Raw genomic sequence first — 57,671 nt, forward strand, 5'->3', positions numbered from 1 at the left:
CGGTCTTCGAGGCCTGCGTGGAGCGAGTCGCCGACGAGTTGGCCGCCCAGGTCGCGCAGGCGGTGGTCGCTGCCGATCCCGAGGACGAGGCGGCCGGCCTGCGCGCCGGGGCCTTGGCGTGGTTCGAGTTCATCGGCCAGCGGCGGGCGCTCTGGGAAGCCCTGCTCTCGTCGAGCGACATACCCACCACCGACGCGGTCGAGGCGATCCGTTCCCGGCAGGACGGCTTCGTCGCCCAGCAGTTGATCGACGGTGCCGCCGAGCGGGGCGTCGACGTCGACGTCGAACTCGCCGGTGCGGTGGCGACCGCGATGAACGGCGCCTTCGAGGCGCTGGGGCGATGGTGGCACGACCACGAGGACCGTTCCGCCGCCGAACTCGCCGACCTCTACACCGCGCTCGTGCTGCCCGGCCTCAGCGGGTTGTTCGCCCTGTCGGCGGGGTGACCGACCGCCACGGTCCGGACCGGATCGTGGCCCGCCGAGGTGCTAGCAAGGAGGGCATGAAGCTCTCCATGACACTGAACTACTCGGGCGATCCGGTCGCCGCCGCCGCCACGGCCGCCGACTACGAGCGCGCCGGCGTCGACATGATCTGGGTGGCGGAGCTGTACAGCTTCGACGCCGTCAGCATCCTGGGCTACCTCGCAGCCAAGACCGAGCGCATGGAGCTGGCGTCGGGCATCTTCCCCATCTACTCCCGGACGCCCGCCCTCACCGCGTCGACCGCCGCGGGCCTCGACGCCGTCAGCGGTGGACGGTTCGTGCTCGGCCTCGGGGCCTCGGGCCCGCAGGTGATCGAGGGCTGGCACGGCGTGAAGTACGACAAGCCGCTGACGCGGACCCGTGAGCTCATCGACATCTGCCGGATCGTCTGGAAGCGCGAGCGCCTGAGCTACGAGGGGAGCGCCTACACGCTGCCACTGCCCGAATCCGAGGGCAGCGGGCTGGGCAAGCCGCTCAAGCTGATCAACCACCCGGTCCGCGAAGACATCCCGGTCTGGATCGCGAGCCTCGGCCACAAGAACGTCGCCATGACCGCTGAGGTCGCGAACGGTTGGCTCCCCGTGTTCTTCCATCCCGACAAGGCACGTGACGTGTGGGGTGACGATCTCGACGCCGGCATGGCGAAGCGGGACGACTCGCTCGGCCCGTTGCAGATCGCAGCCGGCGGCACCGTGGCGATCACCGACGACAAGTCGGTCGCCGAGGGCATCCGCGAGTTCTCCCGACCGATGACCGCGCTGTACGTCGGCGGCATGGGTGCCAAGGGCAAGAACTTCTACAACAACATCTTCCAGCGCTACGGCTACGAGGAGGAGGCGGCCAAGATCCAGGACCTCTACCTCGAGGGCAAGAAGGACGAAGCCGCGGCGCTCGTGCCCGACGACTTCCTCGACTCGACCGCGATGGTCGGCGACGAGGGTTGGGTCAAGGAGCGCATCGAGGCGTACCGCGCCGCGGGTGTGACCCACCTCCAGATCACGCCGGTCGGCGACAAGCCGCTCGAGATCATCGAGAAGGTCAAAGCCTGGGCGGAGTGAGATGAGCGACCCCGAGGCGCCGCAGGGCCCCTACGAGCGGCTCGGAGTCCTGGCCAAGCAGTCGGTCGAGATCGGTGACGGTCTCGTGCACCACGAGCTGTTCACCATGCAGGGTCTGCTGACGATCCTGTGGCACGGTCCGCCCGATGCCGATCGTGCCGTGGTCGCCGTCGGTGGAGCGATGGGCGGTCTACTCGGGCCCGCCGACGGCCTCTATCACGATCTCGGCGTTCGGTTCGCGGACGAGGGCATCGCCACGCTGCGGGTCTCGTACCGCGCGCCCAACGACCTCAACCGGTGCGTCCACGACGCGCTGGCCGCCGCCGACGTGGCCGCCCGCCAAGGAGCGCGACGGTTCGTCACCATGGGTCATTCGTTCGGGGGAGCGGTGGCGGTGCAGCTCGGCATGGCGATCGGCGACTTCGCCGCCGGTGTCGTCACGCTCGCCACCCAGTCGGCCGGCTGCGAGGACGCCGAGGGTCTCGGCGAGACCCCGTTGCTGCTCTTCCACGGCGACCGAGACGAGATCCTGCCGCCGTTCGCGAGCGAGGTCGTGCACCAACTCGCCGGCGGTCACGGCGAGCTCGTGGTGCTCCCCGGCGAGGGCCACCTGCTCGCGGGCGCAGGCGACATCCTCCGTGAGCGGCTCACGACCTGGATCCCGGAGCGACTCGCGACGACCTGACCGAGCCGGGGTCTCAGCGGCGCTGCGGGTCGACGAGGACCTGCTTCAGCGATCGCGCACTCACGGCGCCGCCGACGACATAACAGGCTGCGGCGAAGACGAACGGGGCGCGATCGCCGACCGCGTCGGCGAGGACACCGCCGAGCAGCGCTCCGACGGTGGCTGCGCCCCAGACCATGGTGCGCATCGCTCCCTGTGCGCGCCCCAGGAGGCGCGACGGGACGCTGCGCTGGCGGGCCGTGATCACGACGATCCGACCGACCACGACGGCGCCGAAGGACGTCGCGAAACCCAAGGCGACTGCGGGGACCCACGCGATCGTCATGACGAGGAACGAGAGGATCGACACGACGATCGCGGCGATCAACGTGGTGTAGGACCCGTGCCGGCGGATGGCGGGCTGCGCGATCCTCGACCCGGCGATGCCGCCGACCGACCCGACGGCGAGGAAGATCCCGTACGCCGCGGGGGCGACGCCGAGACGATCGGTCACGTAGAGCACGATGGGAGCGATTGCTGCGAGGTTGCCGACCTGGAGGATGACCACGAGCAACCCGGTGGATCGCAACACCCGGTTGGTCCAGGCGGTCGTGATGCCTTCGGCGAGGTCCTCGCGCCACGATCGGGTCTCGATGGCATCGGGACGCTCGGTCGACCCGTCGATCGAGCGGACCATCGCCGCCGACGACGCGAACGAGACCGCGTCGAGCGCGAACGGGACGGCCGAGGCGGTCGCGTAGAGCAGACCCCCGACCGGTGGGCCGATGAGGTCGTTCGCCACCAGTTCAGCGGTCTCGAGTTCGCTGTTGGCGCGCTCGAGTTCCTCGTCGTCCACCAGGTCGGGAACGAGCGCCGGTGCGGCCGAGTCGGCCAGCGCCTCACCGCAGCCGAGGAGGAACGCGCCGGCAGCGAGGAGCGTCACGGTCATCTCGTCGGCGAAGAGCATCGCCGCGAGGGCCGCGCCGACCACCGCGCGGAAAAGATGTGCCCGGACGATGAGCGGTACGCGGTCGTTCCGGTCGGCCATCGTGCCGGCGACCACGCCGAACAAGGTGAAGGGCAAGGTCCCTGCGGCAGCGATGATCGTGACCGTCGAGGCCGACGTGGTGAGGCTCGCCGCGATCAGCGGGAGCGCAGCGTTGCGGACACCGTCGCCGGTGTTCGACACCCATGCGGACCCGAGCAGGCGGCGAAATGACCGGGGCAACCTCGGTCGGATGCGCAGATGTGCCCCCATCAGGCCCCGATCTTCGCGCAGATGTCGCCGACCTCGGTCGATGTGCATCGGTGTGACGCATTCGTCCCCCTGTCGGTTTGCGACGACTGTCAGCCGCGGGAGAAACTCGGAACCAGCCCGCGAAGATCCACCCGGAGGAACGCAATGCCCACCGTGAACGTCGCCGGCCAAGAGGTGCACGTTGTCGATCGCGGCAGCGGTGATCCCGTCCTGTTCCTCCATGCCTTTCCGTTCAATGCGGCGATGTGGGAGTACCAGTACGCAGACCTCGAGGCCGATCACCGAGTAGTGGGCATCGACCTGCCCGGTTTCGGATCCAGTCCCGCACCCGCCGACCCCAAGGCGGCGACGATGGGTGGCTGGGCGGAGATCGTCGCCGGCGTCATCACCGAACTCGGTCTCGAGCGGCCCACCGTGGTCGCGGCGTCGATGGGCGGCTACCTCACCTTCGAACTGATTCGTCGTCACGGCGACCTCCTCGGCCCGCTCGTGCTCGTCGCGACACGTTCCAAGTCCGACGACGTCGACACCTGGGAGAAGCGGACCGAGCAGCAGAACGCGCTCGCCGGTGGCGAGGACATCGCCACCCTCGCGAAGGGCATGGTCGACAACCTGTTGTCGCAGGCGTCGCTCGATCGCCCGGAGTTGGCCGACTACGTGCTGGCCCTCATGCAGCACAACCTGCCCGAGGGTTGGATCGCTGCGCTCGAGGCCATGAAGAACCGTCCCGACGCCATGAGCGCGCTGCGCGGTCTGGCGAACCCGACGCTGGTCGTCGCCGGTGTGCTCGATCGTGTGACGCCTCTGGCCGAGTCGAACCTGATCTCGAGCCTGGTGACCGATGGCGAACTCGTCATCATCAAGGACAGCTCGCACCTGCCGAACATCGAGAACCCGCAGGCCTTCAACGAGGCCGTCCGGGCATTCCTCGCCAAGAACGCCGAGGCTGCAGCAGCACCCGTCGAGGAGGCCGAGCCGGCCGTCGACGCCGAGGCTGACGCCGCCGAGGCCGACGCTCCCGACGACTCCGCGGCGTAGTTCAGCCGCGGAGGTCGCGGTAGCGGCGCAGCAGCGCCGTGGTGCTCGAGTCGTGATCGCCGTCGCGCCCCTCGGCGATCTCGTCGGCGATGGTCGTCGCGAGTGCCTTGCCGAGCTCGACGCCCCACTGGTCGAAGCTGTTGATCCCCCACAGGAAGCCCTGCGCGGCGACCTTGTGCTCGTAGAGCGCGATCAGTTGTCCCAGCACCGAGGGCGTGAGCCGCGGCGCGAAGATCGTCGTGGTCGGGACGTTGCCCGGGAACGTGCGATGGGGGACGAGGGCGGCGTCGACGCCTGACGCAGCGACCTCCTCGGCCGTGCGTCCGAAGGCGAGCGCCTCGGACTGCGCCAACAGGTTGGCGGTCAGGAGATCCTGGTGGTCGGGAGCGCCGGGCGAGTCGTCCGTCGGATGCGCGAAGCCGATCAGGTCGCAGGGCACCAGCGTGGTTCCCTGGTGGAGCAGTTGGTAGAAGGCGTGCTGACCGTTGGTCCCGGGCTCGCCCCACACGATCGAGCCGGTGTCGTGGTCGACGATGTGGCCGTCGAGGGTGACCCGTTTGCCGTTGGACTCCATCTCGAGTTGCTGGAGGTAGGCGGGGAATCGAGCGAGGACGTCGCTGTAGGGGAGCACCGCCTGCGTCTGTGCTCCGAAGAAGTTGCGATACCAGAGGTTGAGCAGCGCCATCGTCACCGGGACACTGCCGAGCGGGTCGTTCGCCACGTGCTGATCGATCTGGTGGAACCCGTCGAGGAACTCGCCGAACGCCTGCGGGCCGATGCCGAGCATCAGCGACAGCCCGATCGCCGAGTCGACCGAGTACCGCCCGCCGACCCAGTCCCAGAACCCGAACATGTTGGCGGGGTCGATGCCGAAGCCGGCCACGGCATCGGCGTTGGTCGACAACGCCACGAAGTGGGCGGCGACGTCGGCGTCGTCGCCGAGTTCGTCGAGCAGCCATCGTTTGGCGTGTTCGGCGTTCTTCAACGTCTCGAGCGTGGTGAAGGACTTCGACGCGACGATGAACAGCGTCGTCGCAGGGTGCACGGCATCGAGCGCATGGGCGAGGTCGTCGCCGTCGACGTTGGAGACGAAGTGGAGGTCGAGGTCACTGCGGACCCAGGTGCGGAGGGCGGTCGCCGCCATCGCCGGGCCGAGATCGGAGCCGCCGATGCCGATGTTGACGATCGAGCGGATCGGTTCGCCCGTCGATCCCACCCAGGCGCCACTGCGGACCCGGTCGGCGAACGCCGTCATGCGATCGAGCACGTCGTGCACCTCGGCCACGACATCGACGCCGTCGACGACGAGCGAGTCGCCACGGGGTCGGCGAAGCGCGGTGTGCAACGCCGGTCGACCTTCGGTGGTGTTGACGTGGGCGCCCTCGAAGAGCGCAGCGAAACGACCGGCGAGGTCGCGTTCCTCGGCCAGGTCCCGGAGCAGCGTCAGAGTCTGATCGGTGACCCGATGCTTGGCGACGTCGACGTAGAGGTCGCCGGCCGAGGCCGTGAGCCGTGAACCGCGTTCCGGATCGTCGGCGAAGAGCTCCCGGAGGTGCCGGTCGGCGAGGTCGCGGTGATGCGCTGCGAGCGCGTGCCACGCAGAGCTGTCGGTCAGGGGAAGCGCCACGGCGCTGACCCTAGAGCGGTGCGGGATCGCCGTCGCGCGTTGCGCCCATCCAGGACCGGTGCAGGCCGGCGTAGACGCCTCCGGCTCCGACGAGCTCGGCGTGGGAGCCCTGCTCGACCAGACGGCCGGCATCGAAGACCAGGACGAGATCGGCCAGTTCGGCCGTCGACAACCGGTGGGCGATGCTCACGACCGTCCGACCCGACGAGAGTCGGTCGAGGGCGATGGCCAGCGCCTGCTCGGTCTCGGGATCGATGGCGCTGGTGGCCTCGTCGAGCACCAACACGCCGGGTTCCGCCAGCTGTGCGCGTGCGAGTGCGACGAGCTGCCGCTCGCCGACCGAGAGGTTGCCGCCCCGTTCGCCGACCTCGGTCTCGAGGCCGTCGGGGAGTCCGTTGAGCCACGAGCGGAGCCCGAGTCGTTCGAACGCCGCTCGGGCATCTGCGGCGGTGGCGCCGTCGCGACCCAGTCGGACGTTCGAGCCGACCGAGCCCTCGAACAGGAAGCCGTCCTGGGGGACCATCCGGATCGATCGGTGGCGCTCGGCCGCTCCGATCTCGCGGAGGTCGACGCCTCCGACCCGCACGACGCCGTCGGTCGGGTCGGCCAGCCGGCACAGCAGCTTCGCGAACGTGGTCTTGCCCGACCCGGTCTCGCCGACGACGGCGACGCTGGTGCCCGCCGGGATGTCGAGGTCGACACCGCGCAGGACGGGAGGTCCGGTCCGGTAGGCGAACTCGACGCCGCGGACGGAGATCCCGAGCGGACCGTCGGGCACCGCCAGCCCGGGATCAGGATCGATCACGTCGACCGGCATCGCCAGTACGCCGAGGATCTTGCGCCACCCGGCGATCGCGGTCTGGGTCTGGTCGAACACCTCCGAGAGTTCCGACACCGGCGACAGCACGAGGTTGACCAGGAAGAGGAAGGCGACGAGTTCGCCCGGCGTCACCCCGAGCGCGTCGCCGTGGATGGCACCCACGCCGGCGACCACGGCGAGCGCCAGGGAACCGAAGATGTCGCCGAGCGGGAACAACAGCGAGAAGTACATCCCCGCCTTGAGGTGCGCCCGGTACTGGTTGCGGATGGCACCTCGCAGACGGGCCCGTGTGCGCTGCTCGAGGCCATACGCCCGCACGACGGATGCCCCGGTCACCGCCTCGGAGACCTCGGCCAGGCTGGTCCCGACGGTGGTGCGGACCTGGTCGTAGGCCGCCAGCTGCCGCCGCTGGAGCAGTCGCATGACCGGGATCAGCGGGATGAAGACCGCGATCACCATCAGCGCGAGCTGCCACGAGTAGATGGTCATCGCCAGGATCGTTCCCACGATGATCGAGGAGTTCACGATCCAGCTGACCGCCCCCCACTGGGTGAACTGCGCCAGCGTCTCGACGTCGGACGTGACCCGAGCGACCATCTCGCCGCTGCGCGACTCGCTGTGGTCGGCGATCGAGAGCCGGTGGATGTGCTCGAAGGTGCGGACGCGGAGGCCGTAGAGGCTGTTCTCGGCGGCCGAGATGAGGCGGAGGTAGGTGGCCCGGCTCAACCAGAACAACCCGATGACGATCAGCACGGCGACGGCGCATGCCGGGTAGACGAATCCCGGGCGGAACCCGTCGTCGCCGATGACGCCCCGGTCGAGGATCTGCTGGATCAGGATCGGCACGGCCAACCGGCCGCCACCGCTGCCGACTGCCATGCCGATGGTGGCGACGATGCCGATCTTGAGTTCGGGCGTCGCCGCGATCCCACGTTTGAGGACGGCGATCGCCCCGTCGAGTTCCTCGGGTTCGCTCACGAGATCTCGTCCTGTTCGTAGGCCCGGACCAGCGCGGCGTACGACTCGTTGGTGGCGAGCAGCTCCGGATGCGCCCCGTCGGCGACGACTCGGCCGTCGTCGACGAAGATCACCCGGTCCGCGAGACGGATGGTCGCGACCCGATGGGCGACCACGATCGTGGTCGTGTCGAGTTCGGATCGCAGCCCGTCGAGGATCCGCTGTTCGACGACCGGGTCGATGGCCGACGTCGCGTCGTCGAGGAGCAGCAGGCGGGGGTGGCGGATCATGGCGCGGGCGAGCGCCACCCGCTGGCGTTGCCCACCGGAGAGCGTCACCCCACGTTCGCCGACGACCGTGTCGAGGCCTTCGGCGAGTTCGTGGATGAAGTCGGTCTGCGCGATGTCCATGGCCCACGCGAGGGCGTCGGGGCCGATGTCGCTGCCCATCGTCAGGTTCTCTCGCACCGTGTCGGCGAAGAGGAACGTCTCCTGGAACACGAGCGAGACGGCATCGCGCAGGTCGGTGGGGTCGACGTTCCGGAGCGGCACGCCACCCAGGCGGATCTCGCCCGACGTCGGTCGAGCGAGCCCTGCCAGGAGCGTGCACAGGGTCGACTTCCCCGATCCCGTCGACCCGACCACGGCCACGATCTCTCCCGGGGCGACGTCGAAGGCGACGTCGTGGAGCACCCGCTCGGGGCCATAGGCGAAGGAGATGCCCTCGACGGTGAGGGCCAAGGGGCCATCGGGAAGTCGGCGACGCGAGGCGGCGTCGGCGACGAGCACGGCGTCGTCGGCATGGTCGGTGTCGAGGACGTCGACGATGCGGTCACGCGACACGACGGACCGGGGGAGTTCCTCCAGGAGGAATCCCACGACGCGCATCGGGAAGGCGAGGATCCCGAAGAGGGTCATGGCCTGCACCAGATCGCCGGTGGTGATGGCGCCGGAGTCGACACGGGAGGCGCCCACGGCCAGGAGTGCGATGGTGCCGAGGACGGGCAGCGTGTCGAGTCCGGGTTCGAATGCCGCTCGGAGTCGCCCGATCACGAGGCGCTCGCGGCGCAGATCGTCCGAAGCGACCCGGAGTCGTTCGGATTCCTGCTGCTCGAGACCGAGGAGCTTGACGACCAGTGCGCCCTCGAAGCTCTCGTGGGCGACCGAGCTGACCGCGCCGACGTGAGCCTGCGCCCTCGCCGACGGTCCTTCGACCCGAGTCGTGTAGAGGCGGTTCATCACGATGAGCGTCGGGAACAGCATCAGGCCGATGGCCAGGAGGAGAGGGTCGAGCACGGCGAGGTTGATCGACGCGAAGACGAGGAGCACCAGTGCGCCGAGCGACAGTGGCAGCGGCTGCATGACGAACGACGACCGCTCGGCGTCGTTGTCGGCGTGGGCGAGGAGCTTGCCGGTCGGCTGAGTGTGGAAGAACCGCAGCGGCTGGTCGAGGTAGTGGTCCGACAGCCGGTCGAACCACTCCATCTGCATCCGCCGGGTCGCCATGATGCCGAAGTAGCGGCGGGCGATCACGCCGCCCGCCCGTGCCGTCGACATCGCGATGATGACGGCGCCGGCGAGGATCGCGGCCCGGGTCGTCGGCGTCTCGGTCTGCCCGACGATCAGGTCGTCGACCACTCGGCCGAGCACGATCGCGCCGGCGACCGAGGCCCCCGAGAACACGAGCGATCCGGTGAGTGCGCCCGCGAACGGCCACGGGTTGGTGCGGATCATCTCGACCAGCAACGTGACGCCGCGTCGGAGCACGGTCCGCCCTTCGGGCGCGTCGAGGTCGGTGGTCGGCGATGTCACTGCGCCACGCTAGGCCGCGATGCGCTCAGTCCTGCGGGTCCCAGAGCTCGATCGGGGTCTTGTCCCGTGGCCCGGTGTAGGGGAGCGGGATCTCGATGCTGCTCCTCGCCGCGGACATCGAGGCGGCGCACACGATCTCGAGCAGGTCACGCCCGAGGTAGACGTCGCTGATCGCGGACGACCGCCCGACCTTCGCCGAGGCCTCGGCGTCGCGGAGCTGCTCGACGTAGCCGAACTGATCCAACTGCGGGGGGTACTCGACGTCGACGGGCGGAGGCGGGAGTTCGATCGGCTCGCCACCCCGCTCGAGCGACAGCTCGGGCAGCAGTTCGAGGACGACGACACCGGATTCGGACGCGGCCTGGAGGTCCCAGATGGTGTCGGACTCCCGCCACGACACCTCGACCTGGGCCACGAGGCCGTTGTCGAACCGTAACTGGACCGAGGCCCGGTCCTCGACCTCGATGTCGTCGCTGCGTTCGAACGCCGCCGACACGGCGACCGGGCGGGCGGAGCGAGCGGCCCGCAGGACCAGCGCCAGCGGATGGACACCCAAGTCGAACAGGACACCACCGCCCCAACTCCGTTCGGTGAACGACCCCCAGGTCGGCCGGGGCTGCATCGCCCTGGCCGACAGATGGGTCAGGGTCCCGAGTGTCGCGATCTCGCTCAACGCACGCGATGGCGCTTCTGCGAAGAGGAGGTTCTCGGCGTAGGTGAGCATGCCCCCGGCCTCGACGACGCGCACCAGGCGGTCGGCGTCGTCGAGGGTGGCGCAGAGGGGCTTCTCGACAACCGTGGCCGCTCCCGCCGCCATCGCTCGCAGCGCGTCGACGGCGTGACGACGGGGTGGCGTGGCCACGATCACGATGTCGGCTCCGGCCGGGAGTTGGTCGTAGGGGACGACCACGCCGCCGACCTCCACGGCACGCGCGTCGGCCGTCTGCCGTGTGCGCGAGGCCACGGCGACGACGCGACTGTCGCGTTGTGCGGCGATCGCGAGGCCGTGCACGGCGCTGATCCATCCGGCTCCGGCGAGGGCGTAGTCGGCCATGGTGATCCCCTCAGGTGCCGGCGAGGCGGGCGACGATCGGCGCTGCGGCCTCCATGGCATCGGCCTGGATCACGAGGTAGCTGACGTCCCAGCGATCGCGTCGTACCTGCAGCGTCTCGACGATCTCGTCCTCGGTGCCGATCCATGCGAGCGGGTAGTCGGCGACGAGGCTGGGGTCGAGGCCGAACATCGGCGCCATCATCTCGGCAACGCCCTGCTTGTCGTCGGTGATCACGACGGCGAACACCAACATGTTGAGCTCGAGGTCGGCATACCGGTCGCCGGCGGCCTCCTTCACCCAATCGATCTTCTGGTCGGTGAGTTCGGGTGCGCCGTTCTGTGCGGTCTCGGTGTCGACCGCCCCGCTCGCGATCTTGGGGTTGATCCCGACGATGTCGGCCTCTCGCGCAGCCAGCGACAGGACCCGCTTCCCGCCGCCACCGATGAGCACCGGGGGATACGGGGTCTGGATCGGCTTGGGCATGCCGACCATGCCGGTCAACTCGTAGTGCTCGCCCTGGAAGGTGACCGGGTCGGGACCGAACAGCCCCTTGCAGATGGTCAACGACTCGGCGAGGCGGTCGATCCGGACGCCGGCTCGGTCGTGCGGGATCCCGGACTGCTCGTAGTCGGTGTTCATCCAGCCGGCGCCGATGCCGAACTCGAAGCGACCGCCGGAGAGGAGATCGAGGGTGGCGACCTCCTTGGCGAGGACCACCGGGTGCTTGTAGTCGTTGGCGAAGACGAGCGTGCCGATCTTCAGGTCGGTCGTGGCGTCGGCGGCCGCCATGAGCGCGGGCACCGGCGCGAGTTGCTCGCCGAAATGGTCCGGCATGAACACACTCGAATAGCCGAGCTCCTCGGCCCGTCGGGCGAGGGTCGCCCATTCATCGGCGGAGGTCGCGGTGCTGATCTGCACCCCGAAACGGAATCGGCGGTCATGGGCCATGGCTGTCTCCTCGTGTCGGCGAGCGGTGCGCCCGGATCGTCGAACCTAGGCGACGTCGGCCTGCGTGGTGACCGGCCACGGAGCGATGTCGCCGGTACGCTTTCGCCATCGTGTTCCGACTCGCGCGCGCCCTCCCGCGCCTCCTGCTGCTCCTCGCGCTCGGCTCCGTCATCGTGACGACGGCCGGTCTCGCGCTCGCGCCGCAGTTCGCCAAGCTCACCACGGCCTCGCACGGAGTGGCGGGCGACGTCCTGCTCGACGACCTCTCGATCCGGTCGTACGTCTATGCGAGCGACGGCACCCTCCTCACCACGCTCCAGGAGGAGGAGAACCGGGCGCCGGTGTCGATCGACGATCTGCCCGACCACCTCATCGACGCGGTCCTCGCCGCCGAGGACGCCGACTTCTTCGTCCACAAGGGCGTCAACGTCCGGGCGACGGTCCGGGCACTGCTCTCCAACGTCGAGTCCGGCCAGATCGAACAGGGTGGTTCGACGATCACCCAGCAGTTGGTAAAGCAGAGCCTGCTGACGTCGGAACAGGACTTCGACCGCAAGACGCGCGAGGCGTTCCTGGCCGTGCGCCTCGAGAAGCAGATGTCGAAGCGGCAGATCCTCGAGCGCTATCTCAACACGATCTACCTGGGCAATCACAGCTATGGCGTCCAGGCTGCCGCCGAGACCTACTTCGGCGTGGCTGCGCACGAACTCGACCTCGCGCAGGCCGCCCTCCTCGCCGGCATGATCCGCGACCCGATCGACTACGACCCGCTCCTCTATCCCGACGTCGCCCGCGAGCGCCGCCGGATCGCGCTGCGTCGGATGGTCGAGGAGGGTGCGATCACCGAGGACGAGGCGACCTATGCCAACGCCTCGCCCCTGCCCTCGGTCGCGGTCGAGTACATCCCGCCGCCGGACGACTACTTCGTCGAGGAGGTCAAGCAGGCGTTGCTGGCCGACGAGCGGCTCGGGGAGACGAAGAGCGAGCGCTACGACGCGGTGTTCCGCGGTGGGCTCGAGATCCACACGACACTCGACCTCGGTGCGCAGTTCCTCGCCGAGCTGGCGCGCAACGAGGTCCTGGCACCATTCGCCCTCGAGGGACAGCCGGCGTTGTTCATCGCCGGCAAGCACAAGGCCAACACGCCCTTGGCCGGCCAGGAGGCACTGGGCACGGTGGCGATGGCATCGGTCGAGTCGACGACCGGAGCCGTGCGTGCCCTCGTCGGCGGCCCTGGCTTCGGTGATGACTACAAGTTCAACCTGGCGACGCAGGGCTACCGCCAACCGGGTTCGGCCTTCAAGACCTTCGTCCTGCTCGAGCTCCTCGAGCAGGGGTACTCCCCGTCCGACCGCATCTCCGGCGCAGGCCCGTGTCGATTCAAGATCCCCGGCGTTGAGGACATCTACGAGGTCAACAACTTCGGCAAGTCGCGTGGGTTCACCGGCACGATCACCTCGATGACGACGAACTCGTCGAACTGCGGCTACGTGCGGCTGGGCCAGATCGCCGGCATCGACAACGTCGTCGAGTTGGCCGGCGACCTCGGGTTGAAGACCCGCAGCTCGGCGAACGAGATCGTGGACCTGAGCCCCTCGATCTTCTCCACTCCGCTGGGGACGCAGGGCGTGACGCCGATCGGGATGGCCGCTGCCTACGCTGCGATCGCGAACGACGGCTACTACAACCCGCCGTACTTCGTGGAACGGGTGATCGACCGTCGGGGCGAGACGGTGTTCGATCACGTCGACGAAGGATTCCGGGCGTTCTCGATCGAGACGGCGCAGCTCGCCGCCGACATCCTCAAGGACAACGTCACCGGCGGTACTGGGACCGCTGCGCGGGTCTCAGGCCACGACGTCGGCGGCAAGACCGGCACGGCGCAGGACTTCTCCAACGGCTGGTTCGTGGGCTTCAGCAAGCACCTGTCGACAGCGGTCTGGATGGGGGCGATCGACGGCAACGTGCCGATGACCTCGGTCGGTGGACGCAGCGTCACCGGCGGCTCGTATCCGGCGCGGATCTTCGGGGCGTTCATGAACCCGTTCCACGAGGCGCTCGAGAACATTCGGTTCGCCGACCCGCCGCGACGGCAGTCCACGGGCAAGCTCCTCGAGGTCGACGACGACGTCGACCTGACCCCCGCGCCACGCCCCACGCCACGCCGAACGACTCCCACGACGGGGCCCGCTTCCACGCCGACCACGGAGGGAGACGAGGTGACACCCACGACTGGGGCAGACTCCACGACACCCCCGACGACGTCGGGCGGCACACCCCCGCCGACATCCGGAGACTTCAATACATGACCACGCAGTGGGAACAGTTGCTCGCCGTCCAGGCACTCGACACCACGATCCAGCAACTCGATCACCGGCACGACCAGATCCCCGAGCGGGCCGAGCTCGCGGCGCTCGACGAGCAGCTCGCGACGCTCCGCAAGCGCATCGAGGATGCCGAGGCCGCGAAAGCCGATCTCGTGAAGGCGCAGAAGCGTCTCGAGGTCGACATCGCCGACATCGAGGCCAAGATCGAGCACGACAACGAGCAGCTGTACGCGGGAGGCTCCGACCCGAGCGTCCTCCAGTCACTGCAGCACGAGATCGAGACCCGCAAGGGGCAGATCTCGAAGCTCGAGGACGAAGAGCTCGAGCTCATGGAGCAGGTCGAACCCATCGACGAGCAGCTCGCTTCACTTGCCCAACAGCGGGCTTCCGTCGACGAGCAGGCCGCGCAGGCGACCGCAGCGTTGGCGACGGTCGAGACTGAGATCGAAGCGGAGCGAGCGGTGGCCGTGGCCGACCGCGCCGCGCTGATCACGGACATCGATCCCGATGCGTTGGCGCGCTATGAGACGGCCCGCAGCCGCATGGGCGGCATCGCCGTGGCGCGGCTCGAGGGTGGCGTCTGCGGGGCCTGCCACATGAAGCTGTCGGCAGTCGAACACGATCGCATCCAGCACCTCGACCCCGATGCCGAGATCGAGTGTGAGGACTGCGGGCGTTTCCTCGTCCGCTCCTGACGTGTTCCTCTGGTACGTCGCGACCGCCGCCGTCGGCGTGTGGGCGGTCTTCGACAGCCCTGCGCTCGACTACCGCCTGGTGATGGTCGGTGCTGTCCTGCCCGTCGCCGAGGTCGCCCTCGGCCGGCCGGGTCCGCTGCACTCGCTGGTGACCGCCGTGGTGGTCCTCGCCGCGGTGATGCTGTCGACCCAGGGTCGGCGATTGGTGCGGCGCCGTTGGCTCGGCATCCCGATCGGCTTGTTCGCGTACCTCGTGTTCTCCGGCACATGGGCCGACACCCAGGCCTTCTGGTGGCCGCTCTCGGGCTTCGGGCTCAGCGATGCCGGTGCGCCCGAACTGGATCGTGGGGCGGTCTCGATCCTGCTCGAGGTCGCCGGCGTCGGTCTCGGCCTCTGGTGGTACCGGCGAGTCGGCCTCGACGATCCGCGCAATCGACGACAGTTCCGGGCCACGGGTCAACTGCCTCGCGCCACGACACCACCGGTGGTCGGTCAGTGCTGATCGTCGTACGTCACGGACGCACGCAGGCGAACCGCGAGGGGCGTCTCCTGGGTCGCCTCGACGTCGGGCTCGACGAGGTGGGACGCGAGCAGGCCGCCGCCATGGCCGCCGCCGTCGGGCCGGTCGACCGGATCGTCGCTTCACCGCTGGCCCGGACGCGGGAGACCGCCGCTGCGTGGGGCCAGAGCGTCGACGTCGACGACCGATTCGTGGAGCTCGACTACGGCGACTTCGACGGCGTCCCGATGACCGAGATCGACCCGGACGTCTGGGCGCGCTGGCGCGCCGATCCGTCGTTTGCCCCACCCGGTGGCGAGAGCATGCGCACGCTGGGGGAGCGGGTACGCGCTGCCTGCGCCGACCTCGTCGAGGCCGCGACGGACACCGACGTGGTGGTGGTCACCCATGTGTCGCCGATCAAGGCATCGGCCGCGTGGGCGTTGGGCGTCGGCGACGAAGTGGCCTGGCGTATGTACGTCGCTCCGGCGTCGGTCACGCGCATCGCGGTGTCCGAGCGAGGTCCGAGCCTGCATGCCTTCAACATCGTGGATCACCTCGCCGACCTGCGGACCTGACATGCGCCGGGGTCCCCTGCTCGCGCTGTCGTTGGCCCTGGCGGCGGCATCGTGCGCCTCGCCGGACGGCGGATCGGTTGCGGGGCGGGCGCCGACCGCGACCGCGACCTCGACGACGACTGGCATCGCCCAGACGACCACGTCGACGCTGTCGACGAGTCCGCGTCCTGCGTGGCTGGGCCGGCGGGCGCTCCCGCTCCGCCCCGATGGCCTCGGCGAGATCCAGCCGACACCACCGGAACTGGTCGACCGACGATTCGCGACGATCGACCTCCTGCCTCCGCCGGTTGACGACGACTTCTCGTCCTCGGTCACCGAACCGCCCGCCGACGTGATCGCCCGGTCGACCTGGACCGACGCCTGCCCGGTCGCAGTGGCCGACCTGCGCTACCTGACCGTGTCGTTCTGGGGATTCGACGGTCTCGCCCACACCGGCGAACTCCTGGTCCACCGCGACGCCGTCGACGTGATGGTGTCCGGGTTCGAGGCCCTGTTCCGGCGTCGGTTCCCGATCGAGGAGATGCGTGTCGTCCGCGCCGACGAGCTCGACGTTCCACCGACGGGCGACGGGAACAACACGTCGGCATTCGTCTGCCGCCCCTCGGTCGGGTCGACGTCGTGGTCGCAGCACGCGTTCGGGCGGGCGGTCGACATCAACCCCTTCCACAACCCTTACGTACGCGACGACGTGGTCATCCCCGAACTGGCGTCCTGGTACGTCGACCGGCCCGAGCGGCCGGGCGTTGTCACCGGCGACGATGTCGAGGGTTTCGTGTCCGGGGGATGGGGTTGGGGTGGACGGTGGCAGTCGTCGAAGGACTGGATGCACGTGTCGGCCAACGGTCGTTGAGCACTCGCTGCCGACGAGTTCAGAGGCAGTCGTAGACCGCGTCGACCAGCGCCCGATTGCGCGGGCTCTGCCATCGAGGGACGACGTGGTTCATCACGTAGCCGAACGCGATCCGCCGAGTTGGGTCGGCGAATCCGAGCGCCCCACCGGACCCGAAGTGCCCGTAGCTGCCCGGCGTCCGCCCCAGGGGGCGCGCCTCGGTCCATGGCTGGAAGCCGAGACCGAAGCTGACGTCCTGGCCGAGCAGCGGGCACCAGCCGGCCGACTGCACCCGCACGGCCTCGGCGAGGACCTCGTCGGAGAGGACGTTGCCGTCGATGATGCCGCCGTAGACGCGCGCGACCCCACGAGCGGTGGCATGGGTGTTGGTCGACGGGACCTCGGTCTGTCGCCAGGCACGGCTGTTGACGACGCCCATCGACGAATAGCCAGGCGGATTGACGTAGCTGAGTGCGGCCAACTGTTGGTCGGGACCGAGTCGCTCGATGTCGTCGAAGTCGACGCGCATGATGCCGCCGGCCCAGACGACGTCGGCGCAGCGATCGAGGTCGGCATCGGCCACGCCCACGTGGACGTCGGCGCCCAGGGGCTCGGCGAGATGACGACGCAGGAGCATCCCGGGTCGCTCGCCGGTGACCGCCGCCAGCAGACCGCCGGTCAGATGGCCGTAGGTGTTGGTGTGGTAGGCGTGCCCTTCGCCGGGCGTCCACCACGGCTCGGTGCGCGCCACCGCGTCGACCATGGTCTCGAAGTCGAACAGATCGTCGTCCGTCAGTTGTTCGCGGATCGCGGGGACACCCACCCGGTGACAGAGCAGGTGGCGGACCGTCGCCCGGCCCTTGCCGTTCTGGGCGAAGTCCGGCCAATAGCTGGCCACCGGGGCGTCGAGATCGATTCGCCCCTCGTCGACGAGTCGGAGCACCAGGGTCGCCGCGAACGCCTTGCCGACCGAGTACACGTTCACGAGCGTGTCCGCTGCCCACTCGACGGTTCGATCCGCGTCGACGTGGCCGCCCCAGATGTCGACGACGGGCGTCCCGTCGACGATGACGTGGACGCCCGCGCCGACCTCGCCGTGGTCGACGAAGTTCTGTGCGAACGCGTCGACCACCGGACTGAAGCGGTCGGCCCACGTCCCGTGGACCGGCGCTCCGGTCACCGGCCCACCGTCGCGAACAGCGTCTTGAGATAGGCCCCTTCGGCGAAGCCGACCGGATGGTCGACGGCATGGGTGGTGCGTCGCCACTCGGTGAGCACGGCGCCTTGCGCCGTCGCCGACTCGCGGATCGTGCGGTGGAACGCCTGCTCGTCGATGCGGCTCGAACACGACGACTGGACGAGCATGCCGCCGGGGCGGACCACCGCGAGCCCCAGGCGTGTGAGGTGGGCGTAGGCGCGGAGCGCCCGATCGACCTGGTCTGACCTCGAGGCGAACGACGGCGGATCGATCACGACGACGTCGTAGCGCTCGCCCCGGGATGCCAGCGACTCGAGGACCTCGAATGCATCGCCGCACGTGACGGCGTGGCGAGCAGCGGCGACCGCCGGTCGGTCGCGGTTGGCGGCCATGTTGCGCTTCGCCGTGTCGAGGGCCGGTTGGCTGAGGTCGACGCTGTGGACTTCGGAGGCGCCGCCGGCGGCGGCGTGCACGCTGAACCCGCCGGTGCAACAGAAGACGTCGAGGACCCGTGCCCCCGCCGAGCGCTCGCCGACGAGACGTCGGTTCTCGCGTTGGTCGAGGAAGTGGCCGGTCTTCTGACCGCGGACCACGTCGGCCTCGAAGGCGAGACCGTGTTCGCGGAACGTCACCGGTCCGACCGGCAAGGTGCCGACCAACGCCGAACCATCCTGGAGGTCGGCCGTGGGGCCGGTGGCGACGGTACGGCTCGTACGTGCCACCACACGCTCGACACCGGTGAGGTCGACGAAGGCCCGGACGACATCGCGGAAGTGGGGGATCCACGCGGCGCTGTAGACCTTGACGACGGCGGTCTCGTCGTACCGGTCGATGACCAGGCCGGGAAGCCCGTCGTTCTCGCCGTGGACACAGCGATACCCGGTCGTCGCGGCGTCGTCGACGAGCGAGCGGCGACGGTCGAGCGCCGATGCGATGCGTTCGGTCCAGTGCGCCTGGTCGATCGCTCGTGGTGGGCCCACGTGGAGCACCCGGATCCGGATGGGGGAGTCGGGGTCGTAGAGGCCGATGGCGGCGAACTTGCGCTTGTCGTCGAAGACGACGGCGAGATCACCCGCCGCCCCGTCGTGGCTGACCGAGGTGATCGACCCGTCGAAGATCCACGGATGCCCGCTGCGGACCTGGCGGAGCGCGTCCTTCGTGATCCGGGCGGCGACACGGCGGTCGGCCGGGCCCGGGAGGGCGGCGAGGGGATCGAGGTCGTTCATGGGACTCCGGGTCGGGAGTGATCGACGGTACTCGCACGTATCGTTTCGGCATGGACCGTGGCCGTGCCGAACCGACCGAACCCCGTCTCCGTCGGTTGGGCGAGGAGATGGTCGAGGAGGGCGTGGGGTTCGTGCTCGACGACGAGCGAGCCGACACCGTGCTCGAAGAACTCGACTATGCGCTGCGACCTCCGGTGCACGAGCGTCGGGTCCCGAGCTACGGCTCGATCATCGGGCCCACGTCGCCCGTCGAGACCTGGGCCACGACGACGCAACTCGATGCCGAGCGGCGGCCCACCACCGAGTTCGGCGACGCACAGATCCGCCGGTTCGCCGACGGGATATCGAGTTGGGCGATCCGCGACGGTGGCGGTGTCGACGAACTCGTGGTCTTCGACCGGTCGGCGAGCTCGGAGCGCGACATCGTCATCCTCGCCGGCGCATCGGGTGGGCTCGTCGTCCAACGCCACCCGAGCGGTGTGGTCCGCGTCGTCGGCCCGGGTGGGGTCATTCGTCGCGATGCGTCGGGCTGGCACCATGAGCCACCGCTCGAGAGCTGGCTCGTCGACATCCCCGGCTGTCGCTCCGATGCCGGGCTGACGATTCTCGGACTCCTCCTCGACTTCGCGGTGCACGACCTCGGCGCTCGTGGCGTCGGGTCCTTGTTGATCCTGCACGAGAGCGGCGACCTCGGCGTCGGCCACGAGACACGGATGCCCATTCCGCCGGCGTTGCAGATCGATCGTCCCAACGACCTGGCTCCGCTGCGTCACGCCCTCGCGCAGACCGATGGCGCGACGGTGTTCGATCACACGGGGACGCTTCGTCGAATGGGCGTCCGACTGATCCCCAGCCGGGCGGCCGAGGCCGAGGTACGGGCGATCGGGGGCACCCGGCACACGTCGGCTCGACGGTTCAGCTACGACGTCCCCGATGCCGTGGTCATCGCCGTGAGCGAGGACGGGCCGGTCACCGTGCTGCGTGCCGGAGCGCTCCTCGGCCGTTCGGCTGGCGACTGACCTCAGCGTGCGGTCGGATCGGTCCCGCCGGGGTCGAGGCGGTCGGCGGAGATGTCGCCCTCGAGGATGGCTTCGGCGACGAGGGAGAGTCGGAGATTCTCGTTCCGCGCGTACCCCCGGAGCAGGCCGAAGGCGACGTCCATCGACACGTCGAGCCGCTCGGCGAGCATCCCCTTGGCCTGCTCGATCACGACCCGGCTGGTGAGCGCGGCCTGCAACTGCTCGCTGAGTCGTAGCGCTTCACGGATGGTCCGCTCCTGGAGCAGGCCGATCGTGGCGACGTCTGCGAGCGCTTGACCGAGCGCCGCATCCTCGGCGGGGATCTGATCCGAGCCGGCGGAGAACACGTTGACGGCGCCGATGACGTCGCCCCGGAGCCGCATCGGGATCGCGTGCGCGACCGAGAAGCCCAGGCGGGTCGCCTCGGCAGCGAAGAGGGGCCACGGTCCCGCCGGATCGTCCATGGCCTGGTTGATGACCGCTTCGCCCGAGTGGAAACAGTCGAAACAGGGTCCCTCTTGGTTCTGGAGTTCGAAGAGGTCGAGGAGTTGCGCGGAGTCGTCGGACGACGCAACCGAGTGGAGGCGCCCGTCGGAGTCGGCGAGGAGCACGCCCGCCTGGTCGGCGTGCAGCAACTCGACGCATCGATCGGCGAGGAGTGTCATGAAGTCGACCACGTCGAAGTCGGTGACGAGCGTGTCGGCGAGTTCGACGAAGACCGAGGCGATGCGACGCGGGTCATCCATGACTTTCCCTCCGGGATCGGTTCCAAATGTAGGTCGTTCGAGCCCGTGTCGTTCGTTCGTTCATTGGTCGGTGAATCGGAGCGCACCGGTCACCACGTCCAGTGCGACCTCGTGGATGGTTCGCTCCTGCGCCCACGAGTAGGCCCGGAGGCGGGCCATCGCGTCGTTGGGGGACAGACCGAGTTGTGCCGCGACCATGCCGGTGGCCTGGTGGATCTCCCGCCGCTGGCCGATCACGTCCTCCAGTTGGGCAGGGAGGGCGTCGGCATTGAGGTCCTCCTCGAGGTCGAGGAGGAGGTGGGTCGCGACCTGGCAGATGGCGAGTGCGTCGCCGATGTCTTCATCCGCGAGTCGTTCCGGGCGGTCACGGTAGATGCTGTAGACGCCCATTCGGATCGATCCGATCCGCATCGGGAACGCGAACACGGCGTAGACGCCCCGAGCCATCGCCTCGGGTACGAACACCGGCCAGCGGGCTGCGCACGCTGCGAGGTCGCCCTCCAGCACGGGCCTCGCGGATCGATCGGCGTCGAGGCAGGGTCCTTCTCCCAGCGTGAACTGGAGCTCGTCGACCCCGTCGAGGGTGCCGGCCGACAGGGCGAGCGCTCCCTGGTGCTGCCCCTCGCTGATGATCGCAATTCCCGCCCCGTCGGCGTCCAGCATCTCGACGCTGGCGTCGAGAAGACGCTCGAGCACGGGACGGTCGTCCTGGTCGGTGAGGACCGCGGCCACTCGAGCGAGTCGGTCTGCGTGCATCGCGATGGCTCCTGGACAGGGCGTGGGGTGGGGCTCCGACAAGTTTTGATCGACCCGGTCGATCGGTCGGTGACGATGCGAGAGGTACGAGCCGACGCTACCCCCCTCGGACGCACCGATTCGGTACCCGTGTATGATTCGCGGGAAGAAGCGGCTCCGGACCCCGGTCGCACGATCCATCGTTCAGCGAGGACGAACCGTGATGGACAGTGTCGGAGCCGAAACCTGTGTCGTCTGTGGCCGTCCGCCGCCGTCGTCCAACGAGCGCCGCGCCGCTCCGACGGCGATCTGGGGTGCCGCGGCGCGGATCGCGACGTTGGAGTCGGCACTCGAGCAGCGGGACCGCATGCTCTCGATGGTGATCCACGATCTGCGGAATCCACTGGTCGCGATCGATGGGCACGTCGGACTCCTCGTCGACGAGTCGGTCGTGATCTCCGACGAGGAGCGACAGGACAGCGCCCAGACGGTCCAGCGACAGATCCGTCGGATCGACGCATTGATCGAGGACCTGTTGGCGGTACAGACGATCGACGCGGACATGCTCCGGCTGATGGTCGAGCCGATCGTCCTGCTCGATGCGGTCGAGTCGAGCGTCACCGACTGCGGCCTCGATGGTGTCGAACTCGACATCGACCGCGGCCTGATTGCTCGAGTGGACCGTCGGCGACTCGCGCAGATCCTCGGGAACCTGCTCGCGAACGCCGAGCAGTGTGGCGCCCCGCCGATCGTCGTGTCGGCAACGAGGACCGGAGACCGTGTGGCGCTCGTGGTCCGGGATCACGGTCTCGGCGTCCCGGACGAGTTCATCCCTGTCCTCTTCGACCGGTTCTCGCAGGCGTCGCGATCTCGGCACCCCTCGAAGCGGGGGACCGGTCTGGGACTGTCGATCGCCCGCGACCTCGCCCGGGCGATGGGCGGTGACCTCGAGTACGAACCCGGCGACGGCGGTTGTTTCCGTCTGACGCTTCCGGGGTGACGGAGGTCGCTCAGTCTGTTGCAGCGGGCAGAGGTCGGTAGAGGCACTGCCCGCCGCCCGAGGCATGGAGGCGACCGCCCGGTGACCACACACGCGCGGTCCATCCGAACATCCCTCGGGTCGACAACGGTGCTGCGCCGTCGCAGAGCAACCAGGGCTGGTCGAGCGCCGGTCGGTGAAATGCCACGTTCAGGTCGAGTGTCGGTGCCATCACGGCGGGCTTCTTCCATGCATGTGGACGATGGGCCGCGGGCCAGCTCGGGAGATCGACGAGGATGAGCGATCGCGAGGCGTCCACCCACTCGTCGGCAAAGGTCGCGGCGGGGCGGAACTGCAGCCACTCCTGCCAGATCGCCGGTCGGGGATCGGGCGGTGGCCACTCGGCCTCGAACGCGATCGGCTTGGCATCCAGGTTCCGCCAGAAGGCGAATGGTGGCTCCGCGTCATCGGGCAACAACTCTTCGGTGGACGGCAGGTCGTCGGGACCCGGCACGTCGGGTGGACTCAACTCGTCGTGGTCCAACCCTTCGTTGTCGGCAACCGACCACACCATCGCGTCGAGGATCGACCGGTCGTCCTGCGAGATCTCCACGCGGTGCGAGGCTGCTGCCCGGCCCTGGCGTCGCGGCGTGACGACGATGTCGATCGGTTCGAAGCGCGCCACCCCGAGGTAGTGGCACGAGAACGAGGTGGGATGGGGCATCGTCGTGCACACTCCGGCGGCTCGGAGGGCGAAGCTCGCGATGTAGCCGCCCATCGGTCCCCAGATCTCCCAGTCGGCCGACGGCGTCCCACGAAAGTGGAACTCGTCGAGTCGCTCGATGATCGTGTCTTCCCCCAGGTCGCCCATGGCCCGCAACCTTGTCGGCGTGGCGCCGCCCGGGCAATCGGGTTGTGCGCCGCTCGACGAACCCCTTGCCGAGTGCCTGTCGGCGTCAGCGGACCGCTACCACGAAATGGTAGTGGTCGGCTACTACGCCGAGGTAGTATACGAACGTGGAGCGAACGCCATTCCCCAACGCCGGGCCACTCGAAGCCGACGAGGTGCGGGGTCGCGAACGCGGAGGCGGGCGATCTCGTGCGCCTGCTCGGGGGTCGACAGCCCGTTGCGTTGATCGCGCCGCGCCGCTACGGCAAGACCAGCCTCCTGCGCCGGGCCGTGTGGCTGCTCGACCAGGTGGAGCCGACGACGACGGTCTGGCTCGATCTCTACGGACTGTCGTCCGCCGCCGACTTCGCCGTCCGTCTCGGAGCGGCACTGCAGACCTCGACCGGGCCGTTCCGCGAGGCCGTGGACCGGATCGCCGGTTCGCTCAGCCTGCATCTCGGTGTCGTGACCGCCGAGCTCCGGCGACCGGGTCCTGACGCCCCGGATCCGGTGGCGACCATCCATACGTTGCTCGAGACCCTCGTCGAAGCCGCGAGTCGGCAGTCGACGGTGATCGTCATCGACGAGGTGGCCGACGCGGTCGGGGTCGATCACGTCCTCGAGGTCGCCCGGACCCACCTGCAGCCCGCATACCGCGATGTGGGTCTCGCGTTCGCCGGATCGAAACCGACGATGATGTCTCGCCTGTTCGGGGACACCGATCAGCCCTTCTACAGCCAGGCCCAGCGCATGGACCTGGGTCCGCTCGACCAGTCGTTGGTCGGGGAGTTGGTCCACGACGGCTTCCGGTCCACGGGGCGAATTGCCGGGATGGCCGCGGACGCCGTCGCCACTTTCGGGAACGGACACCCGCAGCGCTCGATGGAGCTGGCCGATGCTGTGTGGTGGCGGACGGATCCGGGGACCGAGGCGACCCCCGAGGTCTGGGAGCGCGCCATCGAGCGGGTGCGATCGCGGGCCGCCACGTCGATGCGCGACTTCTTCAGCGCCCTGCCGTCGTCACAGCGAGCGGTTCTCCGGGCCGTGGCGCGCACCGGAGCGCCGTTCGCCGCAGCCGAGGGTCGCTTCCACGATCTGTCGACCTCGTCGATCACCGCGGCACGCAATGCGCTGGTTGATGCCGGTCACCTCGTCACCCGCGAGCGCGACACGGTCATCGTCGACCCGCTCCTCGCCGACTGGGTGCTCCGCACCCTGCCGTGAGCCTCAGGAGCGGGAGCGGGCCGCCGAGGTCCCGGACGACGAGTCGCGCTCCGTCAGCAGGTCGAGTGTCTCGTCCGACACCGGGGCGCCGAGCACACCGACAGCAAGGTCGACCAGGTCGCTGACGAACAGTCGGTGATCGGCGCGCCGACCCGTCGCCGCTCGTCGGCCGAGTTCGTTGAAGCACAACTGCATCGCCGAGAAGCGCCGATGCAGCGGGAGGGTCTCCTTCGGCATGGCGGCCTGCGCGATGCGGTCCCATCGGCCGAGGGCTCCGTCGGCGATGCCACGCTCGCGCATGGCCGCGGGGTCGCGGACGAGCCGGGCCACGATCTGGAGGTACTCGCGACCGCCGGGCTCGGCGAGCATCGCCGCCGACGGCCGCACCAGTGCGTCGGCGAGTACCCGCAGCGGTGGGTCGGAGTCGCGGTCGAGAGCGTCGAGCAGCGCGGATCGCCGTGCTGCGACCAGCTCGTGGTGGGGCGCGAGCACGGCGAGCAGCAACGCCTTGCGGTCGCCGAAGTGGTACTGGACCGCGTTCGTGTTCCGCTGGCCGGCCCGCCGCGTGATCTCCCGGAGCGACACCGTCTCGATGTCCTGCGTGGCGAAGAGCTCGCGCGCTGCGGTGAGGAGCTTCTCCCGACCGGTGGTGGTGTCGCGTTCCATGCTGCTCGCAACGTTACCGCATCTGTATTACTCTCTGGGTCGACCGCATCATCTAACGTACGGAGAAGAGACTCGCCATGGCATGGGACTTCCAGACCGAACCCGAGTTCCAGGAGAAGCTGGACTGGATTCAGCAGTTCTGCGAGGAGAAGGTCGGTCCTCTGCACTACGTGTTCCCCCACGCGGTCCGACTGCCCGACCCCAAGGTTCGCGAGCTCGTGCGCGAGCTCCAGCAGGAGGTCAAGGACCAAGGCCTCTGGGCGTTGTTCCTCGACGAGGAACTCGGCGGCCCCGGCTTCGGTCAGCTCAAGCTCGGGCTCGTCAACGAGATCCTCGGCAAGTACCCGGCGGCACCACAGCTCTTCGGCGCGGCCGCCCCCGACACCGGCAACATGGAGATGCTCGCGGCCTACGGCACCGACGAGCAGAAGGAGCGGTGGCTGACGCCGCTCATCAACCAGGAGATGTTCTCGGCGTACTCGATGACCGAGCCCCAGGGCGGTTCGGACCCCAACCTGTTCAAGACCCATGCGGTCAAGGACGGCGACGAGTGGGTCATCAACGGCGAGAAGTGGTTCACCAGCGCCGGTCGCGTCGCCGACATCCTCTTCGTGATGTGCACCAACGGCATGTTCGTCGTGCCCCGCGACACCCCGGGCGTCGAGATCATGCCGGAGCCCCGCAACCACAACCACATCAAGTACGTCGACGTACGCGTCCCGGCCGACCACCTGCTCGGCCCGGAAGACGGTGCCAAGGTCCTGGCCCAGCGACGACTCGGTGGTGGTCGCATCCATCACGCCATGCGGACCATCGCCCAGTGCACCCTGGCCTTCGACATGATGTGCGAGCGGGCGCTGTCGCGTGAGTCGCACGGCGCGATCATCGGCGAGCACCAGATGGTGCAGGAGAAGATCGCCGAGAGCTACGCCAAACTCAAGATGCTGCGTCTCTACGTCCTCGAGACCGCGTGGAAGATCGACCAGACCTCCACCCAGGAAGCCCGCACCGACATCGCTGCGGTGAAGTTCACGATGGCGCGGGTGCTCCGGGAGGTGTCGTTCGACGCCCTCCACATCCACGGTTCCCTCGGCACGACCAACCTCACGCCGCTGCAGGACATGTACGCCGCCGCCCCCACGATGGGCCTGGCCGACGGTGCCGACGAGGTCCACAAGTCGACCGTCGCCCGACGGGTGCTCAAGGGGTACCGCCCGCACGAGGGCTACTTCCCCCGCGAGTACATCCCGTACAAGGTCGAGGAGGCATGGGAGAAGTTCGAGCCTCGCTTCAAGGCCGACCCCGATCTGCGCAAGTCGGCCGAGGGTTGGAAGGAATACCTCTCCAAGCGCCGCTGACCCGCCACCCCCACCCCGTTCTGGTACGTCGATGCGACCACCAGATGGCGCGAGCGTTCACCAGAACGGGAGTCGGGGGTCGTGATGACGGGGTGATGAGGGGCGATTCGTACCCTTCGCCGCTGTGGGTATGACTCGAGGATCGCGCCGACACACGAAGGCGATGGGGCGGCGATGGGCGCTCGTCCTGGTGGTGATCGGCCTCCTGGCCGTGACACCGTCGCTGCTGGCCTCGCCCGACCCCGACCCCGTCGCTGCAGCGTTCGAGCGCGCCCGGGAGTCTGGCTCGTACCGGTTCACCAGTGACGTCGAGGCCGTCACGGCGCCGGTGGCGAACGCACAGAACGCCGGTTCGTCGAGCCACACCGATCACCTCCACCTCGAGGGTGCAGCCGACCTCGAACGGTCCGAGACCGAGTTCTCGATGTGGTTGAACGAGGCGAGCAGCTACGCGGCAGACGCCTCCGCCGGCTTCCGTATGGCCGACGGGGCGACCTACCAGCGTCGTGGCGACGGGGGATGGGAGGAGTCCGCGCAGGACGTCCCGGGTTTCGCCCCGCAGGGCGACCAGCTGAGCTTCCTCCTCGGCGCCACCAATGTCGTGGACCTGGGTGCTGTCGCCGGCATCGACGCCACCCGGTACGGCTTCGACCTGGACGGCGCGGAGTTCGCGGCGGCGTTGGGACGCGAGGTGACGGCGGCGAAGCGAGACCGAGGTGAGCTGCCGGCCGGAGCGCGCGTGGCGATTCCGGCCCAGTACCGCGACATGACCGGCACCGGCGAGCTGTGGGTCGATGCGTCGAGCGGGCGGCCACTCCGGCATGAGCTGACGGTGCAGTTCCCGCCCGATGGCCAATCGGTCGTCACTGCGAACATCACCACCGACTTCTCCCGCTACGGCTACGCGAGCTCGGCGCAGTCGACCTTCGTGTCCCGGATCGTTCTCGAGCCGCTGGGTGCTGCCGGTCGACTGGCGGAAGACCTGGCGCCGATCGCCCTGCTCGCCGTGGCGGTCTTCCTGGTGGCTCGCCGTCGGCCCGACGTCGCGCGCACAGCCCTGATCGTCACCGTGTCCCTGGCCGTGCTCATCGCCGGCCCCCTCGCATCGACCTCGTCCGCCATGACCGGCACCGCGATGGCAGCACCGTCGGTCGCGCCGGCGGCGGCGACGACGGACGCCGACCAGATCGCCGAGCTCACCCGAGCGGTGCAGCTGGAAGGTGCGAACATCGCCGATCCCCACGTGGATCGGCGGTCGTCGGTGGCGATCCCGCAGCTGCTCCAGACCGAGGACGGCGACGGTGACGGGCTCACCGACGCGGAGGAGCACGAGTACGGGACCGACCCAGCGCTACCGGACAGTGACGGTGACGGACTCACCGACGGTGAAGAGGTCCAGGTCGACACCGATCCGCTGACCGACGACACCGACGGTGACGGCTACTCCGATCTGGTCGAACTCGAGGGCTTCACGCTCGCGGGTGGGACGACGGTCTGGTATCCGGACCCGAACCGTCCGGACAGCAACGAGGACGGCATCCCCGACTCGCTCGAGTGGGACATCACCGACAGCGGCGCTCCGTCGGACACCGACGGCGACGGCGTCCCCGATCTGTTCGACACCGACAACGACGACGACCACGTTCCCGACCATCGCGACATCTCACCCTTCACTGCGGGAGCCGCGACGTTCGACGACGCGAACCCGCTGGCGCTGACGCTCGACGGGCTGACGCCGGGTGGCGTGACGACGTTCGTGCAGTTCCAGCTCCGGCCGGGGAACGCCGACCATCTCCAGTACGCGCTCCGTCCGCTCGACTGGCCCAGCGACTCGCTGGGGCAGATCCGAGACGTGAACGACAGCCCCGACGACCTCAGCCTCGTGCCGATGCTCGAGATCCGCTTCCCGACCAACGCGCCGGTCGTGCCGGACGCCGATGCCCTCCAGCCGTACTCGGTGCGGCTCAACGACGCCGAGAACCCCAACACCGCGTACGTGCCGCTCAGCATGATCTCCGACGAGCGGTCCGGGGAGAAGGTCGCGTTCGGTGGTCGCATGCGCTATCAGTCCCCGGCCGCCGGGCGGACCTGGGGCGACGCCCACGAGGTCCGACTGACGTGGGCGGTGCGCGTCGACAACGACATCGCCTGCACCCCAGGCGACCCCGACCCGCTCCCCAGCGACCCGGACGTCCCGCTCGACTCGGTCTGTGGTTCCGACGGCTATCGCTACGACCGGCCCCAGACCGTGCACACCTACTTCGGCGACTGGACGCTCACCGGCCTCCAGGTCTCCGAGGAGCACGGCGCGCAGACCGCAGTGATCCACGAGGACCCGGCCGTCGACGACGATGCACTCGAGAACGGTCCGACGTGGGCGCTGGCCGAGGTGCTCAGCGAGCGCCTGCTCACCGCGGTTCCCGACGGCGCCGGCGGCGACGTCTATGCACTCCAGATCGACAGCCTGGCGGCACGATTCGATCACGACTCGGCGACGACCATCGACGAGCGCTACGGCCTTCCTGATGTGTTCTCGGTGGAGGAGCGCTCGCACGCCACGTTCGACGACGCCATGCGCGCGGTCACCGAGGACATCTACGACGATGTGCTGCCCCGGTACGGAGCCGCTGCCGCCTGGGATCCCGTCGCCTCGCCGATGCCATTGGTGATGACCGCCTATGCGTCGGACAGTCGGACGGTCAGCCTCGATGAGGTGAGCGTCGCCGACGGGCGGGTCGGATGGGCCGGGCACGACCTGCGCGTCGAGCTCGTCCCTGCGATCGAACGTTCCCGGATCTCCGGCATCACATGGAGTTCGTACTGCGGTGGTGACGCGAGCGCTCCGGTCTGGTCCCGCTGTGAGGTCGAGCAGGTCGGCGACCGACTCGAAGACCGGTACACCGATGTGAACATGGATCTGAACGACCCGACGCAGCTCCACGACGAGTCGGTCGACGGTCCACTCGACCCCGCCATCGTGCGAGGTCAGAACATCGTGATGATGGGGTACTACCTCGCGGTCGCCAACGGCATCAGCACGGTGCTGTCCACGACCGACGCCGGCGGAACCACCACGAACATCGCGCCGTTCGTTCCGGAGAGCGACGAGGATCTCCGGGCCGCGGCCTCCGGTGCTGCTCGTGCCGCCAAGATCGTCGCACAGTCCGTGCATCTCAAGCGGCTCGAGAACGCGGGGGACTCGGCGGCGAAGATCTGGCAACAGATCGGCAGCCGGGGGACGTTCTCGACGCTACGGAAGGCCGTGCCGAAGAGCTTGCTTGTCGGTGCAGCAGTGGTCGGCATCGCCGCCGTCGGTGTTGCCGTCGCCTACGCACTCGACGGCAACCCTGATGCACAGTTCGCGCTCGGTGTGGCGGCGTCGGTCGCCGGCACGGTCGCCTCGCTCTTCGTGTTCGTCCCCTTCGCCAACGTCGCGAGAGAGGCGCTCGCGCTCGGACAGACCACGATGGGGTTGATGACGACCAGCTCGAAGGTGCTGGGAACAACCAAGAACGCGACGGCCATCGGGACGGTGATCATCCTCGGTGTCGTGTGGGGGTTCTTCATCGCCGAGATGGTCGGCAACGGCATCGTGGCCGGAACACCCGCGTTCAACGCCGCGCTGAGCACGGTCCTGGCGACGTCGATCTTCATCGTGTTGCTCGCCGTGCTCACTCTGAGTGTCGCCGGCGCCCTCCTCGTGGCCGTCATCTCGGTGATCGATGGCATCCTCAGCCTGATCTGCGAACTCGGCACTGACGACGACCGCGACGCACTGACGGTCGACGGACAGTGCTTCACCATCGGGGGGAGCGTCATCACGCTCTTCGCCGACTTCCTCTACAGCTACAAACCCCTGGTCGATCTCGGACGAAGCGATCTCGTGTCCGTCGCCGCGCCCGACGACGAGCCGATGTTCGCGCTGCACACGCCGGGCCTCGGCTACGCGGTGGGGAACAGTCTCGACGTCGCCCTCGACGTGACCTCCAAGCTCGAACACCTCGCTCCCGACAACGACTTCAACATCAAGCCGTACTACTTCTCCGCCGACACCCTCACGTCGGCGACGTTCGAGTACTCGGTGACGTCGCCGGAACCGTCGACCGCAGGACTGGAGGCCGAACTCGGCGACATGAAGTCGGAGTGGGACTCCCCGAGGCCGTCGGATTCGACCTATGCCTTCGCGAATCTGCTGGAGTCGTCTGCGACCCAGCGTGTCAACGCTCCTGCGGCGATTCCGTTCTCCGAGCACGGAATCGGTCGACCGTTCCAATATCACCTCAACATGGCGTACGCCGTCCCGACCCTGGAATGTTGGGTGCCATACCTGCTTCCGTTCATCTGTGACGTCGAGCCCTTCACCGGCTCCAACGCGACGACGTTCGATCCCGTCCACTTCGACGTCCTCCCCGCGACGATCGACGCCTTCCTGGCCACGACCCCGACCGGAAACCGGTTCGCATGGGACCCGGCGTTCGAGACCATGGACGACTTCGACGGCGACGGACTCCGCTCCGCCGCCAGTGGCGGACTCGACCCCGATGACCGAGCGTGGGACACCGACGGCGACGGCATGAGCGACGCGTTCGAGTTCGCGCAGCGAGAAGCCGGACTGGCCTTCTCGGCCACGAGCGCGGACACCGATGGTGACGGACTCGACGATGCGGCCGAATTCCGTGCCGGCACCGATCCGGCGGTCATCGACACCGACCGCGATGGACTGTCCGACGCCGAGGAGGTCGAGGGGTGGAGCATCACCCTCGGCGGCACGGGACGAACGGTCCACGTGACCTCCGACCCCCTCTCTTCCGACACCGACCTCGATGGCATCGGTGACGAGGCCGAGCGCTTCCTCGCCGAGGACGGTCTCTTCGACGAGGACGACCGCGCCTTCAACCCGCGCGGCGAACGTTCCTCCGTTGTCGGTCACGATGACCTCGGATGCGCCCCGTGGGTTCGTCCGATCCGGCGACCAGGTCGAGGTCGAGACCACGATCGAGGCCACTGCGCCACTGGCCGCCAGCGTGCTCGACCTCGACACGCCCGCCGACGATCCGCTGCCGGTCGCGGTCGAGTTCGATCCCGAGACCTTCGTGGACCGCCAGACCATCACCCGGGCCGACACCGTCGAGATCCCGGACGGGGCCACGGGCGACCTCGGGATCGGCGCGGAAGTGCGGGGTCGGCTCGTGCAGGACCCGTTGCCCCCGGACCTCACGCTGACGGAGCGGACGCCAATGCCGTCCTCCGACCTCCGCGGGTCGGTCGATGTCGCTCCCCTGCGAGTCGACACCCGCAACAGCTACGCCATGGTCGACGAAGCGCACGATTGGAACCGATTCGGGTCCATCTGGCCGCGGCTCCTGGGTACCGGATTCGACTCGCGGCTCGAACTCGACCGGGACACCGACACCACGGTGAGCCCTGCACGCCCTGACTGGAAGCAACGCAAGAGCGGTGGCGTCACCACCGCGTGCACCGACGACGCCGATTGCATGTCGGTGTGGCCATTCGCGCAGAACTGCATGGCGGTCACCGTGAACTCGATCCGCGTGGTCGACGTCAGCGACCAGAACAACAACGCGGAGTTCGGCGTGTACCTGAACCGCACCACGGCGGGCTTCGACATCGGCAGGTTCGAGCAGTTGTGGCATTCGGTCGCCGACGGACCCGGCTCGCTCGGCGCAGGCTCCACCACCGCGATCAACGAGCAGACCGACCTCTGCGCCCACGGGTACCTGGCCGTCGTCGAGACCGACGGCGAGAGCGAGGTCGGGCTCGGGAACTGCGACAACGAAGCGCCGAAGGACACCAACTGCAAGCCGCTGCTCCACCGGTCACCGTCGGGCCAGTTGGAACTGCTCGAGCTCACGCTCCTCGGCGAGTCGCCGAAGATCGGCACCTTCGACGCGACGTTCAAGTTCCAGGACTGCCCGGCCGACTGCGACGAGGTGGTGCTCAACTACACGCTCAAGGCTGGCTTTGCAGGAGTGAACGGGCAGGTCGATCGCCTCGCCGGCGCGGTCACGGACGGAGTCACGAACATCACGCGCGCGCAGTTCGGGGTCCCCGGCGTCAACGCGACGGTGCACGAGCACGCACCGGCGATCGCCAGCGACGGCGACCGCTTCCTCCTCGTGTGGACGAGGACCACCGACATGCCCGACGGCCGTGTCGCGGTCGAGTTCAAGGCGCAGGAGTACGACCGCACGGGAGCGCCCGTGGGGTCCGAACTGCTGGTCGAGTCGGCGTACTTCCAGCAACCGACCGACCCGATTCCGACGCTCGACGTGGCGTGGGCGCGCGGGCGCGCGCCGGTGATCGTCGCGAACCGGGGCCTGCCCGCGGGGAAGACCTGGAACTTCGTCAAGCCGCTGCCCTCGACCGTGAGTGCCGCAGACGCCGTGGATCTCGCCATCGACACCCAGTCGGGTGTGGCGACGGCCGTCCACCAGACCGTCGACGGCATCTATGCCACCCGGTTCCAGGCCGACGCCACCGAGGTGTCGGCGGCGCTCGACACCCGACGGGTGATCATGGTCGGGCAAGGTAACTCGAATTCCGTCCAGAGCCCGGTGGTGGCCCGAGCCCCCGGTGTCGGTGGATGGCTCATCGGTGCCCGCTATGTGGGCCCGGACAACGCCGACGTCGTCGCCGGCCTCTTCTCCGACGCCTACGCCCTGACCAGCCAGACCCCGCGCGGCAACCCCTTGGCGCCGGCGACCCCCGGCGAACTCCTCAAGCTCGACGCGGGCTTCGCGCTGCGTCCTTCGCTGGCCTGTGAGACCGGAGACGCCACGCCGGTCGTCGACCTGCGCTTCGAGGAGCTGCCTGGGGCGACGGAGTTCCGTGACTCGTCGCGGCTCGGGAACCACGGGACGAACGCCGCCGGGGCGCTGCCCGCCGCAGGCTTCGCCGCCGCTCCGGCGCCGGACTCGGACTTCGCGGCATCGCTGCGTCTCCCAGCCGACATCGATCTGCCCATCTCGACGGGGGAGTCCACGTCGTTCGCGCTGTGGGTCAAGAAGGACCCCGGCTCGACCACCTCCCAACGCTTCCTGATGGTCCGGGATCCACAAGCCGACGGCTACCAGCTCGATGTCCGGACGAGCAGCGTGAAGTGGACTGCAGGCGGCACGCACCGCACCGAGCTGGCTGACGGGGGCGCCCGTCCGTTGCTGTTCGACGACGAGTGGCACCACGTGGTCGTCACACGCTCGGCCGCCGGTTCCGGCGCGATCTACGTCGACGGGACGCCGTGGGGGCAGGGATTCGCAATGGACGATCCCGCACTCGGGCAGGTGCAGATCATCGGCGATGGCGTCCTGATCGACGACTTCAAGATGTTCGACCGTGCGCTTGCGCCGCACGAGGTCGAGCCGCTGATGACGCAGACGCCGCTCGACCGCTGCGCCCTGGTCGCCGTGGAGAGCGAGGCAACTGCCGACGATGGCCGGTACCCGTGGGCCGAGCTCACGCTCACACCACACGACCCGGTGGCGCTGCTGCTGGCATCGGCACAGCTCGGACTCCAGGTCGACGGCGCCGCGCCCCTCGTGTCGGTCGCGCCGGTCCCCGGCCCGGTGCCGGGTGGCTCGGACGATGCTCCGGGGACGTTCATCCTGAGTGGCAACGCGATCGACTCCGGCTCGGGCGTGGCCCGCGTCGAGGTGAAGGTCGGTGACGCCCCCTACGTCCTCGCCGACGGACTCGACACCTGGTCGTTCGCGTTGCCCGTGGTCGATGGGTCCTACGGGATCCGGATCCGTGCGACCGATGCGGTCGGCAACGTCGGAGCGCGGTTCCACACGGTCGTGGTCGACGGAACGGCGCCCGAGGTCTCGCTCGATGCGCTGCCGGACACCCCCGTCGCGCCCGCGTCCGACCCCGCCACGGGGGCGCCGATCGTGCAGCTCTCGGGCTCGGCATCGGACGCCGTCTCCGGCATCGCGACCGGCGGCGTCGAGGTCCAGCTCGTGCCCTCGCCGTCCGGAGCGGCAGCGACGGAGGAGAACTGGCAGCCCGCCACACTCGACGGCGATCGATGGATGCTCGACTACCGGTTCTCCACCACCGCCATCGACGTGAGCGGCGCGTGGGATGTCCGGGTGCGCGCCACCGATGGGGTCGGCAACGTGTCGGCCCACGACGACGTCGCGGCCGTGCTCCGACTCGATGCCAACGCTCCCGAAGTGCAGATCGGCCTCCGGGACGCGGACCGCCGCGCCATCGGCGGCGACGACGTCCTCGAGTTGGCGGGGCAGGTGACCGACGCCGACGGCGCGGGCATCACCGCCCTCGAGATCTCGCTGACACCACTCGCCACGCTGCTCGCACTACCCGACGGCGCGAGCACGGACGACCTTCCCGACCCGCTCACCTGGGCCCCGGTCGATCTGGCCGAGTCGGGTCCGGGTGTGACCGAGACGTCGTGGACGTTCGAGATCGACGGTCTCCTGGAGGATTCGTACCAGGTCGACCTGCGCGCCACGGATGCGCTCGGGAACCAAGCGGTGCGTCCCAATGTCTGGCGTGGGGTCATCGACACGACCGCCCCTCGACTGGTGCTGGACGCCGCAGCCACGGGAGAGCTGCACACCGGTGGTACCCGGTTCGAGGTCCGCTACGACTGCGACGCCGAGGACCTGTTCCTCGACGCGGACTCCTTCGACTGCGACGAGGGTTCGGATGCGCCACCCGTCAAGGTCCTCAAGGACGACGCGGCGCTCCAGTCCCAGTTCCCGGACCTTCCCCAGTTGGAGCGGATGACGACCGAGTTCACGCGCTGGGAGCGCGGCCCGGAGTCCGAGGTGGAGTTCACCGCCTGCGACGTGTTCGGGAACTGCACGACGCTCGACCACCTCGTCGACGACGGCGGCATCCCCGTTGCCGATCTGAGCGCTGCCGTCGTGGACCCGACGGACGGCCGACACGTCGCCGTCGACGGACCGATCGACCTGGGCATCGTCGCCGAGGCTGCTGCATCGATCCGATCGCTGGCACTCGTCGTGGACGGATCCGAGGTCGAGCGGCGGGACTTCGCCGACGGCGCGGTCACCACGTTCAACGCTCGTGTCCCCGTCGACGTGGTCGGCGGAGCCCACACGGCGCGCATCGTGGTCGAGGACTGGGCGGGAACCAGCAAGACCTCGGCTCCGGTCACGTTCTTCGCCGACACGCAGGAGCCGACGGTCTCCCTGGACTCGACCGTGATCACCGCCCTCGACACCTGGGGTGCCGGGAGCGACACCATCCGGTTCCACGGCGACGTCGTCGACGACGGCACGATCGCCTCGGTCGAGGTCAAGGTCGAAGACGGTGACTGGACCGACGTCATCGTCGACGGCGACCGTTGGCGCGGCGCGCTCACGGTCCCCGAAGCCGACGGCACCGACATCACTGTGCAGGTCCGAGCATTCGACCTCGCGGGACGATCGGCAGCGATCTCCCACTCGGCATCCGTCGACCTCGGCCCGGACTCCCCGGACTTCGTCGCACCGGACACGGTCATCGTCGTCGGCCCCTCCGCGGAGACGGCGTCGGAGTCGGCGTCGTTCCTGATCACCAAGATCGCCGGCAGCAACGAGGCCGTGTCCCTGCTCTGCAGTCTCGATGGTGGTGCTCCGGTGCCGTGCCCCGGCTTGTGGACGGTCGACGGACTCAGCAGCGGCCCCCACCGGGTGGCGGTGGCGGCCGTCGACTCCGCCGGAAACCAAGATCTCTCGCCGGCGACGTGGGAGTGGTCGGTGACACCGAGCGACCCGCGGGCCGAGATCCTGAGCGCTCCGGAGGATCCGAGCACGGACCGAACGCCGTCGTTCATCTTCTCGTCCGATCCGGGTGCGACCTTCGAGTGTCGCCTCGACGACGCCGATTTCGAGACGTGCACGTCGCCGACGACCTTCGAGCGTCTGCCCGACGGGACCCATCGCTTCGAGGTCCGGGCAACTCTGTCGGGCACGACGGGGACGGCAACACCCCATGTGTGGACGATCGTGAACTCGGCCCCGGTCGCGCAGGACCAGATGGTCACGTACGGCGTCGGTCCGGAGGGCACGCCCATCGAGCTCGACGCGGTCGATGACGATCCGATCACGTATCGGATCGTCGACCAGCCCGAGCACGGCCTCCTCGAGGGCGCGGGGCCGGACCGGACCTACCGGCCGGCCACCGGATTCGGCGGCCCCGACGAGTTCACTTTCCAGGCTTTCGACGGAGACGAGTGGTCGAATGTCGCGACGGTGGCGCTCGACCCGAGCGTCCCGGTGCTGACCTGGCCGCAACCAGCCGACATCGTCTACGGGACGACGCTCACCTCCGAGCTGCTGAATGCGACCGCAGACGTTGCGGGCACGTTCTCCTACGAACCCACTGCGGGGACTCGGCTCGGTGCCGGTACGCACACCCTGTCGGTGACGTTCGAGCCGGATGACGACGAGCGATACGACGCTGCGACGTCGACCGTCACGATCACGGTGTTGCCGAAGGCGCTGCAGGTCACGGCATCGTCGGGGTCGCATCCCTTCGGCACGCCGCCGCCAGAGGTCACGCCCATCTTCGAAGGGTTCGCTGCGGGAGACGACGTCACGGACCTCGATGTGGCGCCCACCTGCACGTCGACGAGTACCGACGAGAGTCCGGCGGGGTCGTACGTGTCGAGCTGCGCGGGGGCGAGCGACCCGGACTACGAGATCAGCGCGGTCGACGGCGTGATCACCGTGACGCGGGCACCGACCGTCCTCGAGCTCGACGACCTGTCGAAGGTCGAGTCACTGCGAACGAAGTCGATCGAGTTCTCGGCATTGCTGCGCTCCGACGCCACGGGGCGGGGGATCGAAGGTGCCGAAGTCGCCTTCCGGTTCTCCGACGGGACACCGACCTGCACCGCGGTCACCGATGCCGACGGTCGGGCGACGTGCCAGGTGGCGCTCACGCAACAGATGCGCCGCCTCATGCTCCGGAACGGCGAGATCGAGGCCGTCTTCGACGGCACGGACGACTTCCTCGCCAGCTCGGACTCGGCGACGACCGTGAACTCCGCCGGCGGGGCGTCCGGGGCGTCCGGGGAGTCCGGCACGTCCGAGCCCAGCGGGAGCGTCACCGCACAGAGTCTCGGAGGGCCGTCTGGTCTCGGGGCCTCGGCGGACTCACCGGTCCGGGATCTCGCCGCCAGCGGTGCAAGCACCGATCGCACGGGGTCGCTCGGCCTGTTGCTGCTGGCGGGGGGTCTCCTGCTCTGTCTCTTCGCCGCCGGCATCCGTCGTCGCCGCAGTCACTGAGCGCGGCGGACATGGCACAGCGTTCGACATTTCTCGTCCACCTCACGCCCGACGGTTCCGTCTGGGTCGAGGCGGTCGCCACGGGAGCGGTGTTCAGCGCGTCGCGCCTCGATCTGGTCGGGGACGCGATCGAACAGTGGCTTTCCGATGCAGCGAACTCCGAGGACATGGGCGAGGTCGCCAGCTGACGGGAGCGATCAACAAGCCGTGATGGGGCATGTGAGACCGGCTGCTTTCACGACCAAGTCTGCCGCGACGCGCCAGACTTCAGGATCGTGAGCGCGACGGTGGACGACGTTCGACACGCGATCGACTGGTACGTCGAAGCCGTGCCAGCCGGGTCGCTCGTCCCGCTCCAACCGCCGCCGAGCCCCGCAGAAGTCGAGGCCACGATCCTCGAGGCCGGATCTGCGATCTCACCGTTCCAGCTTCCCCCAGAGGTCGTGTGGCTGTGGCGCACGTGGGACCCGACGCGATTCACCGACCTGCCGTATCCGCGGCTCACGCGTCCGGACTTCGCGCTGCAGTGCTGGCGGCAGGACGCATTGGAGTCCGGGCATCCCAAGATCCTGTTCCCCGTGGCCTACGAGAGCCACGGCTTCCTGCTCGTCGAGATGAGCGAGGCGTACGAGCAGCCCGCGCCGATCTGGTATTACGCGTACGCGGACGAGGCGTTCGTCCTGACGTACCCATCGCTGGCGAGCCTGTTCAGAGCCTGCGCCGAGGCCGTCGAGATCGCCGGAGCGCGACCGCCATCACACGACAACGATCGGTACGCCGTGTATGCCCCGCTGTTCGACGGCCCGACCTTCGACGCGATCGTGGAACGCCACTTCACTGCCTCGGCGCACGGCACACGTGAAAGGCGTGTCGCCATCGATCCGATGCTCGAGTGGCCGGACCATTGGCAACGCGCACAAGGACTTGACAGCGCGGCGCTGAAGCCGGCGGGCGCAACCCACACCGTGCGGGCTTTCGCAGAAGCCGCTGCGACATCTCCGCTGACCGGGCGGCTCGTCGGCGTCTTCCGGAGCCAGGGTGGAGGGTCCTTCGCCCCAGGCGGCGCCATGGCGTCGTTCGGGACCTTCACCGACCCGACCGGCACGATCCCGGTCCTCCTTCCGCACTCGGTACTCGACGTCGGCGGTCGGGACGGCACGATGGAGGTCGAGATCGAGATCGAAGCGACCACACCGATCCCGGCGATACCTGAACTCGACACACGAGACATCCAGAACGCCGCGCTCTCCGGGGAGATCGCCAACGCACAGGCTCTCGGAGCGCAGCTCGGTCACGCGCTCCACAACGCCGCGACCCAGGTGCCCCTGATCCGACGAATGATCCCCCCGCACTGATCTCGAACTGCCCCCCAACCCCTGCCCGACCCGGACGGAATCGTTGGTTTCATGCCTCAGTCGCGTGCGCTCGACACGCTCGTCTCGTCCGACGCGGATGACCTGTACGTGCTCGGGTGCAGACGAGGATGCCGGCGACGGCGCCCAGAACCACGAGGAGGGTCATGTCGGCCCAGAGGACGGTGATGTCTCCCCAACCACTCCGCCCTGTCTGCGTGGAGGCTGACACCAAGGTGCCGATGCGGGCGAGGTCGCTGAGGTGCCACCAAATCGCGCCCCAGGCTGCGATCGCTGGCGCTGACGGTCGGCCGATCGCTACCGGGGTTCGGGTCGAAGGTTCAGTCCTCGATGACGTCGAGACCGTCAGCTCGCAGCTTGGCAATGTTGGCGAGCATGCCCTGCAGGATCTCGGGCGGGTGGCCTTCCCAGCTCTCAACCTCGCCGACGATCCGCATGGGGTGGCGTGTCCGGTACGACTGCGTGACGTTGCCGGGGAACTTCTTGTTGGTGACGTTGGGGTCGTCCTCAAACGGACCCATGGGTTCGACGATGTAGATCCGTTCCCGGCCGGCTTCGCCCCCGAGAGCGACGGCGAGTTCCGCGCCCCAGATGGCGGGCTCGAGCAGCGCGGCGAAGTAGATGTGGTTCGCCACGCGGCCCTCGTGGTAGTTCGAGCCATGCCCGGGAACGAGTTCGTCACCGATGGAGAACTCGGTCTTCGTTCCGTGGAAGAACGGTCCGTCGACGTGTTCGCAGCTGTCGAAGGTCACCGGGACGTACTCGGTGTTCCCGGATGCCTCGATCGCGTCGGCGATCGACTTCGTGTGCGCTGGTTGCTGTTCGTTCCCCACGGCGCCTCCGTCCAATGCCATCAACCAAGTGGAGGAATATACTCCGGTTAATGGGCGCAGTCGAGACGAGTTCCTTGGTGCTGTTCGATGCGCGCTGACGCTCGACGCAACCGGCAGTCGATCCTCGACGCGACGATCGAACTGGTGCTGGAGATCGGCGGCGAACCATCGCGAGATGCCGTGGCCGAGCGTGCCGGCGTGGGGATCGCCACGCTGTACCGTCACTTCCCTGACCAGCTACAGCTGCTGCGAGCCGTCGCCGTCGAGGCCTTGGACCGTGCGATCAGCGAGGGTCGTGCCGCCCTCGAAGAGGCCGCCACCGGAGGAGCAGCGCTGCGTCGGTATCTGCACGCGGCGATCGACTGCGGCCTCGGCGCCGTCAACGTCGTGTACCCGCTCCTCGACGACCACGACTGGCCCGAGCAACGCGACAATGCACGCGACCTCCTCGATCAACTCGTCGCGGCTGCCGCTCGCGATCGAGCGATCGACCACGAACACACCGCAACCGACATCGCGCTGGCCGCCATTCGGTTCTGTCGACCCCTGGCAGTTGGCCTCGACGCCGACGACGAGCGGACTATTGCCCACGAGCAGCTCGATCGCTATCTCGATGGCCTGGCTGTCCCCAAATCACGTCCGTGAAGCGACCAACCTGCCCAGCGCCGCGATGTCGGCCACATCTGCAGGTGGGTCTGTCCGATCGCGTGTGTAAACGGCGTGGACTCGTATCCGTTGTGTCGACTCAGAGCCGTGCACCGAAGCGAGATCATTGGTGTCGAGGTCTGGCGGATCTGGTTCGGCCGGTTCGGTCATCAGCTGAGGATCCACATCTCCAGCGGTCGGACGATCATGGTGCTGCCGTTGACGACGACGCCGCTGGCGAGGTGCGAGCCAGCGCTTCTGGCCTGGGCCGAGGGGGAACTGTCCGGCCCCCCGTAGGTCGGTCCAGTTCCTGTGTTGGCGATCCGGCGGATGTGAACTGATGCCCGGGAAGAGATACACAGCGGAGCAGATCGTCGCGAAGTTGAGAGAGGCGGAGCGTCTGCAGGGCAGGGTCAGACGATCCCGCAGGTGCTGAGGACTGGCGACCGCTGAGGTAGCAGCAGGGGTCATAGAATCCCTGGTCAGACGAGTGGCGATGGTGAGCCGGCTTGTAGGCGGGGTTCTGTCCCAGGACCGAAGTCCCGTGGGTGACCATCCATCTGTGCAGCCCACCTGGCCGATCGAGCGAGCAGCCCGCGGCACGCTTGGCCTTGCTCCGAGCGGGGGTTGCCGAGCCGCCGGTGTCGCCACCGACGCTGGTGCGCTCTTACCGCACCGTTTCACCCTCACCTGTGCTGCGTCTCCCCGAAAGGAGTCGCAGCCATCGGCGGTCTTCTCTCTGTTGCCCTGTACCGACAGGTCGCCCCGTCCTGGCTCTCGCCAGCGCTCTGCTCTGTGGAGCCCCGACCTTCCTCGACTGCCCGTCCACCTCTCGGGGAACGGACGACCGCGGTCACCGGTCCGACTCACCATCGTGTCTCGTCTACATGGACGGAAGCCTGCCACGGCTCGGGCAGCCCGGAGGAGTGAGAACCTCAGACGTGGGGTAGGGACGGCGACATGAGCAGCACCGAGACCACGATCGACCTCGACGTTCCTGTGGAGCTGGCCTATCGAAAGTGGGCATCGCTCGAGAACCTTCCCGACCTCCTCTCGGTCGTCGATCGCATCGACACCGACGACGGCGAGATCTCGCACTGGACCATCACGCTGGGCCCGGTGACCCGGGAGTTCGATGCGAGGGTCACCGAGGTGCAGTCGGAGAAGCGCATCGCGTGGAAGAGCATCACCGGCCCGGAGCACGCCGGCGTGATCACGTTCCACCGGATCGACGAACACCGCAGCCGTATCGGACTCCAGCTCGACTTCGAGCCCGACGGTGTCGCCGAGACGATCGCTGCCGGGCTCCAGCTCGTCGAGTCTGCGATCGAGTACGACCTGGGTGCATTCAAGGCCTCGGTCGAATAGGAACACGGAGTCGAGCACGCGCAGAAGCGCGGCTGACGTCACCAAAAGGTCAGATCCTGGTCCGGACGTCCTGGTCGCTGGACTGGAACCCGTGCTCGATACCCCACAGGGCGGCTTGGACGCGGTTCTCGGCGCCGATCTTGCGGTAGAGGCCGCGGACCCTGGTCTTGAGGGTGTTCGGGCTGATGTAGAGGAGGTCGGCGATCGAGCGATTGTCGAGACCCTGCGTGATCAGCGCCAGTACGTCGGCCTCCTTCTCCGTGAGGGCCATCTCCTGACCCGGCCACCGACGGCCGGTCGAGATCGACGCTCGGGGCTCGGGCGGGTCGGACACCACGATCTCGCCGGCGTGGATCCTTCGCAGCGCGTCGGCGAGATCGTCGCCGGCGAGCGACTTGGACAGGAACCCCGAGGCGCCGATGTCCATGGCGTTCCCGATGTGCTCGTCGTCGAATGCCCAGGTGAACACCGCCACTCGTTCGACCCGACCGGACGAGAGCAGAACCCGCACGGACTCGAGGTCCGGGTCGGCGGCACCGAACGTGTCGTAGAGGGCGATGTCGGCCCTGCTGTCGACCTGGTCGTCGGTCGAGAGGTCGACCACGCCCAGCCAGTCCTTCCCCTCGACGAGCGCGGCGAGCCCTCGGACGACGAGCTCGTAGTCGTTCACGATCGCCAGTCGGATCGGCTCCACGCCGTGCATCCTACGACCGACGTCCGTTCGGTCATTCACCCCTAGGGGTGGAGTGGTCCACCTCACACGCTCGTACGGTTGTCGACATGACGGGACGTGGACAGGTGATCGTGCTCTGGGACCCCGAACACCCGCCACCACCAGGGCCGTTGCTCGACGCCGCGGCGTTGGCCACGACGGGATGGGACTGGGAGTACCACGGACCGGAGACCCCGGTCCGACCACCGACGATGGTGGCCGGACATCGGACATCGCCCGACGACCTCGCCGACCGACTCGAGCGGGCCGACGTCGTCGTGGGGGTTCCGACGCTCTGGACGCTGGGATACGTCGCTTCGGCCGGCGCTCGCTTCGTGGCCGTCGTGCTGGGTTCGACGCCCGACCACGACGTCATCGCCGGCGAGATCGTGGTCGAGGGATGGCCGCCGCCGGCGGACTGGCCGAGCGTGCTCAGCGATGCCGTCGCGCTCGACGCCGACCACCATCGGACGATCGTTGCGTCGCCGGAGGCCGAGGATGTCGCCAGCGACATCCGCGACCTGCTCGAGGAGATCCGGTCGAACTACCTGCCGTCGGCGTTCCGACCCGCACACGACGGAGGCGAAGAGACCGCACTCGCCTGATCGGCGTTCACCCGGACGGGCGCCGCTCGTGGTGCTCCAGGCCCTCCGTCCGTCGGTCGTCCTTCATCTCCGACTCGAAGACGTGCGCGGCGCCGTCGACGAGCTCCCGTTCGGCGAAGTGGTGGAACTCGCGGATCGGCTCCCAGTAGGTGGCGTCGTACTCCTCGACGAGCTGGAAGCTCCACCGTCCGTCGAGCACATTGCGCCCGACGAGATGGGTCTCGAGCGCGTCGGCGAGTGACGCGTGGCCGGCATCTCGGAGTTCCTCGGCTGCCTCGCCGAGCAGGAGATCGACCCGACCGGACATCTGGTGGAAGTCGTAGAGGCGCCCGCGTGCCCGCTCCAACCACTCGGCGGCCTCGCCCAGCTTCCCGAGGGCCTCGACGGTCTCGTCGGAGACGCCGTTGGGCCGCCGGTCGGCGGTGAGCCACGTCGGCTCGATGGTCTTCGGTTCCCATGTGGTGTCCTCGGCCATGGCGGCTCCATATCCAGCGGCCGGCGACGTTGCCACCAGTCGTCGTCACCAGCGGGCGAACGAGGAGGGCCGAAATATGGCGAAGAGCCGCCAGTTGTTCGTCTCAAGAGTCCGCGCGGCCGTGTCGAATCTGAGGAGAGACAAGACGGCGAGAGGTAGAACACCGTGCGACGGCCTGGCGGCGAACGCGGCGCATCGATCCTGGAACTGGCGCTGATCACCCCGGTGATGGCGCTGATCGTGATGGGTGTGCTCGATCTCGCTCGCGGACATCAGATGCAGATCGGACTGACCAACGCGGCACGCGAAGGCGCGGCCTACGCGCAGATCGCCCCGAACGACGTGTCGTGCGCGGGCGAGGACGACATCATCGATCGGGTGATGGGGGAGAGCGGCGACCTCGCCGGTTATGCCGGCCTCTCGGTCGTGGTCTTCGCCGAGGACGCAAGCGGTGACCTCACGGTTCCGGTGACGGGCTGCGGTGGATCGACGGCATCGTCGGGCGAACGGGTACGAGTCGAGGTGACCGCGACGTTCGACGTCATCACCCCGATGGTCGAGAGGGTGGTCGGCGGCTCGATCGACCTGACCGGGTCGTCGGAGATCGAGGTGCAGTCGTGAGGCGGCCTCGACGCGACGAACGAGCGGTCACCGTGATCGAAGCGGCGGTGGCACTGCCGATCCTGTTCCTCTTCGTGTTGGCCCTGATCGACCTCGGAACCTGGACGCTGGAGTCGAACAAGGCCGCGAACGCGGCTCGTGACGGCGCCCGCGCAGGCATGATCAGCCATCGCGTCGCCGATGCCGCGTCCGGTGGCGACCGCACAGCGGTCGTCGACGCGGTGCAGGCCCATCTGCCCGGTCGGACGTTGGCCGCTGACGAGATCGTGATCGAGTGCGTCGACCCCGACGGTGACCTCGTTGCCGGAGGGTGCGCTGCGGCCACGATCGATCGGGACCGGATCCGGGTCACGACCCGTTGGGAGAAGCGCTTCATCACACCGCTCGCCGGGATCGTCGGGGTGCCGTCGGCCGAGGTGCGCGGAGTGGCGACGATGGTGATCGTCGGCAAGCCGCTCGCGCCCAGCGGAACGGCGACCACCACCACGACGACCTCTGTTCCCGGGTCGACGACGAGCACGACGTCGACGACCACATCGGGATGCGTGGTGACCGGCCTGTCGGTGTCGCCCTCGCCGAACTCGGCCAAGAGGAGCGGTGCGCTGCAGAACAACGTGGACATCGAGTTCTCCATCTCGGGAGCGGACCCCTGTGTCGGCCTGAGCGTCGAGATCGTCGCCCCGGGCGGCGGCACCGCGACCCATGGCTGCGGGTGCAGCAGCGGCGCGATCCGCACGTGGAGCTACGGCAAGAACAGCGACAACTTCTGGACCGCCGGTCAGGCGACGGTCCGCGTGGTCAAGGGCGTGGCGACGCTGGCCACGACGACCTTCACCGTGAACTGAGGACCCATGCGATCCGTGATGACCGACAACCGGAAGAGCGATCGAGGAGCGACGGCAGTCGTCTTCGCCATCGCCGTCTCTGCGATGTTGGCCGTGGCCGCGCTCGTACTCGGCGGGAGCCGCGGGTACAGCGCGGTCCGTGAGGCGCAGAACGCGTCGGACGCCGCGGCGCTGGCCGCGACATCGGTGCTCCGGAACGTGCAGCAGGGAGATGCTCCGTCGTCGCGTGTCTTGGCCACGGCAGTCTCCGTCGCCGAGGCCAACGGCGCCACCTCGGGATCGGTCGAGTGTGACGTCGTCACCGCGACGTACGCGCTCACCCACGCCGAGTCCGAGGTCGTGGGCGGGTGCGACGGGAGCAACGAGTTCGCCGTGGATGCCGCCGGGGTGCGGGTCCGCACGACCGAAACGAAGGATGTGCCGTTCAGTGCGTTCGTCGATCAGGAGACCATCCGCGCTGGTGCGGTCGCCGCCGCCACGATCCAACCGGTCCTCGAAGGCCGAGCCCCGTTCATGGTCTGCACGTCGCCGGATGCGACCGGTCACCCGGCGCAGGCGTTGCTGCCCGATGCCTCCGACCCCACCGGCTACTCGGTGAATCCTGCGGCGATCGGCCTTAGCTATGTGCTCCACGGCAACGCCATGAAGGACGGCGGACGGCAGTGCGGCGGTGGATCGGCGTCATGGCGTGGGTTCGTCTCGTTCAGCGGCTCGTTCCCGATCCCGTCACCCGACCCGAACGACGAGAGCGACTGGTGGGAGGTCAAGACAGGCAACGCCAACGGACACCTGTCACGCGTCCTGACCGGTGACGACGCCTGTGAGGGGAACGTCGACGACATCATCGGATGCCGGCTCGCGCTCCCGCTGTGTCCCAAGAGCAACGGGGGGACCGGCGTCGGGCTCAAGCTCTACTGCGTGAAGCTCGGTGCGTTCGTGATCACGTACAACCAGCACTCCTCCGGAACGCCGCCGTGCAACGACGGCAACGGAGCCAACGGACTCGTGTGCGGCACGTTCGTCGGCGCGGCCAACGCGTCGAGCGGTCAGGGCGGCGCCTCCACCCCGGACCCCGACTCGGTCGTGGTCATCAAGCTCGTCCAGTAGGCCCCCCGGGTGGACGCGAAGAGGGCCACTCCCGGCGGGAGCGGCCCTCGACGTGTTCGCGTGTCCCGCCGGAGCGGGTCGGCTGCTATTCGGTGATGACCGCGCCCTCGGGGAGCGGGTTGTCCGACTTGTAGAATGACGGGAAGACCGTCGCTGCGTCGTACATGGCCACCTGGCCGAGGATCGTGGCGTGGCGACTCTCGACGCCACCGATCGTCATGATCGTCGAGCGGAGCTCCGGGGTGCTCAAGGCGCCGGCGGCGAAGACGTAGGTCTGCGCTGCTGCAGTCTCGAGGTCGAAGGCCAGCTTGATGATGTCGCCTTCGGCGGAAGCCGCTTCGACGGCCGGGTCGACGAGCGCGGTCTTCACCGCGGCGTTGGCCTGGTCGTAGGCGCCGCTGCCGACGACACCCTTGAGGGCGTCGGCGTGCTCCTGGTGGTGCTGCTGGAACAGGCCAGCGGCATCGGCCACGGCCTGCGTGGTCACCAGACCGGAGTCGATCGCCACCTGGTAGGTGTCGATCGCCAGGATCTCGAGCGAGATGGCGGTGTTGGCCAACACGATGTCCATGTTGGGGTCGTCGCCCTCGTTCGATCCGCCGCCGTCGCCCGAGGTGGGCGCCGAAGCGGTGTCGTCGTCGTCGCCACAGGCAGCGAGGAGCGCTGCACCGGCGATGGTGGCGCCACCGATCTTGAAGAACTGGCGCCGGCCCGGCACGCCGAGCAGGTGGGCCTTCTCGGCCGTCGTCATGTCGACGCCACCGTTGAAGACTCGGTCCAGGGTCTCGCGCCACTTCGGCATGGCGGCCTTGTTCTGGGCCTCCACCTCACGCATCTGGCGGTTGAACTCGTCACGACTGAAGTCGTTGTTGGGGGTTTCCATGGGATTCCTTCCTTCGTTCGTTCGGCCGGTCAGACCGGGAAGTCGGCGGGGTTGATGCCCTGCGCGATGTCGGCGGACTCGAACGCACCGTTGGGGAACCACTGATCGGGTCCCTCTCCCAGCGCGAGGCTGAGTGCGGCGGCGTGTGCGGACTCGACGGGGAGGATCGTCGCGGTGCCCTGCGCTGCCTCGACGCTCTGGAGCGCGGTGAGGGCGAATGCGTAGGTGGCGACGGCTTGGTTCTCGACGGTCTTGGCGAAGGCGAGGACACCTGCCTCGTCGGACAACTCGGCGATCATCGGGGTCAGTGCCTCGATGAGCGCGGCGTTGGGCTTGCCGGTGGCGGCGTCGCCTGCGAGGGCGCCGAAGGCACCGGCGTGCTCCTGGTGGTGACCGAGGAACAGCTCGGCGACCGGGAGGACCTCGGCCGAGAGCAACGGGGCGCCGGCCTTGTAGGCCTCGACCGCAGCCAGTTCGACCGACTCGGCGAAGACCGCGATGGCGGTGTCGTCGAGCTGGCGAGCGCCGGCGGCCGACAGCAGGCTGCCGACCGGGACGAGGGCGGATCCGACCGTGAGGGCGGCACCGCCGACGGCGGCCTTCTTGAGGAAGGCACGTCGGCCCGCCTTGAACTCGTCACCGAAGTGGAGTTCACCGATCTCGTCGGCGAACGTCCGCATGCTGTCTCGATGCATGTCGTCGATGTCGCCCGCCATCTGGCGGAGCTCCTTCGGACTGGTCTGCACGCAGTTACCTCCTGCTTGCTGGGTTGTGGGGACTGGCTGGGACTGGGATGAGAGTCGCGGTCGGTCGATCATTCGACGATCAGCGAGCCCTTCATGAAGGGGTGGAAGCTGCAGATGTAGGCGTAGGAGCCCGGCTCGTCGGGGGCCGTGATGGTTCCCTCGCTGTCGCTGGCGACCGAGTCGGTGTTGAACGACCCGTCCGATGCGGTGGCGGTGTGCGGTGTGCCGTCTGCGTTGCGGAACGTGACTTCGCTGCCGGCGGCGACCGTGGCGTCGACGGGGGCGAACTCGAACTCCGCGATCTCGATGACGTCGACGGTCTCGCTTGCCGCGGTCTCGGACCCGTTGTCGGTCTCGGCGGCGCCGGTCGTCTCGGTCGACGGTTCCGCAGTGGTGTCGTCGTCGCCGCACGCTCCCAGGAGCAGGACGCCGGAGGCGAGGAGGGCGGCGATGGTCCGTGTTGGTGTCATCGAGGGGTTCTACGGACCCCCGCGTCGATGCGGATGACGGATCGAGGAGAAATTCTCCCGACGTCGTTCGGCGACGCCTGCGAGCTAGAGGTCGAGGTCGCTCAACGCTGGGATCCAGTGACCCGCCCGAGCACGGGCCTCGCGGAACCGCTCGCGGTCCAGCGTCCTGGAGGGCTCGACCACGGTGGCTGCCGGTCGAGATCCGACGGCCGCAGCGAGGTCGGGCCACATGCCCACCCCGGTGCCGGCGAGCAGACCGGCGCCGAGGGCGGTGGCCTCGCGTTCGGTCGAGACGTCGATGGCTCGACCCGTCGTGTTCGCCAGCGCCTGGACGAAGATCGGGTTGCGACTCATGCCGCCGTCGATCCGCACACGGTCGACGACGTGTCCGGTCGCGGCCTCGACGGCCTCGACGAGGTCGGCGCCTCGGTGGGCGACGCCTTCGAGCACTGCCCGGACCACGTGGGCGCGGGTGGACCCGCGCGTCATCCCGATCAGGAGGCCGCGCGCTCCGTGGTCCCAGTCGGGGGTCCCCGTGCCCGAGAGCGAAGGGACGAAGACCACCCCGCCGGCGTCGTCGACGGTCGCTGCGATGTCGGCTGACGACGCTGCCGAATCGATGATGCCGAGTCCGTCGCGGAGCCATTCGACCGCCGATCCCGCGGCGAGCATCACGGCCTCGAGACCGAATGACGGACGGCCGTGCTGCTGCCAGGTCACGATCGGGAAGGTGCCTGCGGGTGTCGTGGCCGGGGGAGGTGCGTCGAGACACAGGTCGAGCATCGCTCCCGTTCCGAACGTGATCTTTGCGTGGCCTGGCTCGATGCAGCCCTGGCCGACCAACGAGGCCTGCTGGTCACCGACGACGGCGGTCACCGGTGGCGTCCCGACGATGGCGGTCGCGGCGCCGACGGATCCGATCGTGTCGACGACCGACGGCAACGCATCACGCGGGACGTCGAGACGCTCGAGGAGTTCGCCGTCCCAGTCGCCGGTGGCGACGTCGTAGAGCCCGGTCACTGCGGCGTTGGTGGCGTCGGTGACGTGGCACATCCCGCCGGAGAGGTGCCACACGACCCAGGTGTCGACGGTGCCCAGTCGCAGGTGCGTCCGAGGAACGTCGGTCTGTTGGAGCAGCCACTCGGCCTTCGTCGCCGTCATGTTCGGTGCGACGGCGATGCCCTCGGCGCGCAGTTCGAGGCACCGTCCGACCGTTCGCAGGTCCTGCCACCCGAGGCCTGGACCGATCGGCTGGCCCGTGCGGGCGTCCCACAGGACCGTCGAGGCTCGCTGGTTCGTCACGCCGACGGCATCGACGGTGCCGGCCATCGACACGACCTGGGCGGCCAGGCCGATCGCGGCGGTCGCGATGGCGGTCGCGTCGAACTCCACGAGCCCCGGATGGGGCGACGTCGGAAGTGTCTCGACGTGTTGTTCGTGCGAGGTGCGTCCGTCGTCGCCGACGACCAGCGCCCGTACGCTCGACGTCCCGACGTCGATGACGAGGACGCTCATCGACGAGGAGCGCGTGCTCGGTGGTCGGCGACGAGGCCCCCGGTCATCCCTGCTGCTGCTGCCAGCAGCGCGAAGAAGGGGATGGCGGCCCAGGTGACGTCGCCGTCGGTGGCCAGGAGTCTGATGGCGCCGATGACCTGCACGGTCAGGTAGGCACCGACGGCAGCGACCGCGCTGTTGACCAGCGGGGCGTCAGGACGGCGGACGGCTGCCACGTAGCCGCCGGCGGCCATCGCCAGGAGGATGACCAGGAAGGCCACGACCAGCCACGGCGAGTCGTCGTCGACCGAGCCGGAGTCGTCGAGGACCTGGGCGAGGAGCGCGGTCGGTACGGCGACGGCGAGCGTGACCAGCGCGCCGGCGAACACGGCCGGGGCGTGGATCAACCGACCGAGTGCACTCACGGGTACGAGACCTCGCCGAACGGTGACCGGAGCCCGAACTTGCCCGGGTTCAGGATCCCGTTGGGGTCGAGGGCGTCCTTGACCGACTGGAGGACGCCGAAGCCGCCGCCGAGGGCCTGCTCGACGAACCGGCTGCGGTTGAGGCCCACGCCGTGGTGGTGGCTCAGGGCGCCGCCGTTGGCGAGGACGGCTCGCTGTCCGGCATCCCAGAACGCCCGGTACATCCGGTCGCGGTCCTCGGGGTCTCCCTCGGCCGGCTTGCCGGCGAAGGTGAAGTAGAGGCAGGCGCCGTCGGCGTAGCTGTGCGACTGGTGAGCGCTCGCTGCCATCGCTCCGGGCACCTCGCGCAACGCGGTCGTCGCCGCGGTGTAGATGTCCTCGAGCCTCGACCACGGTGCGGCGATCTCCATCGTGTCGAGCACGTAGCCCTTCGAGATCAGCGCCTCGAGCGCCGACACCTCGTTGCGGTGGGACAACCAGCGTCCGACGAGGCCTTCGTCGAGCGGCGACGCTCCGGCGTCGGGGTCCGCGCACACCTGCTCGACGACGGTCATGGCGGCGTCGACGATGACCGGGTCGCCCTGGTCCATCACCAACAGGACCGCCTGGTCGCCGGTCTGGTAGCTGCGGTCGGCCTCGACGGCGTCGTAGACGCGGAGGACCGCGGGTGTCGCTCCACGTTGGACGATGCGACGGCAGACGTCGTTGGCCGCGCCGAACGTGTCGAAGGAGAACGCCGCCCAGCGTTCGTGGGCCGGAGCCGGGTGCAGACGCAGCCGGGAGCCCGTGATGATGCCGAGCGTGCCTTCTGCCCCGACGAAGAGTTGGGTCAGGTCCGGGCCGACGGCCGCACGCGGCGCCCCGCCGGTCGAGATCGCCGTGCCGTCGGCGAGCACGACGTCGAGTCCGAGGACCATGTCCTCGATCTTCCCGTAGCGGTTGCTCAACTGGCCGGCGCCACGGCATGCGAGCCATCCGCCGACGGTCGAGAGCGCCACCGACTGCGGCCAGTGACCCAGGGTCAGACCGCGGCTGCGGAGGTCGTGTTCGAGATGGTCGCCGAAGGTGCCGGGAGCGACGTCGAGGACGAGCGACTCCTCGTCGATCGACACGATGCCGGTGAGTGCGGTGGTGTCGAGGACGACGCCGCCGAACACCGGGACCGATGCGCCACAGACGCCCGAGCGTCCTCCGGTGGCCGTGACCGGCACCTTGGCGGCGTCACACAGTCGGAGGACAGCAGCGACCTGGTCGGCGTCGGCCGGTCGTACGACGACGCCGGCGAGTCCGGGGACCTGGCCATCGGTGGCCCACAACATCGCGCCCGGCCACCAGTCCCGGCTGGCTTCGGCGCGGATTGCGTGGTCGGTGGTGACGTCGGCGCCGGTCTTGCGGAGCCGATCGATCAACGGATCGGGGACCGGCACCATCCCCGAGAGGTGGGCGGTGGCGTTGGCCGCCCCGCCCTCGATCTCGATGGGTGCGGTGGGGGCGCCAGGTCCGGCGGCGGGGAGTTCGGAGGGAGCAGGCACGGCCGACCACCATACGACGACCCGGTCCGTCGGGACGTCGACCGATCGTCGCCATCGGGAGCGGCGTCCAGGCCCGAGATCTGTTCGGAACGTGCCGATCGGTACGTTGCACATCGAAAACGACGCGGTACGTGCCGATCGGTACGTTGCGATCGGTCGCGGTGATCCCGGTGTCGACGCAGGTGTCGTGACGCCGGGACGGCGACCGTGGGGTGGGCCGCCAGCCTCAGTCGACGAGTTCGAGCGGGTCGCGCTGTTGCGCGGCCTTGGCTCGGAAGGCCGTGGTCTCCGACTTCCGGGTCGCCTCGTCCCAGCCGAGTTCGTCACCGATCAGGTCGGCGACGTCGCCGGCGACGTCGGCGGTCGCGTCCCGGCCGAGGAGCAGTGCGCGGGTACGGCGGCTCAAGACGTCGTCGAGCGTTGCCGCCATCTCGTAGCGAGCCGAGTAGACGGCTTCGGCGCGCAGGTAGGGGAGTCCGGGCACCAACGACTCGCCGAGGGTCGGGTCGCGGACGATCATGGCCTCGATGAGTGCGGTGTCGCCGCCGAAGCGGTGCTGCAGGTGACCCGAGCGCCCGCTTGCGTCGGCGTCATATCCGTCCGCGCCGAGGAGGCGGAGCTTCTTGGTCCGCGACTTCCGTTGGCCGCGTGGAAGGTCGAGGCGATCGGCCACGGCGTCGACGGTGTCGGCTGCCATCTCACGGTACGTCGTCAGCTTCCCGCCGGTGACGGTGATCATCCCCGACTTCGAGGCCGTCACCGAGTGCCGGCGTGACAGATCGGCGGTGCGGCCCGATCCGCCGGACCCCGGGGTCGCCTTCACCAGAGGACGGAGTCCGGCCCAGGTGCCCACCACGTCGTCGACGGTGATCTCGGTCGTGGTCGAGTGGTTGATCGCCCGCAGGAGGTAGTCGACGTCATCGCGGGTGCACTGGGGGTCGTCGAGCGGTCCGTCGTAGTCGGTGTCGGTCGTCCCGATGTAGGTGAACTCCGGGTCCTGACCGGGCGCTGCCGGCCACGGCACGACGAAGACGGAACGCTTGTCCTTGGGGACCGGCGCGACCACGGCGATGTCGTTCTGGACCAGCGACCACGGGACGGTGAGGTGAATACCCTTCGCCGGCCGGATCGAGTCGGGGTCACGACCTTCGTCGAGCGTGCGGACCTCGTCTGCCCAGACCCCGGTGGCGTTGACCACCTGTCGAGCTCGGACCTCGATACGTCGGCCATGGGCCTCGACGACGGCACCGGTCACGTGGACGCCTCGGCGCAGGAGTTCGACGACCGGGGCGTGGTTCACGCAGACGGCGCCGTGCAGCACGGCCGCAGTGCGAGCGATGGTCATCGTCAGCCGAGCGTCATCGGCCTGGGCGTCGTAGTAGAGGTAGCTGGCCGCCACCCGACCCGGCGGGAGCGTGGGCATGTGCGCCATCGTCTCGTCGGCCGAGATCCGCTTGTGGATCTTGCCGATACGCGCACCGCCGGTGAGGTCGTACATCCACATGGCCGAGCCGAGCGCCCGGGCGAGCTTGGGATGGATGACCCCGTCCTTGCCGAACATGGGGATGAGGAACGGCATGACGTCGACGAGGTGGGGAGCGTTCCGGAGCAGTCGCTGCCGCTCCCGGAGCGCCTCGTAGACCAGACGGATGTCGCCCTGCTGGAGGTAACGGAGGCCTCCGTGGACGAGTTTCGAGCTCTTCGACGACGTCCCCGACGCGAAGTCGCCCTTCTCGACGAGCGCGGTCCGCAGTCCCCGGCTCGCGGCATCGAGGGCGACGCCGGCGCCGGTGACACCGCCGCCGATGACCAGGACGTCGAACGTCTGGTCTGCGAGTGCGGCGAGGCTCGTGCCTCGGTCGAAGGGTCCGACGCTCATGGCCGCAGGCTAGAGGCGGTCAGGTGGCCTGCGACGAACGCACCCAGGCGTCGACCAGGTCGCCGAGGATGCCGAGCGTCACGCCACCGTGTGCGAGCACGGCGTGGTGGAACCCGCGGATGTCGAAGTCGTCACCCAGCCGGCGCTCGGCGTCGTGACGGAGGCGGAAGAACTCGCGTTGGCCGATCTTGTACGACAGCGCCTGCGCCGGCATCCCGATGTAGCGGTCGACCTCGACCGCGGCCTCGTCGTGGGCGATGGGCACGTGGGCGGTCATGAAGTCGATCGCCCGCGACCGCGTCCAGCCCATGGCGTGCAGGCCGGTGTCGATCACGAGCCGGGCCGACCGCCAGGCATCGGCCGACAACATGCCGAGGCGCATGAGATCGGACGAGTAGATCCCCATCTCGTCGGCGAGTCGCTCGGTGTAGAGACCCCACCCCTCGCTGTAGGCCATGTAGCCGCCCCGACGCTGGAACATCGGGACGTTGAGTTCGACGGCGCTCGCTCGTTCGAGATGATGGCCGGGAACCGCCTCGTGGAAGGCGAACACCTCGGCCTCGAAGCGGTTGCGTCGGGTGGGTTCGTGCGTGTTGGCGTAGTAGACGCCGGGCTTCGAACCATCGGCGGGCGGCGCGCCGTAGTAGGCGGGCGGCGACCCGGGCGCGAGGGAGTCGGGCACGGCCTCGACCACGACGTCGGTGCCGGGCAGGTGCGCGAACCACCGCGGTGCGACCGCGAGCGCTCGCTCGATGGCGGCGGTGGCTGCATCGAGGATCTGCCGGGCAGACTCGTACTTCATCGACGGGTCGGTTCTGAGGTGGTCGAAGAGCACCTCGCGATCCGAGATGCCCACGGCGCGAGCGCCGATCTCGGCCCATTCGGCGGGGAGCTTGTCGGTCAGCTCCTCCATCCCGATCGCATGGATCTCGTCGGGGGTCAGCGTCGTCGTGGTCGCTCGGCGGGCCAGTGAGGCGTACAGAGCGTCGCCGTCGGGCAGGTGGCACAGTCCGGGGGAGTCGTCGCCTCGGCCCAGTGCTTCGAGGTCTCGGAGTGCGTCGGCGACCCGCTGGTATGCCGGGCGTACCGCGGTCTCGGCGATGGCGGACGCTCGGGCCCGCCAGTCGTCGGCGCCGGTCCAGCCGTCCGGCAGTTCCAGCGCCACGAAGGGGTCGGTCGCGACGGGGCCAGCCAGGTGTCCTTCGACCATGGCCGCGGTCCGGGCGACGATCGTCGACGTGGGTGTCCATCCACGCTCGACGCCGGCACGCCAGTGTCCGACCACGTCGTCGAGCACGCGAGGGAGCGCCTCGAGGCGGCGCAGCTGCGCTTCGGCACTGGTGGCGTCCGGAGCAGCGCGCCGCGACGCCGCACGCAACAACGAGACCGGATAGCCGGTGAAGCCGTCGGACGAGAGCTGGATCTCGTCGGAGTCGATCTCCTCCACGGCGGTGTCGCACGCATCGAGCAGCAGCGCTCGGGTGACCCGCTCGCTCGGCGACAACTCCGCTCCGTCGACGGCGTGCACCCGGACGGCGATGTCGCGGACGAACGAGCGGTGTTCCTGGAGTCCGTCCGGGCTGAGGTCGGGCACCTGGTCGTCGAAACGATGGTCGCCGAACATCGTCGCCACGAAGGGCGCCCGGGCCATCGTCCCGTCCCAGTACTCGTCCGCGAGCGCGAGCAGCTGATCGGAGGGACGGTCGGCCATCGGATCGATCGTGACAGAGCCTCGGCCGTCGACGGTGGACCCGGACGGCGGACCGATGACGTCCGAGACCGTCACACCCCCCGAGTACGTTCGGGACATGCCTGTCGAGACGACCTGGAGTCCCCTCGGTGCACCGGCGTTCGACGTCCTCGCTCGCCTCGTCGCGAGCGCCAAGGACGACGATCCGCTGCGCCCGGTCTCGGTCGTCACGCCGAGTCCCGCCGCCGCCGTCGGGCTCCGCCGCGAACTGGCCCGGCGTGCCGGTGGCGTGGCGGTCGTCGCGTTCCAGTCGCTCGACGCCCTGGCGGAACAGATCGCCGCACCGGACCTGGGTGCCGAGGTGGTGGTGGGCGTCGACCGCGAGGTGGTGCTCGCCGCGATCCGGGCCGAGCTGAGCCGGTCGCCCGGACGCTTCGAGGGCATCGCTCACCATCGATCGACCTGGGAGACGTTGGCGCGCACCGTCGGCGAGGTGTCGACGCTCCCGGAGGCCGAGCGGTCGAAGGTGGCCACCGCAGGAGGACTGGGTGCCGAGGTGGTCCGACTCCACGACGCGATCGCCTCGTCGGTCGGCATCGGTGGGCGCGTCGAGGTCTTCGAGACCGCACTTCGGCGGGTCACGGCGACGCCCTCCGCCGTTGCTCCGCTCGGACCCGTGATCGTGTACCTCCCGGCGCGTCTCGATGCGCCAGCCCTCTCCTTGTTGCGCTGCCTCGGTGAGGTCGGCGATGTCCGGGTGATCGCCGGAATCACCGGCGTGGCCGATGTCGATCGCGCCAGCATCGAGACCGTCGTGGCGGTCGGTGGCACCGGGCCGGCGGACCACGAGGTCCCCGTTCCGGTCACCGCGACCGACATCGTCAGCGCCAACGACATCGACGACGAGGTCCGCGCCGCCGTCCGGGCGCTCCTGTCCCAGGTCGACGAGACGACCCCGCTCCACTCGATGGCGCTGGTGCATCCGTCCGCCTCGCCCTACGCGCGATCCGTCGCAGAGACGCTGCGGTCCGCCGGCATCCCGTTCTCGGGGCCGAGCACCGAGACGTTGGGCCACACCGCCCCGGGCCGAGTGGTCCTGGGGGTGCTCGACGTGGCGGCACAGCGCTTCTCGCGTCAGAGCATCGTCGACCTGTGGTCGTCCGGTGTCGTGATCGGCGAGGACGGGACGCTCGTGCGTTCGGTCGCGCTCGATCATCGGTCGCGACGCCTGGGGATCCTGGGAGGTCGCGACGACTGGGAGAGTCGGGTGGAGGGGCGGCGGGCCTGGCTCGACGAGCACCCGGTCGAGCCCGTCGCCAGCGATCCCGTGCGCACGGAGCAGCGTCGACGCGGTCGCGCCACCGAGCTCGCTGAACTGCAACAGATCGACGCTGCGGTCGGTGTCGTGGGTTCGCTGATCGATGCCATCCCTCCGGAGTGGACGGCGTTGGCCGACTGGGTGAGCGAAGCCCTCGACGCACTGTGCGGCCCGTCGACCCGGCGGACCGAGTGGCCTGCACACGAACTCGATGCCGACACCGCGATCCGGACAGCGTTGGGTCGCCTCGCGGCCCTCGACGACGTCGACCCGTCACCGCCGCTCGCCGTCGTGATCGACACCGTCCGTTCGGTGCTCGAGATGCCCGCACCGCGCCGCGGGGGGACGGGGTCGGGCCTGTTGGTCACGACGCTGGACCATCCGCCGATCGTCCCGCTCCGAGCCGTCGCCGTGGTCGGACTGGCCGAGGGCCACCTGCCCCGTCCGGTCCGTGACGACGTGCTCCTCTCCGACACCCTGCGTCGTGCCATCGGGCTGCCCGTCGCCGACGACCACACGCTCGACCAGCGCCGATCGCTCGCCACGTCGTTGGCGGCCGCAGATCGGGTCCGGGTCCTGACCTACGCGCGGTGCGATCAGCGATCGGGCCGGCGGCAGGTCCCGAGCCGTTGGCTGGTGGACGCCATCGAGGCGACGAGCGGAGACCGCCCGCGCACCGAGC

General features: G+C 69.0%; 47 protein-coding genes and 1 other RNA gene (2 of these 48 only partly in view). 24 read left to right on the forward strand and 24 right to left on the reverse strand.

The window, feature by feature from the left end:
* The 3 genes in view from AB8619_RS05925 to AB8619_RS05935 are tightly spaced (at most 56 nt apart) and all read left to right on the forward strand, a layout consistent with a single transcriptional unit that may run on beyond the window.
* A protein-coding gene (locus AB8619_RS05925) for a TetR/AcrR family transcriptional regulator (RefSeq protein WP_436795539.1) crosses the window boundary here: on the forward strand, window positions 1–446 show its 3' portion. Its footprint begins 229 nt before the window's first position; the window shows 446 of its 675 coding nt (coding positions 230–675); its start codon lies beyond the left edge, outside the window; it ends in the stop codon at window positions 444–446.
* Between the two features lie 56 nt (window positions 447–502).
* Window positions 503–1,543 (forward strand): LLM class F420-dependent oxidoreductase, encoded by a 1,041-nt coding sequence (locus AB8619_RS05930; protein ID WP_436795540.1) that lies wholly within the window; start codon window positions 503–505, stop codon window positions 1,541–1,543.
* Window position 1,544: 1 nt separating this feature from the next.
* A complete protein-coding gene (locus AB8619_RS05935; protein WP_436795541.1) occupies window positions 1,545–2,228 on the forward strand; it encodes an alpha/beta hydrolase in 684 nt (227 codons plus the stop codon).
* 13 nt (window positions 2,229–2,241) lie between these two features.
* Here the strand turns inward: AB8619_RS05935 and AB8619_RS05940 are convergent, their stop codons facing one another.
* A complete protein-coding gene (locus AB8619_RS05940; RefSeq protein ID WP_436795542.1) occupies window positions 2,242–3,687 on the reverse strand; it encodes an MFS transporter in 1,446 nt (481 codons plus the stop codon).
* Between AB8619_RS05940 and AB8619_RS05945 the strand changes: the two genes are divergently transcribed.
* Complete coding sequence (locus AB8619_RS05945; protein ID WP_436795543.1) at window positions 3,610–4,503, forward strand: alpha/beta fold hydrolase; 894 nt, start codon at window positions 3,610–3,612, stop codon at window positions 4,501–4,503. The genes AB8619_RS05940 and AB8619_RS05945 overlap by 78 nt on opposite strands.
* A 1-nt stretch (window position 4,504) precedes the next feature.
* On the opposite strand, the gene pgi is transcribed toward AB8619_RS05945, so the two are convergent.
* The 5 genes from pgi to AB8619_RS05970 are packed head-to-tail and all read right to left on the reverse strand — an operon-like array spanning window position 4,505 to window position 11,721.
* A complete protein-coding gene (gene pgi / locus AB8619_RS05950) occupies window positions 4,505–6,130 on the reverse strand; it encodes a glucose-6-phosphate isomerase (protein ID WP_436795544.1) in 1,626 nt (541 codons plus the stop codon).
* Window positions 6,131–6,140: 10 nt separating this feature from the next.
* Complete coding sequence (locus AB8619_RS05955; protein WP_436795545.1) at window positions 6,141–7,928, reverse strand: ABC transporter ATP-binding protein; 1,788 nt, start codon at window positions 7,926–7,928, stop codon at window positions 6,141–6,143.
* Complete coding sequence (locus AB8619_RS05960) at window positions 7,925–9,718, reverse strand: ABC transporter ATP-binding protein (protein ID WP_436795546.1); 1,794 nt, start codon at window positions 9,716–9,718, stop codon at window positions 7,925–7,927. Before AB8619_RS05960 ends, AB8619_RS05955 begins: the two co-directional genes overlap by 4 nt.
* A gap of 25 nt (window positions 9,719–9,743) precedes the next feature.
* Complete coding sequence (locus tag AB8619_RS05965; RefSeq protein ID WP_436795547.1) at window positions 9,744–10,772, reverse strand: Gfo/Idh/MocA family protein; 1,029 nt, start codon at window positions 10,770–10,772, stop codon at window positions 9,744–9,746.
* 10 nt (window positions 10,773–10,782) lie between these two features.
* Window positions 10,783–11,721 (reverse strand): TIGR03621 family F420-dependent LLM class oxidoreductase, encoded by a 939-nt coding sequence (locus AB8619_RS05970; protein ID WP_436795548.1) that lies wholly within the window; start codon window positions 11,719–11,721, stop codon window positions 10,783–10,785.
* Between the two features lie 110 nt (window positions 11,722–11,831).
* On the opposite strand from AB8619_RS05970, the gene AB8619_RS05975 reads away from it, so the two are divergent.
* From AB8619_RS05975 to AB8619_RS05995, 5 genes are read left to right on the forward strand one after another with little or no spacing between them, the layout of a single operon-like run.
* The gene (locus tag AB8619_RS05975) at window positions 11,832–14,030 is read left to right on the forward strand and encodes a transglycosylase domain-containing protein (RefSeq protein WP_436795549.1); all 2,199 of its coding nucleotides are present in this window, start codon (window positions 11,832–11,834) and stop codon (window positions 14,028–14,030) included.
* On the forward strand, window positions 14,027–14,743 hold the full coding sequence (locus AB8619_RS05980; protein ID WP_436795550.1) for a zinc ribbon domain-containing protein: 717 nt from the start codon (window positions 14,027–14,029) through the stop codon (window positions 14,741–14,743). Before AB8619_RS05975 ends, AB8619_RS05980 begins: the two co-directional genes overlap by 4 nt.
* A 1-nt stretch (window position 14,744) precedes the next feature.
* Window positions 14,745–15,245, forward strand: a complete 501-nt coding sequence (locus AB8619_RS05985; RefSeq protein ID WP_436795551.1) for a hypothetical protein — start codon at window positions 14,745–14,747, stop codon at window positions 15,243–15,245.
* Window positions 15,239–15,820 (forward strand): histidine phosphatase family protein, encoded by a 582-nt coding sequence (locus tag AB8619_RS05990; protein WP_436795552.1) that lies wholly within the window; start codon window positions 15,239–15,241, stop codon window positions 15,818–15,820. The genes AB8619_RS05985 and AB8619_RS05990 overlap by 7 nt, the downstream gene beginning before the upstream one ends.
* Before the next feature lies 1 nt (window position 15,821).
* Window positions 15,822–16,670, forward strand: coding sequence for a M15 family metallopeptidase (locus tag AB8619_RS05995; RefSeq protein WP_436795553.1), 849 nt, complete (start codon window positions 15,822–15,824; stop codon window positions 16,668–16,670).
* A gap of 19 nt (window positions 16,671–16,689) precedes the next feature.
* On the opposite strand, the gene AB8619_RS06000 is transcribed toward AB8619_RS05995, so the two are convergent.
* The gene (locus AB8619_RS06000; RefSeq protein ID WP_436795554.1) at window positions 16,690–17,829 is read right to left on the reverse strand and encodes a serine hydrolase domain-containing protein; all 1,140 of its coding nucleotides are present in this window, start codon (window positions 17,827–17,829) and stop codon (window positions 16,690–16,692) included.
* Window positions 17,826–19,073: a class I SAM-dependent rRNA methyltransferase gene (locus AB8619_RS06005; protein WP_436795555.1), complete on the reverse strand. Its 1,248-nt coding sequence runs from the start codon at window positions 19,071–19,073 to the stop codon at window positions 17,826–17,828. The genes AB8619_RS06000 and AB8619_RS06005 overlap by 4 nt, the downstream gene beginning before the upstream one ends.
* 50 nt (window positions 19,074–19,123) lie before the next feature.
* Between AB8619_RS06005 and AB8619_RS06010 the strand changes: the two genes are divergently transcribed.
* Entirely contained in the window at window positions 19,124–20,092 is a 969-nt protein-coding gene (locus AB8619_RS06010) for a diadenylate cyclase (protein WP_436795556.1), read from the forward strand.
* Window positions 20,093–20,094: 2 nt separating this feature from the next.
* Here the strand turns inward: AB8619_RS06010 and AB8619_RS06015 are convergent, their stop codons facing one another.
* Together AB8619_RS06015 and AB8619_RS06020 are read right to left on the reverse strand one after the other, a co-directional pair.
* A complete protein-coding gene (locus AB8619_RS06015; protein ID WP_436795557.1) occupies window positions 20,095–20,838 on the reverse strand; it encodes a GAF and ANTAR domain-containing protein in 744 nt (247 codons plus the stop codon).
* Window positions 20,839–20,898: 60 nt separating this feature from the next.
* Entirely contained in the window at window positions 20,899–21,594 is a 696-nt protein-coding gene (locus AB8619_RS06020) for a GAF and ANTAR domain-containing protein (protein ID WP_436795558.1), read from the reverse strand.
* 202 nt (window positions 21,595–21,796) lie between these two features.
* Between AB8619_RS06020 and AB8619_RS06025 the strand changes: the two genes are divergently transcribed.
* Complete coding sequence (locus tag AB8619_RS06025; RefSeq protein WP_436795559.1) at window positions 21,797–22,573, forward strand: sensor histidine kinase; 777 nt, start codon at window positions 21,797–21,799, stop codon at window positions 22,571–22,573.
* Between the two features lie 10 nt (window positions 22,574–22,583).
* Here the strand turns inward: AB8619_RS06025 and AB8619_RS06030 are convergent, their stop codons facing one another.
* The gene (locus AB8619_RS06030; RefSeq protein WP_436795560.1) at window positions 22,584–23,423 is read right to left on the reverse strand and encodes an acyl-CoA thioesterase; all 840 of its coding nucleotides are present in this window, start codon (window positions 23,421–23,423) and stop codon (window positions 22,584–22,586) included.
* Window positions 23,424–23,651: 228 nt separating this feature from the next.
* Between AB8619_RS06030 and AB8619_RS06035 the strand changes: the two genes are divergently transcribed.
* Window positions 23,652–24,665: a hypothetical protein gene (locus AB8619_RS06035; RefSeq protein WP_436795561.1), complete on the forward strand. Its 1,014-nt coding sequence runs from the start codon at window positions 23,652–23,654 to the stop codon at window positions 24,663–24,665.
* Window positions 24,666–24,668: 3 nt separating this feature from the next.
* On the opposite strand, the gene AB8619_RS06040 is transcribed toward AB8619_RS06035, so the two are convergent.
* A complete protein-coding gene (locus AB8619_RS06040) occupies window positions 24,669–25,331 on the reverse strand; it encodes a TetR/AcrR family transcriptional regulator (RefSeq protein WP_436795562.1) in 663 nt (220 codons plus the stop codon).
* A 77-nt stretch (window positions 25,332–25,408) separates the two neighbouring features.
* Here AB8619_RS06040 and AB8619_RS06045 point away from each other — a divergent pair, with 77 nt between their 5' ends.
* The 5 genes from AB8619_RS06045 (at window position 25,409) to AB8619_RS06065 (ending at window position 39,323) form a co-directional block, all read left to right on the forward strand.
* Window positions 25,409–26,689 (forward strand): acyl-CoA dehydrogenase family protein, encoded by a 1,281-nt coding sequence (locus tag AB8619_RS06045; RefSeq protein ID WP_436795563.1) that lies wholly within the window; start codon window positions 25,409–25,411, stop codon window positions 26,687–26,689.
* Between the two features lie 130 nt (window positions 26,690–26,819).
* Window positions 26,820–32,126 (forward strand): hypothetical protein, encoded by a 5,307-nt coding sequence (locus AB8619_RS06050; protein WP_436796350.1) that lies wholly within the window; start codon window positions 26,820–26,822, stop codon window positions 32,124–32,126.
* Window positions 32,127–33,225: 1,099 nt separating this feature from the next.
* Window positions 33,226–37,968 (forward strand): LamG-like jellyroll fold domain-containing protein, encoded by a 4,743-nt coding sequence (locus AB8619_RS06055; RefSeq protein ID WP_436796351.1) that lies wholly within the window; start codon window positions 33,226–33,228, stop codon window positions 37,966–37,968.
* 11 nt (window positions 37,969–37,979) lie between these two features.
* Window positions 37,980–38,156: a hypothetical protein gene (locus AB8619_RS06060; RefSeq protein WP_436795564.1), complete on the forward strand. Its 177-nt coding sequence runs from the start codon at window positions 37,980–37,982 to the stop codon at window positions 38,154–38,156.
* A gap of 87 nt (window positions 38,157–38,243) precedes the next feature.
* Window positions 38,244–39,323: a hypothetical protein gene (locus AB8619_RS06065; protein ID WP_436795565.1), complete on the forward strand. Its 1,080-nt coding sequence runs from the start codon at window positions 38,244–38,246 to the stop codon at window positions 39,321–39,323.
* A gap of 338 nt (window positions 39,324–39,661) precedes the next feature.
* Here AB8619_RS06065 and arr read toward each other — a convergent pair whose 3' ends face one another.
* Window positions 39,662–40,195 carry an NAD(+)--rifampin ADP-ribosyltransferase gene (gene arr / locus AB8619_RS06070; RefSeq protein ID WP_436795566.1) on the reverse strand — a complete coding sequence of 178 codons (534 nt, stop codon included), beginning with the start codon at window positions 40,193–40,195 and terminating at the stop codon, window positions 39,662–39,664.
* Window positions 40,196–40,261: 66 nt separating this feature from the next.
* Here arr and AB8619_RS06075 point away from each other — a divergent pair, with 66 nt between their 5' ends.
* The gene (locus AB8619_RS06075; RefSeq protein ID WP_436795567.1) at window positions 40,262–40,819 is read left to right on the forward strand and encodes a TetR/AcrR family transcriptional regulator; all 558 of its coding nucleotides are present in this window, start codon (window positions 40,262–40,264) and stop codon (window positions 40,817–40,819) included.
* A 496-nt stretch (window positions 40,820–41,315) separates the two neighbouring features.
* Here AB8619_RS06075 and rnpB read toward each other — a convergent pair.
* Window positions 41,316–41,688: RNase P RNA component class A (gene rnpB / locus AB8619_RS06080), an RNA gene on the reverse strand.
* 91 nt (window positions 41,689–41,779) lie between these two features.
* Between rnpB and AB8619_RS06085 the strand changes: the two genes are divergently transcribed.
* Complete coding sequence (locus AB8619_RS06085) at window positions 41,780–42,187, forward strand: SRPBCC family protein (protein ID WP_436795568.1); 408 nt, start codon at window positions 41,780–41,782, stop codon at window positions 42,185–42,187.
* 49 nt (window positions 42,188–42,236) lie between these two features.
* Here the strand turns inward: AB8619_RS06085 and AB8619_RS06090 are convergent, their stop codons facing one another.
* Entirely contained in the window at window positions 42,237–42,881 is a 645-nt protein-coding gene (locus tag AB8619_RS06090; protein ID WP_436795569.1) for a LuxR C-terminal-related transcriptional regulator, read from the reverse strand.
* Between the two features lie 86 nt (window positions 42,882–42,967).
* Between AB8619_RS06090 and AB8619_RS06095 the strand changes: the two genes are divergently transcribed.
* Window positions 42,968–43,504, forward strand: a complete 537-nt coding sequence (locus tag AB8619_RS06095) for a hypothetical protein (protein WP_436795570.1) — start codon at window positions 42,968–42,970, stop codon at window positions 43,502–43,504.
* A 7-nt stretch (window positions 43,505–43,511) separates the two neighbouring features.
* Here AB8619_RS06095 and AB8619_RS06100 read toward each other — a convergent pair whose 3' ends face one another.
* Window positions 43,512–43,979, reverse strand: a complete 468-nt coding sequence (locus tag AB8619_RS06100) for a hypothetical protein (RefSeq protein ID WP_436795571.1) — start codon at window positions 43,977–43,979, stop codon at window positions 43,512–43,514.
* Window positions 43,980–44,144: 165 nt separating this feature from the next.
* Between AB8619_RS06100 and AB8619_RS06105 the strand changes: the two genes are divergently transcribed.
* The 3 genes from AB8619_RS06105 to AB8619_RS06115 are packed head-to-tail and all read left to right on the forward strand — an operon-like array spanning window position 44,145 to window position 46,552.
* On the forward strand, window positions 44,145–44,600 hold the full coding sequence (locus AB8619_RS06105) for a TadE/TadG family type IV pilus assembly protein (RefSeq protein WP_436795572.1): 456 nt from the start codon (window positions 44,145–44,147) through the stop codon (window positions 44,598–44,600).
* Window positions 44,597–45,445, forward strand: coding sequence for a TadE/TadG family type IV pilus assembly protein (locus tag AB8619_RS06110; protein ID WP_436795573.1), 849 nt, complete (start codon window positions 44,597–44,599; stop codon window positions 45,443–45,445). Before AB8619_RS06105 ends, AB8619_RS06110 begins: the two co-directional genes overlap by 4 nt.
* An 18-nt stretch (window positions 45,446–45,463) precedes the next feature.
* The gene (locus AB8619_RS06115; protein ID WP_436795574.1) at window positions 45,464–46,552 is read left to right on the forward strand and encodes a pilus assembly protein TadG-related protein; all 1,089 of its coding nucleotides are present in this window, start codon (window positions 45,464–45,466) and stop codon (window positions 46,550–46,552) included.
* An 85-nt stretch (window positions 46,553–46,637) separates the two neighbouring features.
* Here the strand turns inward: AB8619_RS06115 and AB8619_RS06120 are convergent, their stop codons facing one another.
* The 8 genes from AB8619_RS06120 to AB8619_RS06155 form a co-directional block, all read right to left on the reverse strand.
* Window positions 46,638–47,435 carry a ferritin-like domain-containing protein gene (locus AB8619_RS06120; protein WP_436795575.1) on the reverse strand — a complete coding sequence of 266 codons (798 nt, stop codon included), beginning with the start codon at window positions 47,433–47,435 and terminating at the stop codon, window positions 46,638–46,640.
* A 29-nt stretch (window positions 47,436–47,464) separates the two neighbouring features.
* A complete protein-coding gene (locus tag AB8619_RS06125; RefSeq protein ID WP_436795576.1) occupies window positions 47,465–48,181 on the reverse strand; it encodes a ferritin-like domain-containing protein in 717 nt (238 codons plus the stop codon).
* A gap of 68 nt (window positions 48,182–48,249) precedes the next feature.
* Window positions 48,250–48,651, reverse strand: coding sequence for a cupredoxin domain-containing protein (locus AB8619_RS06130; RefSeq protein ID WP_436795577.1), 402 nt, complete (start codon window positions 48,649–48,651; stop codon window positions 48,250–48,252).
* A gap of 84 nt (window positions 48,652–48,735) precedes the next feature.
* Window positions 48,736–50,166 carry an FGGY family carbohydrate kinase gene (locus AB8619_RS06135; protein ID WP_436795578.1) on the reverse strand — a complete coding sequence of 477 codons (1,431 nt, stop codon included), beginning with the start codon at window positions 50,164–50,166 and terminating at the stop codon, window positions 48,736–48,738.
* Window positions 50,163–50,570 carry a hypothetical protein gene (locus tag AB8619_RS06140; protein ID WP_436795579.1) on the reverse strand — a complete coding sequence of 136 codons (408 nt, stop codon included), beginning with the start codon at window positions 50,568–50,570 and terminating at the stop codon, window positions 50,163–50,165. Before AB8619_RS06140 ends, AB8619_RS06135 begins: the two co-directional genes overlap by 4 nt.
* Window positions 50,567–52,102 carry an FAD-binding oxidoreductase gene (locus tag AB8619_RS06145; RefSeq protein WP_436795580.1) on the reverse strand — a complete coding sequence of 512 codons (1,536 nt, stop codon included), beginning with the start codon at window positions 52,100–52,102 and terminating at the stop codon, window positions 50,567–50,569. Before AB8619_RS06145 ends, AB8619_RS06140 begins: the two co-directional genes overlap by 4 nt.
* 226 nt (window positions 52,103–52,328) lie before the next feature.
* Window positions 52,329–53,981 (reverse strand): glycerol-3-phosphate dehydrogenase/oxidase, encoded by a 1,653-nt coding sequence (locus tag AB8619_RS06150; RefSeq protein WP_436795581.1) that lies wholly within the window; start codon window positions 53,979–53,981, stop codon window positions 52,329–52,331.
* A gap of 19 nt (window positions 53,982–54,000) precedes the next feature.
* The gene (locus AB8619_RS06155) at window positions 54,001–55,692 is read right to left on the reverse strand and encodes a DUF885 domain-containing protein (protein ID WP_436795582.1); all 1,692 of its coding nucleotides are present in this window, start codon (window positions 55,690–55,692) and stop codon (window positions 54,001–54,003) included.
* Between the two features lie 97 nt (window positions 55,693–55,789).
* On the opposite strand from AB8619_RS06155, the gene AB8619_RS06160 reads away from it, so the two are divergent.
* Window positions 55,790–57,671: the 5' portion of a PD-(D/E)XK nuclease family protein gene (locus AB8619_RS06160; RefSeq protein ID WP_436795583.1), read on the forward strand. 1,280 nt of this gene lie beyond the right edge of the window; the window shows 1,882 of its 3,162 coding nt (coding positions 1–1,882); it begins with the start codon at window positions 55,790–55,792; its stop codon lies off the right edge, out of view.

This window comes from Actinospongiicola halichondriae, assembly GCF_049103745.1.
In the GTDB taxonomy this organism is placed as follows: domain Bacteria; phylum Actinomycetota; class Acidimicrobiia; order Acidimicrobiales; family Salinilacustritrichaceae; genus Salinilacustrithrix; species Salinilacustrithrix halichondriae.

Excerpts from the sequence above, each read along its gene's own strand:
- AB8619_RS05930 (WP_436795540.1), top strand. The coding sequence starts at position 503 with ATGAAGCTCTCCATGACACTGAACTACTCGGGCGATCCGGTCGCCGCC.
- AB8619_RS05935 (WP_436795541.1), top strand. The coding sequence starts at position 1,545 with ATGAGCGACCCCGAGGCGCCGCAGGGCCCCTACGAGCGGCTCGGAGTC.
- AB8619_RS05945 (WP_436795543.1), top strand. The coding sequence starts at position 3,610 with ATGCCCACCGTGAACGTCGCCGGCCAAGAGGTGCACGTTGTCGATCGC.
- AB8619_RS05940 (WP_436795542.1), bottom strand. The coding sequence starts at position 3,687 with ATGGAGGAACAGGACGGGATCACCGCTGCCGCGATCGACAACGTGCAC.
- AB8619_RS05965 (WP_436795547.1), bottom strand. The coding sequence starts at position 10,772 with ATGGCCGACTACGCCCTCGCCGGAGCCGGATGGATCAGCGCCGTGCAC.
- AB8619_RS05970 (WP_436795548.1), bottom strand. The coding sequence starts at position 11,721 with ATGGCCCATGACCGCCGATTCCGTTTCGGGGTGCAGATCAGCACCGCG.
- AB8619_RS05980 (WP_436795550.1), top strand. The coding sequence starts at position 14,027 with ATGACCACGCAGTGGGAACAGTTGCTCGCCGTCCAGGCACTCGACACC.
- AB8619_RS05995 (WP_436795553.1), top strand. The coding sequence starts at position 15,822 with ATGCGCCGGGGTCCCCTGCTCGCGCTGTCGTTGGCCCTGGCGGCGGCA.
- AB8619_RS06005 (WP_436795555.1), bottom strand. The coding sequence starts at position 19,073 with ATGAACGACCTCGATCCCCTCGCCGCCCTCCCGGGCCCGGCCGACCGC.
- AB8619_RS06010 (WP_436795556.1), top strand. The coding sequence starts at position 19,124 with ATGGACCGTGGCCGTGCCGAACCGACCGAACCCCGTCTCCGTCGGTTG.
- AB8619_RS06015 (WP_436795557.1), bottom strand. The coding sequence starts at position 20,838 with ATGGATGACCCGCGTCGCATCGCCTCGGTCTTCGTCGAACTCGCCGAC.
- AB8619_RS06020 (WP_436795558.1), bottom strand. The coding sequence starts at position 21,594 with ATGCACGCAGACCGACTCGCTCGAGTGGCCGCGGTCCTCACCGACCAG.
- AB8619_RS06025 (WP_436795559.1), top strand. The coding sequence starts at position 21,797 with ATGGACAGTGTCGGAGCCGAAACCTGTGTCGTCTGTGGCCGTCCGCCG.
- AB8619_RS06030 (WP_436795560.1), bottom strand. The coding sequence starts at position 23,423 with ATGGGCGACCTGGGGGAAGACACGATCATCGAGCGACTCGACGAGTTC.
- AB8619_RS06040 (WP_436795562.1), bottom strand. The coding sequence starts at position 25,331 with ATGGAACGCGACACCACCACCGGTCGGGAGAAGCTCCTCACCGCAGCG.
- AB8619_RS06045 (WP_436795563.1), top strand. The coding sequence starts at position 25,409 with ATGGCATGGGACTTCCAGACCGAACCCGAGTTCCAGGAGAAGCTGGAC.
- AB8619_RS06050 (WP_436796350.1), top strand. The coding sequence starts at position 26,820 with ATGACTCGAGGATCGCGCCGACACACGAAGGCGATGGGGCGGCGATGG.
- AB8619_RS06055 (WP_436796351.1), top strand. The coding sequence starts at position 33,226 with ATGGTCGGGCAAGGTAACTCGAATTCCGTCCAGAGCCCGGTGGTGGCC.
- AB8619_RS06060 (WP_436795564.1), top strand. The coding sequence starts at position 37,980 with ATGGCACAGCGTTCGACATTTCTCGTCCACCTCACGCCCGACGGTTCC.
- arr (WP_436795566.1), bottom strand. The coding sequence starts at position 40,195 with ATGGCATTGGACGGAGGCGCCGTGGGGAACGAACAGCAACCAGCGCAC.
- AB8619_RS06075 (WP_436795567.1), top strand. The coding sequence starts at position 40,262 with ATGCGCGCTGACGCTCGACGCAACCGGCAGTCGATCCTCGACGCGACG.
- AB8619_RS06085 (WP_436795568.1), top strand. The coding sequence starts at position 41,780 with ATGAGCAGCACCGAGACCACGATCGACCTCGACGTTCCTGTGGAGCTG.
- AB8619_RS06095 (WP_436795570.1), top strand. The coding sequence starts at position 42,968 with ATGACGGGACGTGGACAGGTGATCGTGCTCTGGGACCCCGAACACCCG.
- AB8619_RS06100 (WP_436795571.1), bottom strand. The coding sequence starts at position 43,979 with ATGGCCGAGGACACCACATGGGAACCGAAGACCATCGAGCCGACGTGG.
- AB8619_RS06115 (WP_436795574.1), top strand. The coding sequence starts at position 45,464 with ATGACCGACAACCGGAAGAGCGATCGAGGAGCGACGGCAGTCGTCTTC.
- AB8619_RS06120 (WP_436795575.1), bottom strand. The coding sequence starts at position 47,435 with ATGGAAACCCCCAACAACGACTTCAGTCGTGACGAGTTCAACCGCCAG.
- AB8619_RS06130 (WP_436795577.1), bottom strand. The coding sequence starts at position 48,651 with ATGACACCAACACGGACCATCGCCGCCCTCCTCGCCTCCGGCGTCCTG.
- AB8619_RS06135 (WP_436795578.1), bottom strand. The coding sequence starts at position 50,166 with ATGAGCGTCCTCGTCATCGACGTCGGGACGTCGAGCGTACGGGCGCTG.
- AB8619_RS06150 (WP_436795581.1), bottom strand. The coding sequence starts at position 53,981 with ATGAGCGTCGGACCCTTCGACCGAGGCACGAGCCTCGCCGCACTCGCA.
- AB8619_RS06155 (WP_436795582.1), bottom strand. The coding sequence starts at position 55,692 with ATGGCCGACCGTCCCTCCGATCAGCTGCTCGCGCTCGCGGACGAGTAC.